General features: G+C 69.6%; 52 protein-coding genes, 1 tRNA gene and 1 riboswitch (1 of these 54 only partly in view). Of the genes, 24 read left to right on the forward strand and 29 right to left on the reverse strand.

The window, feature by feature from the left end; genetic code table 11:
* Nucleotides 1-71 precede the first annotated feature (71 nt).
* Both RHCRD62_RS09795 and gdhA read right to left on the reverse strand, forming a co-directional pair.
* Nucleotides 72-485, reverse strand: a complete 414-nt coding sequence (locus RHCRD62_RS09795) for a hypothetical protein (protein ID WP_050064451.1) — start codon at nt 483-485, stop codon at nt 72-74.
* 367 nt (nt 486-852) lie between these two features.
* The gene (gene gdhA, locus RHCRD62_RS09800; RefSeq protein ID WP_050064452.1) at nt 853-2,202 is read right to left on the reverse strand and encodes an NADP-specific glutamate dehydrogenase; all 1,350 of its coding nucleotides are present in this window, start codon (nt 2,200-2,202) and stop codon (nt 853-855) included.
* Between the two features lie 312 nt (nt 2,203-2,514).
* Here gdhA and RHCRD62_RS09805 point away from each other — a divergent pair, with 312 nt between their 5' ends.
* On the forward strand, nt 2,515-3,921 hold the full coding sequence (locus tag RHCRD62_RS09805; RefSeq protein ID WP_050064591.1) for an NAD(P)/FAD-dependent oxidoreductase: 1,407 nt from the start codon (nt 2,515-2,517) through the stop codon (nt 3,919-3,921).
* A gap of 48 nt (nt 3,922-3,969) precedes the next feature.
* On the opposite strand, the gene RHCRD62_RS09810 is transcribed toward RHCRD62_RS09805, so the two are convergent.
* Both RHCRD62_RS09810 and RHCRD62_RS09815 read right to left on the reverse strand, forming a co-directional pair.
* Nucleotides 3,970-4,398: a PaaI family thioesterase gene (locus tag RHCRD62_RS09810; protein WP_157050875.1), complete on the reverse strand. Its 429-nt coding sequence runs from the start codon at nt 4,396-4,398 to the stop codon at nt 3,970-3,972.
* Nucleotides 4,399-4,670: 272 nt separating this feature from the next.
* A complete protein-coding gene (locus RHCRD62_RS09815) occupies nt 4,671-5,480 on the reverse strand; it encodes a hypothetical protein (RefSeq protein ID WP_157050859.1) in 810 nt (269 codons plus the stop codon).
* Nucleotides 5,481-5,624: 144 nt separating this feature from the next.
* On the opposite strand from RHCRD62_RS09815, the gene RHCRD62_RS09820 reads away from it, so the two are divergent.
* The 3 genes from RHCRD62_RS09820 to RHCRD62_RS09830 are packed head-to-tail and all read left to right on the forward strand — an operon-like array spanning nt 5,625 to nt 9,105.
* Nucleotides 5,625-7,055, forward strand: a complete 1,431-nt coding sequence (locus RHCRD62_RS09820) for a FecCD family ABC transporter permease (protein WP_084734164.1) — start codon at nt 5,625-5,627, stop codon at nt 7,053-7,055.
* The gene (locus RHCRD62_RS09825) at nt 7,052-8,146 is read left to right on the forward strand and encodes a FecCD family ABC transporter permease (protein WP_050064453.1); all 1,095 of its coding nucleotides are present in this window, start codon (nt 7,052-7,054) and stop codon (nt 8,144-8,146) included. Before RHCRD62_RS09820 ends, RHCRD62_RS09825 begins: the two co-directional genes overlap by 4 nt.
* Nucleotides 8,143-9,105, forward strand: a complete 963-nt coding sequence (locus RHCRD62_RS09830; RefSeq protein ID WP_084734165.1) for an ABC transporter ATP-binding protein — start codon at nt 8,143-8,145, stop codon at nt 9,103-9,105. Before RHCRD62_RS09825 ends, RHCRD62_RS09830 begins: the two co-directional genes overlap by 4 nt.
* A 2-nt stretch (nt 9,106-9,107) precedes the next feature.
* On the opposite strand, the gene RHCRD62_RS09835 is transcribed toward RHCRD62_RS09830, so the two are convergent.
* Both RHCRD62_RS09835 and RHCRD62_RS09840 read right to left on the reverse strand, forming a co-directional pair.
* Complete coding sequence (locus RHCRD62_RS09835; protein ID WP_253277257.1) at nt 9,108-11,669, reverse strand: bifunctional lysylphosphatidylglycerol flippase/synthetase MprF; 2,562 nt, start codon at nt 11,667-11,669, stop codon at nt 9,108-9,110.
* Nucleotides 11,666-12,976, reverse strand: coding sequence for an alpha/beta hydrolase (locus RHCRD62_RS09840; protein ID WP_050064454.1), 1,311 nt, complete (start codon nt 12,974-12,976; stop codon nt 11,666-11,668). The genes RHCRD62_RS09835 and RHCRD62_RS09840 overlap by 4 nt, the downstream gene beginning before the upstream one ends.
* 116 nt (nt 12,977-13,092) lie before the next feature.
* On the opposite strand from RHCRD62_RS09840, the gene RHCRD62_RS09845 reads away from it, so the two are divergent.
* The 5 genes from RHCRD62_RS09845 (at nt 13,093) to RHCRD62_RS09865 (ending at nt 20,081) form a co-directional block, all read left to right on the forward strand.
* Nucleotides 13,093-13,515 (forward strand): BlaI/MecI/CopY family transcriptional regulator, encoded by a 423-nt coding sequence (locus tag RHCRD62_RS09845; protein WP_050064455.1) that lies wholly within the window; start codon nt 13,093-13,095, stop codon nt 13,513-13,515.
* A 30-nt stretch (nt 13,516-13,545) separates the two neighbouring features.
* On the forward strand, nt 13,546-14,490 hold the full coding sequence (locus RHCRD62_RS09850) for a M56 family metallopeptidase (RefSeq protein ID WP_050064456.1): 945 nt from the start codon (nt 13,546-13,548) through the stop codon (nt 14,488-14,490).
* 232 nt (nt 14,491-14,722) lie between these two features.
* Nucleotides 14,723-16,900, forward strand: coding sequence for a DEAD/DEAH box helicase (locus RHCRD62_RS09855; protein WP_050064457.1), 2,178 nt, complete (start codon nt 14,723-14,725; stop codon nt 16,898-16,900).
* Between the two features lie 144 nt (nt 16,901-17,044).
* Nucleotides 17,045-18,496, forward strand: a complete 1,452-nt coding sequence (gene gndA / locus RHCRD62_RS09860; protein WP_050064597.1) for an NADP-dependent phosphogluconate dehydrogenase — start codon at nt 17,045-17,047, stop codon at nt 18,494-18,496.
* A 109-nt stretch (nt 18,497-18,605) separates the two neighbouring features.
* Nucleotides 18,606-20,081 carry an NAD(P)/FAD-dependent oxidoreductase gene (locus RHCRD62_RS09865; protein WP_050064458.1) on the forward strand — a complete coding sequence of 492 codons (1,476 nt, stop codon included), beginning with the start codon at nt 18,606-18,608 and terminating at the stop codon, nt 20,079-20,081.
* A gap of 23 nt (nt 20,082-20,104) precedes the next feature.
* On the opposite strand, the gene RHCRD62_RS09870 is transcribed toward RHCRD62_RS09865, so the two are convergent.
* Complete coding sequence (locus tag RHCRD62_RS09870; RefSeq protein WP_253277258.1) at nt 20,105-20,575, reverse strand: DUF4262 domain-containing protein; 471 nt, start codon at nt 20,573-20,575, stop codon at nt 20,105-20,107.
* A 146-nt stretch (nt 20,576-20,721) separates the two neighbouring features.
* On the opposite strand from RHCRD62_RS09870, the gene RHCRD62_RS09875 reads away from it, so the two are divergent.
* From RHCRD62_RS09875 to RHCRD62_RS09915, 9 genes are all read left to right on the forward strand, one after another.
* Entirely contained in the window at nt 20,722-22,020 is a 1,299-nt protein-coding gene (locus tag RHCRD62_RS09875; RefSeq protein WP_050064460.1) for a DEAD/DEAH box helicase, read from the forward strand.
* Nucleotides 22,021-22,025: 5 nt separating this feature from the next.
* Nucleotides 22,026-22,925, forward strand: a complete 900-nt coding sequence (locus tag RHCRD62_RS09880) for a DMT family transporter (protein ID WP_050064461.1) — start codon at nt 22,026-22,028, stop codon at nt 22,923-22,925.
* Nucleotides 22,926-22,953: 28 nt separating this feature from the next.
* Nucleotides 22,954-23,769, forward strand: a complete 816-nt coding sequence (locus RHCRD62_RS09885; protein ID WP_050064462.1) for a CPBP family intramembrane glutamic endopeptidase — start codon at nt 22,954-22,956, stop codon at nt 23,767-23,769.
* A gap of 124 nt (nt 23,770-23,893) precedes the next feature.
* Nucleotides 23,894-25,333: a GuaB1 family IMP dehydrogenase-related protein gene (locus RHCRD62_RS09890; protein WP_050064598.1), complete on the forward strand. Its 1,440-nt coding sequence runs from the start codon at nt 23,894-23,896 to the stop codon at nt 25,331-25,333.
* Between the two features lie 252 nt (nt 25,334-25,585).
* A complete protein-coding gene (locus tag RHCRD62_RS09895) occupies nt 25,586-26,980 on the forward strand; it encodes a hemolysin family protein (protein WP_050064463.1) in 1,395 nt (464 codons plus the stop codon).
* The gene (locus tag RHCRD62_RS09900) at nt 26,973-28,061 is read left to right on the forward strand and encodes a hemolysin family protein (RefSeq protein WP_050064464.1); all 1,089 of its coding nucleotides are present in this window, start codon (nt 26,973-26,975) and stop codon (nt 28,059-28,061) included. Before RHCRD62_RS09895 ends, RHCRD62_RS09900 begins: the two co-directional genes overlap by 8 nt.
* Nucleotides 28,058-28,948, forward strand: coding sequence for a hypothetical protein (locus RHCRD62_RS09905; RefSeq protein WP_050064465.1), 891 nt, complete (start codon nt 28,058-28,060; stop codon nt 28,946-28,948). Before RHCRD62_RS09900 ends, RHCRD62_RS09905 begins: the two co-directional genes overlap by 4 nt.
* Before the next feature lie 10 nt (nt 28,949-28,958).
* A complete protein-coding gene (locus RHCRD62_RS09910) occupies nt 28,959-29,585 on the forward strand; it encodes an FMN-binding negative transcriptional regulator (protein ID WP_050064466.1) in 627 nt (208 codons plus the stop codon).
* An 81-nt stretch (nt 29,586-29,666) separates the two neighbouring features.
* A complete protein-coding gene (locus tag RHCRD62_RS09915; protein WP_253277259.1) occupies nt 29,667-30,296 on the forward strand; it encodes a PaaI family thioesterase in 630 nt (209 codons plus the stop codon).
* Here the strand turns inward: RHCRD62_RS09915 and RHCRD62_RS09920 are convergent, their stop codons facing one another.
* Entirely contained in the window at nt 30,297-31,085 is a 789-nt protein-coding gene (locus RHCRD62_RS09920; protein WP_050064467.1) for a class I SAM-dependent methyltransferase, read from the reverse strand.
* A gap of 136 nt (nt 31,086-31,221) precedes the next feature.
* Here RHCRD62_RS09920 and RHCRD62_RS09925 point away from each other — a divergent pair, with 136 nt between their 5' ends.
* The 6 genes from RHCRD62_RS09925 to RHCRD62_RS09950 all read left to right on the forward strand — a co-directional run bounded on the left by RHCRD62_RS09925 (nt 31,222) and on the right by RHCRD62_RS09950 (nt 39,500).
* The gene (locus tag RHCRD62_RS09925; RefSeq protein ID WP_050064468.1) at nt 31,222-31,869 is read left to right on the forward strand and encodes a PaaI family thioesterase; all 648 of its coding nucleotides are present in this window, start codon (nt 31,222-31,224) and stop codon (nt 31,867-31,869) included.
* An 82-nt stretch (nt 31,870-31,951) separates the two neighbouring features.
* Nucleotides 31,952-33,586, forward strand: a complete 1,635-nt coding sequence (locus RHCRD62_RS09930) for a hypothetical protein (protein ID WP_050064469.1) — start codon at nt 31,952-31,954, stop codon at nt 33,584-33,586.
* Nucleotides 33,587-33,605: 19 nt separating this feature from the next.
* Nucleotides 33,606-33,968, forward strand: coding sequence for a DUF2834 domain-containing protein (locus tag RHCRD62_RS09935; RefSeq protein WP_050064470.1), 363 nt, complete (start codon nt 33,606-33,608; stop codon nt 33,966-33,968).
* A gap of 297 nt (nt 33,969-34,265) precedes the next feature.
* Nucleotides 34,266-36,449, forward strand: coding sequence for a malate synthase G (locus tag RHCRD62_RS09940; RefSeq protein ID WP_050064471.1), 2,184 nt, complete (start codon nt 34,266-34,268; stop codon nt 36,447-36,449).
* 165 nt (nt 36,450-36,614) lie between these two features.
* Nucleotides 36,615-38,318, forward strand: a complete 1,704-nt coding sequence (locus tag RHCRD62_RS09945; protein WP_050064472.1) for a substrate-binding domain-containing protein — start codon at nt 36,615-36,617, stop codon at nt 38,316-38,318.
* Nucleotides 38,319-38,333: 15 nt separating this feature from the next.
* Nucleotides 38,334-39,500, forward strand: a complete 1,167-nt coding sequence (locus RHCRD62_RS09950; protein ID WP_050064473.1) for a metallophosphoesterase — start codon at nt 38,334-38,336, stop codon at nt 39,498-39,500.
* Between the two features lie 61 nt (nt 39,501-39,561).
* Here RHCRD62_RS09950 and RHCRD62_RS25790 read toward each other — a convergent pair whose 3' ends face one another.
* From RHCRD62_RS25790 to RHCRD62_RS10050, 21 genes are all read right to left on the reverse strand, one after another.
* Nucleotides 39,562-39,732 carry a hypothetical protein gene (locus tag RHCRD62_RS25790; protein WP_157050860.1) on the reverse strand — a complete coding sequence of 57 codons (171 nt, stop codon included), beginning with the start codon at nt 39,730-39,732 and terminating at the stop codon, nt 39,562-39,564.
* A 157-nt stretch (nt 39,733-39,889) separates the two neighbouring features.
* Nucleotides 39,890-42,745 (reverse strand): aminomethyl-transferring glycine dehydrogenase, encoded by a 2,856-nt coding sequence (gcvP, locus tag RHCRD62_RS09955; protein WP_050064474.1) that lies wholly within the window; start codon nt 42,743-42,745, stop codon nt 39,890-39,892.
* Between the two features lie 160 nt (nt 42,746-42,905).
* A riboswitch (glycine riboswitch) is annotated at nt 42,906-43,000 on the reverse strand.
* Between the two features lie 90 nt (nt 43,001-43,090).
* The gene (locus tag RHCRD62_RS09960) at nt 43,091-43,711 is read right to left on the reverse strand and encodes a MerR family transcriptional regulator (protein ID WP_050064475.1); all 621 of its coding nucleotides are present in this window, start codon (nt 43,709-43,711) and stop codon (nt 43,091-43,093) included.
* 259 nt (nt 43,712-43,970) lie between these two features.
* A complete protein-coding gene (locus RHCRD62_RS09965; RefSeq protein WP_050064476.1) occupies nt 43,971-44,444 on the reverse strand; it encodes a bifunctional nuclease family protein in 474 nt (157 codons plus the stop codon).
* A 97-nt stretch (nt 44,445-44,541) separates the two neighbouring features.
* Entirely contained in the window at nt 44,542-45,285 is a 744-nt protein-coding gene (locus RHCRD62_RS09970) for a transcriptional regulator FtsR (RefSeq protein WP_050064477.1), read from the reverse strand.
* Nucleotides 45,285-45,761: a glycogen accumulation regulator GarA gene (garA, locus tag RHCRD62_RS09975; protein WP_050064478.1), complete on the reverse strand. Its 477-nt coding sequence runs from the start codon at nt 45,759-45,761 to the stop codon at nt 45,285-45,287. Before garA ends, RHCRD62_RS09970 begins: the two co-directional genes overlap by 1 nt.
* Before the next feature lie 176 nt (nt 45,762-45,937).
* Nucleotides 45,938-46,342 (reverse strand): glycine cleavage system protein GcvH, encoded by a 405-nt coding sequence (gene gcvH / locus RHCRD62_RS09980; protein WP_050064479.1) that lies wholly within the window; start codon nt 46,340-46,342, stop codon nt 45,938-45,940.
* Between the two features lie 70 nt (nt 46,343-46,412).
* On the reverse strand, nt 46,413-47,159 hold the full coding sequence (locus tag RHCRD62_RS09985; RefSeq protein WP_050064480.1) for a DUF881 domain-containing protein: 747 nt from the start codon (nt 47,157-47,159) through the stop codon (nt 46,413-46,415).
* Nucleotides 47,160-47,161: 2 nt separating this feature from the next.
* Nucleotides 47,162-47,539: a small basic family protein gene (locus RHCRD62_RS09990; protein ID WP_050064481.1), complete on the reverse strand. Its 378-nt coding sequence runs from the start codon at nt 47,537-47,539 to the stop codon at nt 47,162-47,164.
* Nucleotides 47,536-48,411 (reverse strand): DUF881 domain-containing protein, encoded by an 876-nt coding sequence (locus RHCRD62_RS09995; RefSeq protein WP_253277260.1) that lies wholly within the window; start codon nt 48,409-48,411, stop codon nt 47,536-47,538. The genes RHCRD62_RS09990 and RHCRD62_RS09995 overlap by 4 nt, the downstream gene beginning before the upstream one ends.
* The gene (locus RHCRD62_RS10000; protein WP_050064482.1) at nt 48,408-49,007 is read right to left on the reverse strand and encodes a cardiolipin synthase ClsA; all 600 of its coding nucleotides are present in this window, start codon (nt 49,005-49,007) and stop codon (nt 48,408-48,410) included. Before RHCRD62_RS10000 ends, RHCRD62_RS09995 begins: the two co-directional genes overlap by 4 nt.
* 98 nt (nt 49,008-49,105) lie before the next feature.
* Nucleotides 49,106-50,143: an SMP-30/gluconolactonase/LRE family protein gene (locus tag RHCRD62_RS10005; protein ID WP_050064483.1), complete on the reverse strand. Its 1,038-nt coding sequence runs from the start codon at nt 50,141-50,143 to the stop codon at nt 49,106-49,108.
* Between the two features lie 37 nt (nt 50,144-50,180).
* Nucleotides 50,181-50,858 carry an NUDIX hydrolase gene (locus RHCRD62_RS10010; protein WP_084734166.1) on the reverse strand — a complete coding sequence of 226 codons (678 nt, stop codon included), beginning with the start codon at nt 50,856-50,858 and terminating at the stop codon, nt 50,181-50,183.
* 17 nt (nt 50,859-50,875) lie between these two features.
* The gene (gene thiD, locus RHCRD62_RS10015; RefSeq protein ID WP_050064602.1) at nt 50,876-51,685 is read right to left on the reverse strand and encodes a bifunctional hydroxymethylpyrimidine kinase/phosphomethylpyrimidine kinase; all 810 of its coding nucleotides are present in this window, start codon (nt 51,683-51,685) and stop codon (nt 50,876-50,878) included.
* Between the two features lie 271 nt (nt 51,686-51,956).
* Nucleotides 51,957-52,030 (reverse strand) — tRNA-Pro (locus tag RHCRD62_RS10020).
* Between the two features lie 98 nt (nt 52,031-52,128).
* Complete coding sequence (gene der, locus RHCRD62_RS10025; RefSeq protein ID WP_050064484.1) at nt 52,129-53,565, reverse strand: ribosome biogenesis GTPase Der; 1,437 nt, start codon at nt 53,563-53,565, stop codon at nt 52,129-52,131.
* Entirely contained in the window at nt 53,562-54,224 is a 663-nt protein-coding gene (gene cmk, locus RHCRD62_RS10030; RefSeq protein ID WP_050064603.1) for a (d)CMP kinase, read from the reverse strand. The genes der and cmk overlap by 4 nt, the downstream gene beginning before the upstream one ends.
* 32 nt (nt 54,225-54,256) lie before the next feature.
* Nucleotides 54,257-55,354, reverse strand: coding sequence for a pseudouridine synthase (locus RHCRD62_RS10035; RefSeq protein ID WP_084734167.1), 1,098 nt, complete (start codon nt 55,352-55,354; stop codon nt 54,257-54,259).
* Between the two features lie 53 nt (nt 55,355-55,407).
* Nucleotides 55,408-56,043, reverse strand: a complete 636-nt coding sequence (gene scpB / locus RHCRD62_RS10040) for an SMC-Scp complex subunit ScpB (protein ID WP_050064605.1) — start codon at nt 56,041-56,043, stop codon at nt 55,408-55,410.
* 107 nt (nt 56,044-56,150) lie between these two features.
* Nucleotides 56,151-56,999, reverse strand: a complete 849-nt coding sequence (locus tag RHCRD62_RS10045) for a segregation and condensation protein A (protein WP_050064485.1) — start codon at nt 56,997-56,999, stop codon at nt 56,151-56,153.
* Nucleotides 56,999-57,671, reverse strand: partial view of a ParA family protein gene (locus RHCRD62_RS10050; protein ID WP_084734169.1) — the 3' portion only. It continues 335 nt past the right edge of the window; only the last 673 of its 1,008 coding nucleotides appear in the window; its start codon lies beyond the right edge, outside the window — the gene reads right to left on this strand; it ends in the stop codon at nt 56,999-57,001. Before RHCRD62_RS10050 ends, RHCRD62_RS10045 begins: the two co-directional genes overlap by 1 nt.

Genomic DNA, 57,671 nt, shown 5'->3' on the forward strand with positions numbered 1-57,671 from the left:
GGAGGGCGCGCGGGTCTCCCGCTCAACGCCTCGAGCAACTCCAGTCGCTTCGGGTGCGGCTGTTGATCCGATCAGGGGACTGTCCAGACACCGGCGCCGGGCGTGCTGGCGAGTATCCGGTAGCCGAAAGCGTCGGAAATCGTGACCACGGCAGCCACCGTCCCGGAACCAGTCTCGACCGGTGTCCCGTAACGGTTGTTGACGTAGGCGACACCCGCTGCACCGGAGGAGAGGTTTCGCCAGTGGACGTGCACACCGGTGTACGGCCCGAAACGGGTCACTCCCGGAGTGTCCGGGTCGGTGGTGGCGGTCAGGTAGGAGTAGCCCGAGCTCGGGAGTCCCGTCACGCCGACACCGATACCACCGACGGGAATGGGGAGGACAGTGTCGATCGGGGCGGCGGCGGCCGGCTGTACCGCGAGAAGCAGTGCTGCACCAGCTCCGGCGACGATGGATGCTCGGCGTAGACGGTGACGTGGTGTCATCGACGGACCTCCATGCCTGGTGGCCCGCTCCGTTCACGAACACCGGGGCCGACCGATGGATGCTGTCAGCCTACGTCCGCAACAGTCGCCACGAGCATGAATCACCTGGTCGGGGACGCCCTCAGCGTGCTCGCTCTTCCTGCCGAGGCTCCCCGTTCAGGACCTCTCTTCCGTTTGGTCCAGGTTCACCACAACGCCCGAGAGCGGTCCTTGGCCAAAACCGGTCTACGAGAACGCGGTAACGAATGGATGGATTTCTTCGCGCGGAATCTCAGTCATCGCCTGCCGACGTCCGACCGATGTGAAACGTGGGAGGCGCCGGGCACAAGTGCCCGGCGCCTCCCACGTCGTCGTTGTCGGGGACTGCTCAGATGACCCCGAGCGCGAACATGGCGTCGGCGACCTTCACGAAGCCGGCGATGTTGGCGCCGAGGACGTAGTCGCCCGGCTTGCCATACTCGTCCGCCGTCGTGACACAGCGGTGGTGGATGTCGCTCATGATCTTCGAGAGCCGCTCGTCGGTGTACTCGAAGCTCCACGAGTCGCGCGAGGCGTTCTGCTGCATCTCGAGCGCGGAGGTGGCCACGCCACCGGCATTGGCAGCCTTACCCGGCGCGAAGGCGACACCTGCGTCACGGAACACCGCGATACCCTGCGGCGTGGTGGGCATGTTCGCGCCCTCGGCGATGACCTTGACGCCGTTGTTGACGAGGGTCTTCGCCGACAGCTCGTCAAGCTCGTTCTGCGTCGCGCACGGCATCGCCACGTCGCACGGCACGTTCCAGACGTTGCCGCCCGGGAAGTACTGGGCGTCAGCGCGCTCGTCCACGTAATCGGAGATACGGCCGCGACGGACCTCCTTGATCTCCTTGAGCAGTTCGAGGTCGAGGCCCTTGTCGTCGACGATGTAGCCGGACGAGTCGGAGCAGGCAACCACGGTGCCGCCGAGCTGGTGGACCTTCTCGATGGCGTAGATCGCGACGTTGCCGGATCCGGACACGACGACGCGGCGGCCGTCGAGGCTCGTCCCGGCGGTCTTCAGCATCTCGGCGACGAAGTAGGCGGCGCCGTATCCGGTCGCCTCCTTGCGGACCATCGAGCCGCCCCAGGTGAGTCCCTTGCCGGTGAGGACACCGGACTCGTACGAGTTGGTGAGGCGCTTGTACTGCCCGAAGAGGTAGCCGATCTCGCGTCCGCCGACACCGATGTCGCCCGCGGGGACGTCGGTGTACTCGCCGATGTGGCGGTGGAGTTCCGTCATGAACGACTGACAGAAGCGCATGATCTCGGACTCGGACCTGCCCTTGGGGTCGAAGTCGGAGCCGCCCTTGCCGCCACCGATGGGCAGGCCGGTGAGCGAGTTCTTGAAGATCTGCTCGAAGCCGAGGAACTTGACGATGCCGAGGTTGACGCTGGGGTGGAACCGCAGTCCGCCCTTGTAGGGACCGAGTGCGCTGTTGTACTGGACCCGGAAACCGCGGTTGACGTGAACCTGTCCGTGGTCGTCCTGCCACGGCACGCGGAAGATGATCTGCCGCTCGGGCTCGCAGAGGCGCTCGATCAGGGCACTGTCGGCGTAGTTGGGGTGCCGCTCGAGGACGACGGTGAGGGACTCGAACACTTCGGCGACTGCCTGGTGGAACTCGGGTTCGCCTGCGTTACGCCGCGCGACGTCCTCGAAGTACCTGTCGACTCGCTCACGGACCTGCCCACTCACGTGACAGCCCTCCTCTTTCTCACGGGAACCGTCTCGACAGTTCACCCAGGTGTGGAAATCACAGCCAAGCACAACGCTCGGCGGTTTAGGCCCTTTCATGGGCGTGAGATTTCGCTCAGGTAAACAATTGTGAACTTTTCCTCACGTCTGCTAGGAGGTTGCTGGGAGTAACGGTCCGACGCGCCGCCGCCCGCGCTCATCAGGACGAGCCGTCCGCGCCGGACTACGGTGGGGCACAGTGCCAGGACGTCGCTCGAGCGGGCGGTGTCCGACGGTGTCACCCGTCCCTTTCCGTCGTGGAGGACCGTGTACATGAGCATCCAGTCGGCACATCCCCGCCGTCATCGCGTCGTCGTCATCGGATCCGGCTTCGGCGGCCTGTTCAGCACCCAGGCGCTCAAACGCGCCGACGTCGACGTCACCCTCATCGCCCGCACGACGCACCACCTGTTCCAGCCCCTGCTGTATCAGGTCGCGACCGGCATCCTGTCCGTCGGCGACATCGCGCCCGCCACCCGGCTCGTGCTGCGGAAGCAGAAGAACGCGCAGGTCCTGCTCGGTGAGGTGGAGAAGATCGACCTCACGGCGAAGACCGTCACGTCGAGGCTGCTCGACCGCGACACCGTCACCGAGTTCGACAGCCTGATCGTCGCCGCGGGAGCCGGGCAGTCGTATTTCGGCAACGACCACTTCGCGAAGTTCGCGCCCGGCATGAAGACGATCGACGATGCGCTGGAACTGCGTGGCCGCATTCTCGGTGCGTTCGAGGAAGCCGAACTGTCGAACGATCCGGAGGAGCGCGCGCGGCTCCTGACCTTCGTCGTCGTGGGCGCCGGGCCCACCGGTGTCGAGCTGGCAGGCCAGATCGCGGAACTCGCCAATCGCACCCTCGAGGGCGCCTTCCGCCACATCGATCCCCGCGATGCCCGCGTCATCCTGCTCGACGGCGCGCCCGTCGTCCTGCCCGTGTACGGCGGCAAGCTCAGCGCGAACGCGGCGAAGCGGCTCGAGAAACTCGGAGTCGAGATCCAGCCGGACGCGATGGTGACCGACGTCGACGTCGACGGGCTCACCGTCAAGGACAAGGACGGCACCGAACGCCGAGTCGACTGTCAGTGCAAGGTGTGGTCCGCGGGCGTGCAGGCGAGCGGCCTCGGCAAGCAGCTCGCCGAGCAGTCCGGCGCGGAGATCGACCGCGCCGGACGCGTCCACGTCAATCCCGACCTGTCACTGCCGGGTCACCCGAACGTGTACGTCATCGGCGACATGATGGCGCTCGACAGCCTTCCCGGCCTGGCCCAGGTCGCGATGCAGGGCGGCAAGCACGCCGCGAAGCAGGTGAAGGCCACCCTCGCGGGAACGCCGCCCGAGGAGCGCACCCCGTTCAAGTATTTCGACAAGGGCTCCATGGCGACGATCTCGCGGTTCAGCGCGGTCGCGAAGGTGGGGAAGCTGGAGATCACCGGCTTCATCGGGTGGCTGATGTGGCTGGTCATCCACCTGATGTACCTGGTCGGCTTCCGCAGCAAGTTCTCCACGGTCCTGTCGTGGACGGTGGCGTTCCTCGGCCGGAGTCGGGCACAGATGGCGTCGACGGAGCAGCAGGTCTTCGCGCGGACGGCGATCGAGGACCTGCAGGACTACGAGCGGGCGAGAGCGGCCGGATTGATCGGCGACCCGACCGCCGTCGCCACCGGCGAGGAGCGCGAAGCGGGCTGACGCCACGGGAGCATCGTTCCGGGCCGGTGGCCGCCACGGCGGCGCGGATCAGCCCTTGGCGAGCTGTTCGGTGTGTTCGATGTTGGCGAGGCGCACCTGTCCACGTGAGACGAGCCGATCCTGTTCGTCGCGGATTTCGGCCTGCCACAGCTGCTGGGTGCGACCGCGGTGCACGGGTGTCGCGGTGACGGTGAGCGTGCCGGTGCGGACGGCGCGGAGGAAGTCGGTGTTGTTGTTGACGCCGACGACGTGGCCTCGGTCGCCGATCCAGACGGTGCCGCCGGTACTGATGACGGTTTCGATGACGGTGCAGTAGACGCCGCCGTTGACGATCCCGGCCGGCTGGTAGAGGTGTGCGCCGACGTCCCAGCGAGCGACGACGCGGTCACCGGTCAGCTCGAGGTAGTCGAGTTGGATCGACTCGCAGAACCCCTGGTTGAGAATGGGGGAAACCTCGGCGAGGGACAGTTGGGTCAGCGCGCTCTCGAGGGTTGTCGCGTCCGCCACCGTGGGCTGGGGCTCGGTCACGTGTGCTCCTTCGCTAGATCGTCGTGTCCCGCAGGGGACGCGTGCTCCGTTCGAGGCAGAGCCACCCGAAAGTCAAGCACGCAACGTCAGAGGGCCCCGCACCGGTGATCGGTGCGGGGCCCTCCGTGGAAGGGACCGGGAGTCTCTGCAGCCCTCAGGACTCCGGCGCGGTCCAGTAGTTCAGTTCGTCGCCATCACGGGAAACTATAGGCAAGGCTGCCCTAACTTGCAAGCGCTTGCGGGACGGCGCGCCGAAATGCCGGACGACCCGCGCGGGCGCGCACCGGAAGCCCTGCCCTCTCGAACGCGTCGAGCAGTGCCTGCCCCCGACGATCCGCGATCGACGGTGCGAGGGTGCTCCGCAACGGCACCATCGTCGCGGCCCCGAGCACGGCCTCCCCCACCATTGCCCACAGCATCGTGCGGTCGAGCAGGACCAGACGATCCAAGGCGTCGAAGATCGCGGTCAGCGCGGTCCGGCTGCGGCACGCGGTCCACATCGCCAGCGCCCGCTCGCAGGGCAGGGTGACGACACCAGGGGATCCCTCCCACCGGTCACCCGGCAGCACCCGCAGGGCGGGATCCCACACGCCGGCCCAGTCGATACATCCGTCGCTGTCCATGTGGATCGACAGATTGTCCAGGCCGGTGTCCCAGGCCCGCCCATCGAGGACGACCAGGGCGGCGACGCGTCCGATGACGGCGTGGATCAGCGCCGACGCAACGGAGATCGCCGCTGCCTCGTGGTCCGGGATGTCCTCGAGCGCGCGTGTCAGCATCCGCTCGAGGCGGTCCCCTCGGATGCCCTGGGAGACGGCCCACCACCGACGCTTCGGCTGCTCGGACATCTGGGCCACGGCGTAGACCCGCGGATAGTCGGGATGCAGTGCGCGCAGATGGGTACAGGACTCGACGAGACCGGCCACGGTCCGGGTGGGCGCGGCAAAGGCGGTGGCGCGCAGGGGCGTCACGGTGATGTCGCGGATCGAGGCGGCCGGTGCGGCCGGGTCGAGTACCAGAGTCGTCGGCACTGCTCACTCCTTCGTCGTCGAGCAAGATCGAATGTAGGTTAGCCTAACCACAAGAAGATTGGGAGTACGGATCCGGGGTGTCAGGTTTGGATAGGGTTACGTAACCTGAATCCCCGTGCGATTCACCCCCTCAGGAGCGTGCCCGTGACCACCACACCCGGCGACGTCGACTACGCGGTCCGGGCGATTCCCCGTGGACCCGCGTCGCGCACGCGTCGCGGCGCGGCCGCGCTCGTCGACTGGGCTGCGGTCGCACTACCCCTGATTCTGGGCTGGATCGTCGTCGACTCCCTGCGCGACGCCAACGGCGGCGGACAGATGGACCGCCTCGTCTTCGGCGCAGCAGCATTCGCCGCGGCAGGTGGCGTACTCGTCTGGAATCGAGGTTTCCGGGACGGCCGAACGGGCGCGGGCATCGGCAAATCCTGGCTCGACCTGGTCTCCCGCGACGCCACAACCGGTGCGCCACTCGGCACCAGCCGGGCCCTGCTCCCCCGCACCGGCGCCGAGGTCGTCCGCCGCGCCACCGCACTCGACGAGGGGTTCACCCCGATCCCGTCCGACACGTCCGTCGCCGCGATTCGGAAGCGGCGACTGCTCGGCCTGGCCGCGCTGCTGCTGATCCTGATGGCGACCATCGTCGCGAGCATCGCGGTCGGCGCCCGGCCGATGGACTTCGGAGAGATCCTCCACGCCGTGTTCGGGGCCACCGGCACCGACACCGACCTCGTCGTCCGAACCCTCCGGATTCCGCGGACCGCGCTCGCCGTCGCCGTCGGTGTCGCACTCGGCATCGCGGGTGCTCTCATCCAGGGACACACCCGGAACCCGCTCGCCGACGCCGGACTCCTCGGCCTCAACGCGGGTGCGGCCCTATTCGTGGTGCTCTCGATCTACCTGCTGGGCTTCAGCACCCCCAGCCAGTACCTCTGGTTCGCATTCGCCGGGTCCCTCGCCGCGAGCGTCGTCGTGTTCGGCATCTCGTCGATCGGCGGGGGCGGGGCAAGCCCGCTCAGCCTCGCCCTCGGCGGCGCCGCGGTCGCGATGTTCCTGCAGGCCATGACCCAGACGGTCATCCTGCTCGACCAGACCAGCCTCGACGGCTACCGGTTCTGGGTGGTCGGATCGGTTGCCGGTCGCGGACTCGACGTGCTCTGGCAGGTGCTGCCGTTCCTCGTCGTCGGCGTGATCATCGCGCTGGCCAGCACCCCGAGCCTCAACGTCCTGAGCCTCGGCGACGACATCGCCCGTGGTCTCGGCACGAACATCGTGCGCAGCCGGGTGATCGGCATCGCCGCCATCACACTGCTCACGGGCGCCGCGACCGCCGCCTGCGGGCCGATCGCGTTCGTCGGTCTCGTCGTCCCGCATGTCGCGCGGTTCGTCACCGGCCCCGACTATCGCTGGCTGGTCCCGTACGCGGGCCTGATCGGCGCCATCATGGTTCTGCTCGCCGACGTGATCGGACGTGTCGTGGTCCGTCCGGGCGAACTCCAGGTCGGAATTGTGCTCGCGATGTTCGGCGCGCCGTTCTTCATCGCGCTCGTGCGGCGCAGGAAGCTGGTGTCCCTGTGAGCCTCGTCGACGACGACGCCCGTCCGATCCCGACCACCGTTCCGTCACGCCCGGCGTTCCGGGTCGGGTCGGTTTCCCTGGTCTGGCGCACCGCCATGGTCGCCATCACCGTCGGCCTGCTCGTGGCCGCGTTCCTGCTGCTGTGCATCAACATCGGGCGTGGCGAGTACTCGATCCCGATTCCGACCGTCGTCGAGGTCCTCGTCGGCGGCGGTGAGAAAGTCGAGCGGTTCATCGTGATGGACCTGCGACTGCCGCGAGGTCTGGCGGCGTTGCTGACCGGCATCGCGCTCGGGATCTCCGGAGCGATCACCCAGTCGATCCTGCGCAATCCACTCGCGAGCCCGGACATCCTCGGCATCACCGCAGGCGCGAGTGCCGCCGCGGTGACGCTCATCGTCGTGGGAGGCGGCGGGAGCTTCGTCGGACTCCTCGCCGTCCTCGGAATCCCCATCGCCGCCCTGATCGGCGGCATCGTGACGGCGGTGGTCATCTACCTGCTGGCGTGGCGCGGTGGCGTGCAGGGATTTCGGGTGGTGCTGATCGGCATCGGCGCCAACGCGATGCTCGTAGCGGTGATCCAGTGGCTGCTGATCTCTGCCGACATCAACGACGTCTCTCGGGCGCAGGTGTGGTTGAACGGCTCCCTCAACGGCAGCGACTGGGAGCGGGTCTGGCCCGTCGCGATCGGGGTCGCGGTGGTGGGTACCGCGGCGGTGATCTCCTCGTTCACCCTGGGAGTGCTGCGCCTCGGCGACGACAACGCCCGCGCTCTGGGTGTGCGGCTGCAAACGGGGCAGGGCGCGCTGCTCCTGGCCGCGGTGGCGTTGGCGGCCATCGCGACGGCAGCGGTCGGCCCGATCGGGTTCGTCGCCCTCGCGGCCCCCCAGGTGGCGATGCGCCTGCTGCGCACGCCCGGTCCGCCGCTGATCGCGTCCGGCCTGATGGGGGCCGTGCTGGTCCTCGGTGCCGACATCATCGGCCGCACCGTGCTGCCCGTCGAACTGCCCGTCGGCATCGTCACCTCGGCGCTCGGTGGCCCGTTCCTGATCTACCTGCTCATTCGCAACAATCGGAAGGTGACCGCATGAGCGGCCAGAGCACCGGCGCCAGGACACAGTCGGCGTCCGACCCCCGGGAAGACTCGGGAGCCGACGGCGAGAGGAAGTCCCCCGGCGCGCAGCCGGCCATCGATCACGTCGCGGCCGCCGCGCATTCGAGTCACCGGCTCTCCGCGTACAACCTGGTCGTGGGGTACGGGGACCGGATCATTCTCGACGGGCTCGACCTCGAGATCCCGACCGGGGTCGTCACGACCATCATCGGCCCCAACGGGTGCGGCAAGTCGACGCTGCTGCGGTCCATGGGGCGTCTCCTCAAGCCGCGGAGCGGCGAGGTCGTCCTCGACGGCAAGGCGATCTCGTCGATGCGGACGAAGGACGTCGCGCGCACGCTCGGGATGCTGCCGCAGGCCCCCGTCGCGCCGGAAGGTCTGACGGTCGCGGACCTGGTGTCGCGGGGCAGGCACCCGCACCAGTCGTGGCTGCGGCAGTGGTCGTCGGACGACGAGGGCGAGGTGGCGAAGGCGCTCGCGTTGACCGGGGTGTCGGATCTCGCGGATCGGCCCGTCGACCAACTGTCGGGCGGTCAGCGTCAGCGCGCATGGATCTCGATGGCACTCGCGCAGGGCACCGACATCCTGCTCCTCGACGAGCCGACCACCTACCTGGATCTGGCGCACTCGGTCGAGGTACTCGACCTGGTCGACCGCCTGCACTCGGAGTTCGGGCGCACGGTGGTGATGGTGCTGCACGACCTGAACCTCGCGATCCGCTACAGCGATCACCTGGTGGTGATGGCGCAGGGCTCGATCGTCGCGGAGGGGGCGCCGACCGAGGTGATCACACCCGAGCTGCTGCTGGAGGTGTTCGGGTTGGAGGCCCGGGTCATCGACGATCCGGTCTCGGACCGACCGCTCATCGTTCCGGTCGGTACCCGGCACGTGTACGGGACGATCGGCGGGCCCGCGGAGGCCACACCGGGGAGCTGACGTCAGCGACTGCGGATCATGGTGCGCACCAAGCGCATTCCCTGCCCCACCGACACCTCCGGCAGGTAGGCGCGGCCGACGGCGTTGCCGATGCTCGGCAGCGCCGCCGGATCGGCGAACGTCATGTACATCGGCACGTAGTCGGGCTGGAACTTCGCCTTGAACGCCAGTAGCGACCGGAACCCGTACACCGGTTCGAGGGTGCGACCGAGGACGTCGAGGAGTCGGTCGAGGACCGCCGCGAGCGTCACCTGCTCCCGGGCCTGCTCGTCGTCGGCGGGCGGCGCATCCTGCCCCGCCTGCACAGTGGCGAGGGGTGCGCCCGACAGGCTGACGAACTCCGCGCCCTCCTCCTTCAGGGACAGTGCGGCGGAGGCGATGAGGAATTCCATGGCGGGCCGGAACCCTTCCGCTCGCCTGCGCATGAAGTCGAGGGTCCAGCCGACGACCCGGCCGTCGCGGTACACGGGCATCCAGGACGTGACGCCGTGGACGGTGCGCGACTCGTCGACGGCGATCAGGCAGCGCACCTGCGGATCGTCGATCTCGTCGAGGCCGCCGAGGGTGAATCCCATCTCGGGCATCCCCTTGTCGGCGACCCACTCCTCGGAGATCGCGGTGATCTGGTCGGTCAACGACAGGGGCGCGTCGGGGAACCGTATCCACTCGGCGGTGACGCCGGACTTCGCGGCGCGGTTGAGGGCGGTGCGGACGTCCTGGAACTTCTTGCCCTTGAACTCGAGGCGGTCGAGGTGCAGAACGGTCTCCTCCGCGACCTGGATGGCCGACCAGCCGAGCGCGTCCGTGGCACGCTTCAGCGCGCCGGTGACGGAGTAGAAGCACGGTGTCCAGCCGTTGGCGGTGGCGAAGTCGGCGAAGGCGGTCGCGTTCGCACGCAACGATTCCGGTGGGCAGACCGGGTCGCCCGTGGTGAGCGCGACTCCCGAGATCACCCGGTACGCGACGTATCCACTGCCGTCGGGGGCGAACCAGTAGCGGTTGCCGCGCCACGTGGTCATCCACGACAGCGGAGCGCCCGACCCGCTGGTCAGGAGCGTCCGGGCGCGTTCGGTGTCGTCGGTGCGGCCCCCGTAGGAGGGGGCGAGGAACGTTCCCGCCACCACCGCGCACAGGACCACCCAGACCAGCACCCCCGTCCATTCGTACAGCAGGGTGGTGGGAGCGCTGTCGGGAAGGAAACGCGGGTCGAGCCACTGCAGGTAGACGGGCGGGATCAGGCGCTCGGGGTAGTCGGCCCCCAGCGACGCGACGGACGGCTCCCGATCGAAGCCGGAGCGGGCGAGCATCCCGAGCGCGACGTAGGCGACTCCGACGGCCACCCCGACCGCGGCGAGCCGGAGCCAGAGCGTGCGTTGGACGCCTCGCGGTGCCGACACGGTGAACCAGCCGCGGGTCGCGACCAGCACCAGCAGGATCGCGATCGGCACGACGAACGGGATCGCGGTCCGGTACACCGTCGGGGAGTCCAACCCGTAGTACAAGGTCTGCTCGTCCGCGAACCCGACGTAACGGATCCCGAAATCGATGACCGACAGGCCGAGGAGCACGATCTGCGCGACGACGGCGGCGATCCACGCGAATCGGCGTCCGCGGCGCAACCCGTCGGCGAGCACGAGCAGGAACACCGACGGCATCAGGCTCAGGATGGTCGGGCCTACCCCGCCGAGCCGCAGTTCGAGCAGTCCGCGCCTGCAGTCCTCGCTGGACGCGTCGGCCTCGCACAGCTCGCGAACCTCGCTGGGGGTCCACGGCACACCGCGGAACAGTTCGCGCAGCACGGCGAGGGGCCCGACCGCGTTGGGCGACAGGGCCGCGAGCACCGGTCCGAGCGCGCCTGCCGCGACGACCAGGGCGACGAGGACGCGACCCTCGCGCCGCGTCCCGGCCAGGTGGGCGCCGCGCGCGCTGCGTGCCACGATCCACGGTCCGATCACGAGTCCGACGACGGCGGCCCCGAGCCGGATCAGGTCGGAGAGGTGCCCACTGAACAGTGACATCGTGACGAGCAGGGCGAGCCCGCCGACGCGGACCCGCCGACGCCACAGCGTGGTCATGCCGGCGGCGGCCACCATCGCGGCTCCGATGATCCATGTCGTCGGACCGACCGCGGTTCCGATGTGCAGCCGGAAACCCCAGGTCTCGTCGACCGTCCGCACGAGGGCCGCGACCGCGAGGGCCAGCAGCGTTCCGAGGACCTGGGTGGAGGCCGCGGCAGCCAGAAACCGTCCGCTGCCGATGCGGTGTTCCACCGGTGCGGCGACCACGAGGACGAGCAGCGTCGCGACGAGGTAGCCGACGAGGCTCGGCGCCCAGAGTCCCGAGGTGAGCAGGGTCCACACCCGGCCGTGTTCGAGTGCGGGAACCGACGCCGCGAAGTGGCGCTGCACGTAGCCGCTCGGACCGGTCAGGCTGGACGTGGCGGCGCCGAGCACCCAGATCACCACGAGGAGGGTGATGCTCGCGGGCGCGCCGGACACTCCGAAGCGGACGAGTTCGGCGATGCGCCGCGACTGCCGGCGCACCGCGGTGATCGGTGATGTCACGAGATCAACCCCACTCTCCTCGACAACCAGTCCACCTGTCCTGCGAGGCCCGCTGACCACACCGCGAAACTGTGGCCGCCGGGCAGTTCCACGAGGTGCACGTCCATCCCCGCCTGTTGTGCCGCCGCGTACAGGGTGTGCACGCCCGGCGCGTACTCGAGGTCGTCGGCGCCGACGACGAAGACCCCCGCCGTCCCTGGGAATCGTCGTGACGCCATCAGATCCATCGGGTTGACCTCGGTGAACGCCGCGTCGTCGCCACCGAACGCCGCATCGACCGTTCGGCCGCGATCGCCGAGGGTCGGCTCGAGCTGCCCGGACAGGTCGAGGAACGTCGGGTAGACGTCGGGATGGTTGGTGGCGAGTTGGAGTGAGCACGTTCCGCCGTACGACAGGCCCCCGACTGCCCAGGCTCGCGGGTCGGTGTCGACCTGCAGGTTCGCCTTCACCCACTCGGGTACGTCGGTGGCCAGGTAGGTGTCGACGTTGCCGAGGTGGGAGTCGAGGCACAGCGGGTTGGCGAGGGTCGATCCGGTGCCGTCGGCGACGACGACCACCGGCGCGAGCCCACCGTGCTGCGCGGCGAACGCGTCCATCGTCTCGGCGAGGCGGCCACCGGCGAACCAGTCGCCGGGGCTTCCCGGTTGCCCGGCGAGCAGTACCAGGACCGGGAGCAGGGGTCGCGGGTCGGCGAAGTAGGCCGGGGGTAGGTAGATCTGGGCGTCGCGAGCGTCGAATCCGGATGCGGTGCCCGGGATGGGGACGGTCACGACGCTGCCGTGGTCGGGCAGATCGGCGGGCGGGTGCCAGTCCGCGTCGAGTGGAGTGCCGCTGACCGGGTCGGCGACCGGCCCCGGGACCTCGGCGAAGGCGAGCGCGTTCGCGGCGGGCAACCCGAGGACGTCGCGGACCGTCGGGTAGGCGTCGAACACGAGGTTGACCTGCGCGGCGGCGCCGACGACGACAGCAAGGGCGGCCACCACGGAGACGATGCCGCGCAGCAGGTGCCGATCGGTGGCGATGCGCGCGGCGGCGAGGAGGACCGCGAACAGTCCGCACCCGATCCAGGCATACACCGCGAGTGCGACGGGGTCGGGGAACGGACGCCACCACTTCTCGACGACGAGCCATCCGGCCGCGGTGAGCGCCCCCGCGGCCACGGCGCACGCAGGAACGACACGCAGGCGGTGCCGACGGGAGTCGGTGGTCGGTGCGAGCAGCAGCCACACCGCGCCCGCGACGGCGAGCACCGTCGCCGCCCACGGCACCGTCCCGGATAGCAGCGGTCGGTCGTACAACCAGTCCACTCCGTGGCCCCCTCTGCCCGTGTGGTCGCACCGACTGTGTCCATTCACTGATACACCGACTGCGTTACTACTGCGGGTAGTACGCACAACTGTCGGACAGTAAGTACCATGGGGCCATGGCAGGACTTGGCGAGCTCGAACGCGCAGTGATGGATCACCTGTGGTCCAGTTCCGAACCCCAGACCGTTCGTCAGGTGCACGAGGCCTTGGCGGAACGGCGTGAGCTTGCGTACACCACTGTCATGACCGTCTTGCAGCGGCTGGCGAAGAAGAACCTGGTGATTCAGCAGCGGGACGACCGCGCGCACCGGTACCTCCCCGTCCAGGGCCGCGACGAGCTCGTCGCGTCGCTCATGGTCGACGCGCTGGACCAGGCCCATGCCTCGGACGGCAGGGTCGCAGCGCTCGTGCACTTCGTCGGCAGGGTCGGCGCCGACGAGGCCGCCGCGCTCCGGGAGGCCCTCGCCGCACTGGAGGCGTCCGACGCGTCGTCGCGGCACCTGCGCAGCGTGGACACCGGTACCGATCGCGCGAGCTGACGCCCGCCCGTCGTGCATGATGGGTAGGCCATGAACCCCTCCACCGCGCTGGCCTTCGCTGTACTGGCCCTGCTCCTCACCGGCCCGGTCCCCGCGCTGCTCGCACGGGCCACCTGGCCTCATCGCGCACCCGGCGCAGCACTCGTGCTGTGGCAGGCCGTCGCGATCGCAGCGGTCCTGTCGGCGTTCAGCTCCGGTCTCGCGATCGCCACCGAGCTGCTCGTGCCCGGTCCCGACGGCCGGCCCACAACGGCGCCCCTCGAAGAGATCGACGCCCTCGGGTTGCCCCTGTGGATCGCCTACGTGGTGGTGTTCGCGATCACCCTCCTCATCGGGGCGAAGCTGATCTTCTCCATCGCCTCGGTCGCGGTGCGTACCCGGCGTCGGCGGGCCCGCCACCGGATGCTCGTCGACCTCCTCGACCAGGGCGAACCGCATCGCAGCCGCCAGTCGAACCTTCGCGTCCTCGACGCCGCCGAACCCATCGCGTACTGCCTGCCGGGACTCCGGCATCGGGTGGTCGTCAGCGCGGGCACCCTCGACAACCTCAACCGCGACGAGATCACCGCGATCCTCATGCACGAACGCTCACACCTGCGATCCCGGCACGACCTCGTGATCGAGGCGTTCACGGCGGTCAACGAGGCGTTCCCGAAGGTGGTGCGCAGCAATTCGGCGCTCGGGTCCGTGCAGTTGCTGGTCGAACTGCTCGCCGACGACTCCGCGGTGCGGGTCACGGGACCGACGCCGCTCGCGCGGGCGCTCGTCGCGTGCGCCGGGTCCAGTGCACCCGACGGAGCACTCGCCGCGGGCGGCCCGCACACCCTGACCCGCATCCAGCGGCTGACCCGTCCCGGCACCAGCATCCCGATCGCCCTCGGCGCGTACCTCGCGTCCGTGGCGATCCTCGTGGTGCCGACGATCGCCGTCGCGGTGCCGTGGCTCGTCGAACTCGAGCGCCTGTTCCGCGGATAGCGCGGCGCCCCCCGAGGGGTGATGCGAGGGTCACAGTCGCTCGGGATGAGAGTGCCTTCGCCGTCCCGTACACTCGACAACGGCCGTAATCGCGGCCCGACTCAATTGTTACTCACATTTTCGGCACGCCCCTGGCCAGACCAGGGTGAACGTGCCCGGCTCGTCTCTTTCTGCGCGACTGTTCACAGCCCCGCTCTCCGCGACGCGCCCGACGCCCGGAGAGGTATACCGCGTGACCAACGCTACCCAAGACAATGCTGCCCACGATCAGGCTGAAACGACCGCCGCACCGACGGATCAGTCCGCCGAGTCCGCAACCGTGACCGATCAGCCGACCTTCGCCGAGATCGGCCTCCCGGCCCCCGTGGTCGCCTCCCTGGCGCGCGACGGCATCACCGTCCCGTCTCCGATCCAGGCGATGGCGATCCCGGACGCGATCGCGGGCCGCAACGTCCTCGGGCGCGCCCAGACCGGTTCCGGCAAGACCCTCGCGTTCGGCCTGCCGATGCTGGCGCGTCTCGCCGGCCGCGACGACCGTCCCGCAGCGAAGCGCCCGCGCGCCCTGGTCCTGGTCCCGACCCGTGAGCTCGCCGTCCAGGTCGTGGACTCGCTGCACCCGTACGCGTCGACCGTCGGCCTGAAGGTGCGCTCCGCCGTCGGCGGCATGGTGTTCACCAAGCAGGTCGACCAGCTCGCGCGCGGCGTCGACATCCTCGTCGCCACCCCGGGCCGCCTCGGCGACCACCTGCGTCAGGAGACCTGCATCCTCGACGAGGTCGAGATGATCGCCCTGGACGAGGCCGACCAGATGGCCGACATGGGCTTCCTCCCCGAGGTGCGGTCCATCATCGAGCAGACCCGCCCCGACGGTCAGCGTCTGCTGTTCTCCGCGACCCTCGACCGCGAGGTGCAGTCGCTCGTCCGCCGGTTCCTACCCGACCACGTCGAGCACGCCACCGCGGACGGCCGCGCGAGCGTCACCACGATGGAGCACTACGTGCTCAACGTCGACCGCGGGCAGAAGGACGCCGTCCTCGCCGAGATCGGCGCCCGCAACGGGGGCCGCACCATCATGTTCGCCCGCACCAAGCTCGGTGCCGAGGGCATCACCGAACGGCTCCGCGAGGTCGGGGTCGTCGCGGAGGCACTGCACGGCGGCAAGGCGCAGAACCAGCGGACCCGCGTCCTCGAGCGGTTCAAGACCGGCCGGACGCCGATCCTCGTCGCGACCGACGTCGCGGCCCGCGGCATCCACGTCGACGGGATCGATCTCGTCGTGCACGTCGACCCGCCCGCCGACCACAAGGACTACCTGCACCGTGCGGGCCGCACCGCCCGCGCAGGCGAGAAGGGCACGGTCGTGTCGATCGTGCTCCCGAACCAGCGCCGGATGGTGCAGCGCCTGACCGACTCCGCCGGCGTCGACGCCGTTCAGGTGAACGTCCGCCCCGGATCCGAGGAACTGACGGCCATCACCGGCGCGCAGAAGCCGAGCGGCGAGCCGGTGCGCGAGCGTCGTGAGCGCTCCGACCGCGGCTTCGGTGATCGGCCGCGCCGCGAGGGTGGCTACCAGCGGAACGACCGCTCCTACGGTGACCGTTCCCAGCGCGGCGGAGACCGTTCCTACGGCGACCGTCCGCAGCGCAACGAGGGCGGCTACCGCGGCAACCGCGACGGCGGCAACCAGCGCAGCGGCGACCGCTCCTACGGCGATCGGCCGCAACGCAGCGAAGGTGGCTACCGCGGCAACAACGACCGCTCCTACGGCGACCGCCCGCAGCGCGACGGCGGCTACCAGCGCAGCGGCGACCGCAGCTACGGCGATCGGCCGCAGCGCAGCGAGGGCGGCTACCAGCGGAGCGATCGCTCCTACGGTGACCGGCCGCAGCGCAGCGAAGGTGGCTACCGCGGCAACAACGACCGCAGCTACGGCGACCGCCCCCAGCGCAGCGAGGGCGGCTACCGCGGCAACCGCGACGGCGGCAACCAGCGCAGCGGCGACCGCTCCTACGGCGATCGGCCGCAACGCAGCGAAGGTGGCTACCGCGGCAACAACGACCGCTCCTACGGCGACCGCCCGCAGCGCGACGGCGGCTACCAGCGCAGCGGCGACCGCAGCTACGGCGATCGGCCGCAGCGCAGCGAGGGCGGCTACCGCGGCAACCGTGACGGCGGCAACCAGCGGGGCGGGGACCGCTCCTACGGGGACCGGCCTCGCGGTGACCGTTCGTACGGTGACCGCCCGCAGCGCGACGGGTACCGCAGCGACCGCCCGCAGCGCGACGGTGGCTTCCAGCGCAGCGGCGACCGCCCGCAGCGCACCGAGCGCACGGGCACGTCCGGCGGTTTCCGCAGCCGGACGGAGCGTCGCTCGTACGACGGGTTCGACGGTCCGGTCCGCGACCGCTGATCCGCCTTCCACTGCACCGGCCGACGCCGCGACCCACTCGGGGTCGCGGCGTCGGCCGTTTCGTGCCGACCCCCTCCCCGTGTCATCCCACGGTGCGAGACCCTGGAGTGTCGCTCGTTTCGCGGGCAGGGAATGCTTGTCTGCATGACCGACAACACCTCCTCGACCGCGCGTGCCCAGATCGGCGTCACCGGACTTGCCGTGATGGGCTCGAACATTGCCCGCAACTTCGCCCGCCACGGACACACGGTCGCGCTGCACAACCGCAGTGTCGCCAAGACCGATGCCTTGATCGCCGAGCACGGCGACGAGGGTGACTTCGTTCGGACCGAGACCGTCGACGAGTTCGTCGCGGCGCTGCAGCGCCCGCGCCGTGTCCTGATCATGGTGAAGGCCGGTGAGGCCACCGACGCGGTGATCGAGGAGCTCGCGGCGGCGATGGAGCCGGGCGACATCATCATCGATGGCGGAAATGCCTTGTACACGGACACGATTCGCCGCGAAGCGTCGCTGCGTGAGCGTGGACTGCACTTCGTCGGCGCCGGCATCTCCGGTGGCGAGGAGGGCGCGTTGAACGGTCCGTCGATCATGCCGGGCGGACCGAAGGAGTCGTACGAGTCGCTCGGACCCCTGCTCGAGTCGGTTGCGGCGGTCGTCGACGGCACGCCGTGCTGCACGCACATCGGGCCGGACGGTGCCGGTCACTTCGTGAAGATGGTGCACAACGGCATCGAGTACGCCGACATGCAGTTGATCGGCGAGGCGTACCACCTGTTCCGGGACGCGCTCGGCTACGACGCCGGACAGGTCGCGAAGGTGTTCGCGGAGTGGAACACCGGCGAACTGGAGTCGTACCTGATCGAGATCACCGCGGAGGTGCTCTCACAGGTGGATGCGAAGACGGGGCAGCCCCTCGTCGACGTCATCGTGGATGCGGCGGAGCAGAAGGGCACGGGCCGCTGGACGGTGAAGTCTGCGCTCGACCTCGGTGTCCCGGTGACGGGTATCGCCGAGGCCGTGTTCGCGCGCGCACTGTCGGGATCGCGGGAACAGCGCGCCGCCGCGAAGGGTCTCGCGTCCGGTTCGCTGGGCGGCAAGCCCACGGATGCGGAGCAGTTCACCGAGGACATCCGCCGGGCGCTGTACGCGTCGAAGATCGTCGCGTACGCGCAGGGCTTCGACCAGATCCGCGCGGGCAGCGTCGAGTACAACTGGGATCTCACCCCCGGCGACATGGCGACGATCTGGCGCGGCGGCTGCATCATCCGGGCCCGGTTCCTGAACCGGATCAAGGAGGCGTACGACACGAACCCCGATCTGACGTCGCTGATCGTCGAGCCGTACTTCAAGGACGCGATCGAGAACGCGATCGATTCGTGGCGTCGCGTCGTCGTGACCGCGACGACGCTGGGTATCCCGGTCCCGGCGTTCTCCTCGTCGCTGTCGTACTACGACGGCCTGCGCGCGGAGCGTCTCCCGGCGGCACTGACGCAGGGGCAGCGCGACTTCTTCGGCGCGCACACCTACGAGCGCACGGATCGTCCGGGCAAGTTCCACACCCTCTGGAGCGGTGACCGCAGCGAGGTCGAGGCCTGAGTTCGCCGCATGCCGGTGGCGGTTCGCAGGAGCCGCCACCGGGATGCGGGGCCGCTGGTGCCGGGTCCACGGCGGTGGGAGACTGGGAGGCGTCGTCTAGCCGGGGGCTGTGGTGGATCCGAGCGAACGATCCCAGGGTGCGGTACCGGAGGTCTGCGACGTCTGCATCGTCGGGCCGGGTATCGCGGGACTGAATGCCCTTTTTGCGGCGAGCCGCCACCTGACTCGAGATCAGCGGGTCATCCTGGTCGAGCGCAGGGAGCGGGTCGGCGGCATGTGGGTGGACACCTACCCGTACGTTCGCCTGCACCAGCCCCATGGTCTGTTCACCGTCGGGAACATCCCGTGGCAGCTGGACCGGAACCGCTCCCACCTCGCCACCAAGGCGGAGGTCCTCGACCATTTCGAGCACTGTCTCGACGTGCTGCGGGGCCGGGTTCGGATCGACGAGCGGTTCGGGTGGTCGTTCGAGTCCGCCGACGAGTCCGCGGACGGGGTCGAGGTCGTCTGCTCGTCGGGTGACGGTCGGCGCCTGACGATCCGGGCGACAAATCTGATCAAGGCTTTCGGGCTCGACGTCACGCGGAACGCCCCGCTGACCGTGTCGAGTTCGCGTGTCCGGTCCGTCTCGCCCGACGGCTGCGACGTGCGGCAGGGCGACATGCGCGCGTCCACCGCCCCGGTCTGGGTGATCGGCGGCGGTAAGACGGGCATGGACACGGTGCACACCCTCGTCACCGAGTACCCCGGGCGGGAGGTGAACCTCGTGGCGGGATCGGGCACCTACTTCGTTCGTCGCGACTGGGCGTTCCCGGTCGGCGCCCGGCGGTGGTGGCGCGGGCCGCTTCCGGACGCGGTGGCGGCCGACGCCGCCCGCCGATTCGACGGGACGAACGAGGTGGAAGTGGCGGCGTGGTATCGCACCACCCACGGTATCGACGTCACCGGCGCGGCCAGCAACTTCGTGCTGGGGGTGCTGTCGGAAGCGGAGAGCGACACGATCACGTCCGGCCTGGGCGCCGTGTACATGGACCACTTCGTCGACGCGGTCGATCGGGACGGTGCCACCGACGTGGTGCTCCGAAGCGGGGCACGAAAAGCGATCGAACCGGGCAGCTGGATCGTGAACTGCACCGGCTACGTCAGGATCGACGCCCCCTACGAGCCGTACGTGTCCCCGGGTGGGCGTGTGGTGACGATCCAGCCCCGGTCCGCAATCATGCACCTGCCCGGCTTCATGGGCTACTACCTGACGCACCTGTTGATGTCGGGGAAGGCCACGACCGTTCCCCTCTACGAACTCGACTGGAAGGGACTGCTCGACGGCGGCGGCAAACCCGCGTTCAGCTACGCGGTGATGGCATTGGCGATGTACAACCTCGGGCTGCTGGCAGATGCCCTGCCCGGCCGTGTCTTCCGCGACTGCGGCCTCGACTTCGACCGTTGGTATCCGGCGCCCCGCCGACTGGCCGGGCAGGCGCGGTTCGCGGCCACCAGCCACCGCGACCGCAACCACCATCGCCGGACGCTGGATACGATCCGGGGGCGCTTCGGCATTCGGTGCGGCCCGCTCGTCGAGGCGTGAGTGCAGATCGATGATCGGGCGTGTCACGGAGCCCCGGTCCCGTTGCGCGGCGGTCCGAGTAGCGGCTGCACGATGGTCGAGTCCTCCGCCCCTTCCCACGGCAACAGCCCCCGGCAGTCGGCCCACACCGCCTGCAGTGCGCGGATGCGTCCGTACATCGCGACGGCGCCGAGCAGCCAGGACTCACATTCGCGCACCTCGACGAGGTACACGTCGAGCCCGCCCGCGGTGTGCCGGTCGCCGGGCCGCAGGTCGAGTCCGCTCGCCTGCCACGATCCGAGGTCGTTGAGCACCTGCGCGGACTGGTCGGCGACCCGTCCGGTGACCACCAGTTCGGGTAGCCCCTTCGCGGTGTGCCCCACCGAGTAGCAGTACGCGGGATACACGTCGTATTCGTCGATGCCGGACTGCACGTACTGCAGCGCCCAGCCGTGCCGGCGAATACTGCGCCGCAGGTCCCGCTCCATCTGCGCCGCCGATTTGCCGTCACACATCTCGCACATCCGTCTCCCCCTCCGCGATGACTTCGAAACAATGTTCGAACAGATGGTGCACGATCCCACCGACACGATTGGCCGTCAGTGACACGCCCCGACCCGCGGTAGCCTCTACCTGCACCGATCGCGAGGAGTCCACCCGCATGTCCACCTTCGCCGACCTCGGCCTGCCCACGACACTGGTGCAGTCCCTGCGCCGGGAGCACATCGTCGATCCGTTCCCGATCCAGTCACTGGTGATCCCCGACATCCTCGGCGGCGCCGACGTACTCGGGCGCGGTCCGACCGGCTCCGGGAAGACCCTCGCGTTCGGATTGCCGATGTTGGTGCGGCTCAAGGGTGGTTTCAGCGCGCCGAAGCGGCCGCGCGGACTCGTCCTGGCACCGACGCGTGAGCTCGCGACGCAGATCGAGCGGGCACTCGACGAGTCGGCCCTCGCGGTCGGGATGCGGATCGCGTCGGCGACGGGCGGTGTCCCGACGAAGGGGCAGGCCGAGCGCCTCGCGCGCGGGGTCGATCTGCTCGTCGCGACCCCGGGCCGGCTGATCGACCTGCTGAACCAGGGCGCCGTCGCGCTCGACGACGTGGCCGTCACCGCCGTCGACGAGGCCGACCACATGGCGGAGATCGGGTTTCTGCCGCAGGTGACGGCGATCCTCGACCGCACCCCGGATTCCGGCCAGCGCCTGCTGTTCTCGGCAACCCTCGACGAGGACGTCCGGGCGCTCGTCGACCGCTACCTCACCGACCCGGTGACGCATGCGACGGCGTCCGCGGCGGCACCGGTGGCCCCGACCGATCATCACGTCCTGCTCGTCGACCGCGCCGACAAGGACGCGGTGGTCGCGCAGATCGCGTCGCGGACCGGCCGGACCCTGCTGTTCGTGCGTACCCAGCACGGCGTCGACCGTCTGGTCGCGCGGCTCGCGCAGGTGGGGGTGCGGGCGGGGACGCTGCACGGCGGGAAGTCGCAGGCGTTCCGCCGACACGCGTTGTCGGCGTTCACGTCCGGCGCGGTTCCGGTCCTGGTCGCCACCGACGTCGCCGCCCGCGGCATCCACGTCGACGACATCTCGCTCGTCGTGCACGTCGATCCGCCCGCGGATCCCAAGGACTATCTGCACCGGGCCGGTCGCACCGCGCGCGCCGGTGCGGCGGGGACCGTGGTGACCCTCGCGACGGAGGACCAGCGCGCCGAGGTCGAGGCGATGACGGCGAAGGCGGGTGTCGGATCGAAGGGAGTACACGTCGCCCCCGGAGACCGCATCCTCGTCTCCCTCACCGGGGCCGCACGGCCGTCGGGTGTCCCGGTACCCGACGAGACCGCCCCCGCCCCCGAGTCGGCCCGGCCGACCCGTCCGACCGCAGGACGCAGCGGAGGGCCGCGCCGCGAACAGGCGGGCCGATCGCGGCGACAGCCGCCGCGGAGTAGGGGACGCTGAACTCCATGACCGACCTGCCGCTGCTGGCCGTCCTGTGTGCACTCGTGGGCGCACTGCTGTTCGCGATCGGGTCGGTCGCGCAGCAGTCCGCGGCGGCAGGTGTCGACGAGGGTGATGCTCTGATCGGCGAGCTGATCCGGTCGCCGCGCTGGTGGGTCGGGGTCGGCGGCGACGTCGGCGGCTACGCGTTCCAGGCGACCGCACTCGGTCTGGGGTCGGTGCTGGTGGTGCAGCCGCTGATCGTGAGCACACTGCTGTTCGCGTTGCCGCTGTCGGCGAGGTTCGCGGGTACCCGGATGTCCGCGAAGACCTGGCTGACGGCGATCGCGTTGGCGTCCTCGCTGGTGGTGTTCCTGACGGTCGGCAACCCGACCGAGGGCGCCGCCACGGCGACCTTGCGGCACTGGGCGTTGCCGTTGGCCCTGGTGGTCGGGGCGTGCGTGGTCGCGGTGGTCGTCGCCGGGACCCGAGTTCCGGCGGGTGCGCGGGCATTGCTGCTCGGAGCGGCGTGCGGTGGCCTGTACGGGGTCGCGGTGGCGTTGACGAAACCGGTGATCGACGATCTGGAGCACGGCCCCGTCGCGGTGGTGACCGGGTGGGAGCCGTGGGCGCTCGTCGCGGCCGGGGTGGCCGGGTTCTACCTGCAGCAGCGTGCGTTCCAGGCGGGGTCGCTGGCCGCGTCGCTGCCCGCCATCACGATCGGCGAACCGCTCGTCGCGTCCTACCTCGGGTTCACGGTGCTCGACGAGCGACTCCGGGTGCAGGGCGCAGGCCTCGTCGTCGTCGCGGCGTCGGTCGCCGTGATGATCTGGGCGACGATCGCGCTGTCGCGGTCCCAGGCGCAGTCGACGCCTGCCGCGGCCCTCGGGGACTCGGGGACATCCGGCGCGGCGGTGTCGCCGTAACGGGCAGCCAGGCGTTTAGCCTTGCGCAGTGACTACTGCGAAACACGAGGTCCCAACGCCGGCAGTGACCGGCCGCCGCCTCTCCTACCTGGCCTTCGCTCTGGTCGTGGTCGCCTACCTCGCGATCATCAAGATCAGCGGGACACTGATCGCCGGCTGGGCCGACGAGGACGACACGCTGACCACCCGAGGGGTGGTCTTCACCATGCTGATCCCCCTCGGTCTCTCCGTCGTCTTCACCTACGGCGTCATCGCCGCGCTCGGGTGGTGGCGGCCGGTGATGAAGGACGACCGCCCGGTCAACCGGTGGGTGTGGGTCGTGCCCGCCATCCTCCTCGGCGCGATCCTCCTCGGCATCAACTACAGCGCGCTGTCGGAGAAGGGCTGGCTGTTCATCGTCTGCCTCCTCATCGCCACGCAGTTCGTCGGCTGGGGCGAGGAAGGCATGTTCCGCGGCATCGGCGTCACGGTGCTTCGCCAACACGGCCTCCGCGAAGGCCAGGTCGCCCTGTGGTCCAGCCTCGTCTTCGGCGTTGTGCACCTGTCGAACGCCTTCACCGGCGGCGGCTCCGGCGCGATCGCCCAGGCTGCCATCGTCAGCATCGCGGGATACTTCTTCTATCTCACGCGCCGCGTGTCGGGCAGCAACGCGGTCAACTCCGTGATGCACGGCCTCTTCGACTTCTCGCTGCTCACCGGCACCGTCATCCTGCTGGACCAGCAGGCCTACGTGGGCACCTTCGCGCCGTTGCTGGCCTACCCGATTCTGGTGATCATCCTGCTGGTGAGGCGAAAGAGCATCGAACCAGCCGGCCGCGCCGACGCCGCTGCGACCCCGTCCTGACCGACACGCCACCCGGCGAGGGTGCGCACAAGCGGTGTCTCACTCACGGGGTGCGGTCGACCTGCCGGGAGCTCGACGCCGTCGAGCACTGACACCACCCGCGGTGACAGGTAGCGTCGATTTCGTGCGCTTCCTCGACGGACAGACCCCGCCCTACGACCTGACCTACGACGACGTGTTCCTCGTCCCGAATCGCACGGACGTCGCGTCCAGGTTCGATGTCGACCTCGCCACCCGCGACGGTTCCGGTACGACGATCCCGATCGTGGTGGCGAACATGACGGCCGTCGCGGGCAGGCGGATGGCCGAGACCGTCGCGCGGCGCGGCGGAATCGTCGTCATCCCGCAGGACGTGCCGCCTGCGGCGGTCGCGGAGACCGTCACCTTCGTCAAGAGCAGGCACCTCGTCGCCGACACCCCGGTGACGTTGGGCCCCGACGCATCGGTGTCGGATGCGTTGGCGTTGCTACCGAAGCGCGCGCACGGCGCGGTGGTGGTCGTCGACGGTGACCGGCGCCCGATCGGCGTGGTCACCGAGTCGGCCTGCGCGGACGTGGACCGGTTCACCCGCCTCGCCGCGATCGCGGCGACCGACTTCCCGGTCGCGCCGGTGAGCGCATCGGCGCGGGAGGTGTTCGACCTGCTCGCGTCCCGGCACGAGACGTTCGCGGTGATGGTCGACGATGCGGGACGTCTCGAAGGAGTCCTGACCCGGACCGGCACGATTCGCGCGGGCATCTACGCCCCCGCCCTCGACGAGAGCGGGCGCCTGCGGATCGCGGCCGCCGTCGGCATCAACGGCGACGTGTCGGCGAAGGCGAAGGCACTGGTCGATGCGGGAGCCGACGTGCTGGTGATGGACACCGCGCACGGACATCAGAAGCGGATGCTCGACGCGCTGTCCGCAGTTGCGGGACTCGATCTCGGGGTGCCACTCGTCGCGGGCAACGTGGTGTCCGCGGCCGGAACCCGCGATCTCGTCGCGGCGGGCGCGAACATCGTCAAGGTCGGTGTCGGCCCCGGCGCGATGTGCACCACCCGGATGATGACCGGCGTCGGGCGACCCCAGTTCTCCGCGGTCGCCGAATGTGCCGACGCGGCACGGGAACTCGGTGCGCACGTGTGGGCCGACGGCGGAGTCCGACACCCGCGTGACGTGGCGCTGGCGCTGGCCGCGGGAGCGTCGAACGTGATGATCGGGTCGTGGTTCGCCGGCACCTACGAGTCGCCAGGCGACCTGCGGTTCGACACGGAGGGCAACGCCTACAAGGAGAGTTTCGGGATGGCGAGCAAGCGGGCTGTCGCGGCGCGCACGGCCGCCGACAGCGGTTTCGACCGCGCCCGCAAGGCCCTGTTCGAGGAGGGGATCTCGAGTTCCCGGATGCGACTCGACCCCACGCGCCCCGGCGTCGAGGACCTGATCGACCATATCTGTTCCGGTGTCCGCAGCACCTGCACCTATGCCGGGGCCCGCAGCATCGAGGAACTGCACGACAAGGCGGTACTCGGGGTGCAGTCCGCGGCCGGGTTCGCCGAGGGACGCCCCCTGCCCGGCGGGTGGTGACCCGCCGCGACTGTGGCGCACGTCGCGGTTGCCCGTTTCCGGCGCCGCGGCCGGTAGAATGGCCGTCTCCAGTTAGGTGTGCGCCCGGCACGATCCGGGCACGACGAAAGGATCAAGGTGCCCGAGGCACCCGAATCGGCGCATGACGCCGACTCCGGCGACGACAGCAGTTCCACGACGGAGGGCTCCTCTACCGAGCCGGGTGACAAACCCGGCGGCCCCACCCCGACCCCTCCCGGGCGGCGATAGACGATGCAGATCGCAGTAACCATCGTCAGCCTGCTCGGGTTTTTCGCCCTGACCGCGGGCACCGCCGTGTTCGTGGCCGCGGAATTCTCCCTGACCGCGCTCGAACGCAGCACCGTCGACGCCCACGCCCGCGACGGCGACCGGCGCGCACGACAGGTTCAGCGGGCGCACCGCACCCTGTCCTTCCAACTGTCCGGCGCGCAGCTGGGCATCACCATCACGACACTGGCCACCGGTTACATCGCCGAGCCGGTCCTCGCGAAACTGATCACCCCGATCCTGACGGCCATCGGCGTCTCGACGTCGGTGGCGTCGGGGATCTCGTTGGTGCTGGCCCTGGTCCTGGCGACCTCGCTGTCGATGATCTTCGGTGAACTCGTCCCCAAGAACCTCGCGATCGCGCACCCCCTGGCGACGGCGCGCGCGACGGCGGGCCCGCAGGCCTGGTTCTCGACGGTGTTCCGGTGGGCGATCAACGGTCTCAACGGCGCCGCGAACTGGGTGGTTCGCCGTCTCGGGGTCGAACCCGCCGAGGAGTTGCGGTCGGCGCGGTCGCCGCAGGAACTGGGGTCGCTGGTACGCAACAGCGCCCGCAGCGGCACCCTCGACCCCGGCACCGCGCTGCTCGTGGACCGGTCGCTGCGTTTCGGTGAGCGCACGGCGGAGGAACTGATGACGCCGCGGGTCAAGATCGAGACCCTCGAACTGCACGACACCGTCGCCGACCTGCTCGACGTCGCGTCCCGGACCGGGTTCTCCCGCTTCCCCGTGGTCGACGGCGACCTCGACGACACGGTGGGCGTGGTGCACGTCAAGCAGGCGTTCACCGTGCCCGCATCCGCCCGTGCGACGACCACGCTGATGGTCCTCGCGAAGAAGGTGCCGGTGGTGCCGTCGAGCCTGGACGGCGACGCGTTGATGGAACGGGTCCGGTCGGACGGCATGCAGGTGGCGCTCGTCGTCGACGAGTACGGCGGCACGGCAGGCGTGGTGACGATGGAGGACCTCATCGAGGAGATCGTCGGTGACGTCCGAGACGAGCACGACGACACGGAGATCGACGTGCAGCGCCAGGGTGACAGCTGGATCTGCGCAGGTCTGTTGCGGATCGACGAGATCCGGCACGCCACCGGCTACGCCGCACCGGAAGGCGAGTACGACACGATCGGTGGACTCGTCCTCGAACGCCTGGGGCGGATCCCCGAGGTCGGCGACGAGGTGGAACTGCCCGCACCCGACGGGTCCGACACCCATCCCGGTGTCGGGAACGGCGGCTGGCTCGCCCGCGTCGCCGCGATGGACGGGCGCCGCATCGACCGGGTCGTGCTGACCCCGGTCCCCGCGGAGGCCCTCGCCGCGCACCGGACCCGCACCGCCGAGGAGTCCGACGATGAATGACCTCTTCGCCGTCCTGCTGACGGTGCTGCTGCTCGGTGGCAACGCGTTCTTCGTCGCGGCCGAGTTCGCGTTGATCTCGGCTCGCCGCGACCGCCTCGAAGCGCTCGTCGCCCAGGGCAAGAAGCGGGCCGCCACGGTCATCCACGCGGGCGAACACCTGTCGCTGATGCTGGCCGCGGCGCAGCTCGGCATCACGATCTGCTCGATCCTGCTCGGCCGGGTCGGTGAGCCGGCCATCGCGCACCTGATCGAGAAGCCCCTCGACTTGGTCGGCCTGCCCGACCAGCTGCTGCACCCGATCGCGTTCGCCATTGCGATGTCGCTGGTGGTGATCCTGCACATCCTGCTCGGCGAGATGGTCCCGAAGAACATCGCCATCGCAGGACCGGAGCGGGCGGCGATGCTGCTGGTCCCCGCGCACCTCGCGTTCATCAAACTGGCGAGGCCGCTCATCGCGTTCTACAACTGGGCCGCGAACTCGGTGCTGCGGATGCTGCGGGTGCAACCGAAGGACGAACTCGACAGCACCGTCTCCGAGATCGAACTCACCGAGATGATCGGCGAGTCCCGCTCGGAGGGGCTGATCGACGAGGAGGAGCACCGCAGGCTCACGCAGGCGCTGCACACGACGGGCCGCACGGTCGCGGACGTGCTCATCCCCCTCGACAAGGTGCGGACGGTGCCGCTGACGGACCGAGGCACGACGCTCGGCGCCATCGAGCGGGCCGTGGCGGAAACCGGCTACTCCCGCTACCCGGCCGCACTGCCCGACGGCTCGCTCGCCGGGTACCTGCACCTCAAGGACGTGCTCGACGAGGTGCTCGACGAGTCCGCGGGCCCGGACACCGTCGTGCCGCGCAGCGATGTGCGGCCATGGCCGCGATTGCAGATGCAGACTCCGCTCGACGAGGCACTGGCCGTGCTCCGGCGCGCGAGCAGTCACCTCGCGGAGATCGTCGACGCCGACGACAACTGCCTCGGCATCGTCGCGCTCGAGGACCTGGTGGAGGAGTTCGTGGGCACCGTGCGGGACGGCACCCACCGGATTACCGACGCCGTCCCCGGGCAGCACACGTCGTGACGGCGCCGCAGCGGACGGCGCGCCGGACCGTCCTGTCCGAGGAGGACTGGACGGTCCGGCGCGACGCGCACCACGCGCGGGTCGACGCGCTGATCGGCCCGCACCTGGGCAGGCAGGCGCGCGGCGTCTCCCATCCCGTCGTCGACTTCCTGTTCACGTACTACAGCCTCCGGCCCGCCCAGTTGCGGCGCTGGCATCCCGGCTTCGCGGTGGTGCTCGGAGGCGGGGCCGCCCGGCCGTACGCCGAGTACTCCGGGTACCGGGAGGTCGACGGCGGAGTCGGCGCGGATCCGGCGTTGCTGGAGCGTCGACGGACGATGCTGGAGTTCACCGAGGGGGTACTGGCAGGGACGGCGTCGCGGCCCGCTCAGCTCGGGTGCTTCGGCCTGCACGAGTGGGCGATGGTGTATCGCGGCGGCGCTGACGCCGTCCGGCATTCGGGGACGCCACTGCGGCTCGGCGCGGAGGGGACGGACGCGGTCGTCGAGTCGATGACACTGCGGTGCACCCACTACGATGCGTTCCGGTTCTTCACGCCGGACGCCGTGGGGCGCAACAACCTTCCGCTCTCCCGCGACGAGCAGTCGGAGCGTGAGCAGCCGGGCTGCCTGCATGCGGGCATGGACCTCTACAAGTGGTGCTACAAGTTGGTGCCGCTGGTCGACTCCGATCTGCTGCTGCGCTGCTTCGAGCACGCCATGGACGCACGGGAACTCGACATGCGGGCAAGCCCCTACGACCTGCTGGACCTCGGCTACGAGCCGGTGCCGATCGAGACCGCCGCGGGCCGAGCCGACTACGTGCGCGCGCAGCAGGCGCTCGCCGACCGGGCGGCGCCCCTGCGCGCCGAACTCCTGGCGCGCTGCCGGGAACTGCTGGGACGTTAGGGTTGGGCGCGTGTACGTGCCCACCGCCTTCGCCCTGACCGAGGACGAGACCGTCGACGCGCTGCGTCGCGGCGGGTTCGCGCATCTGGTCACCGCCACTGCCGCCGGGCTGCTGACGACCCCGCTGCCGATGCTCTACGACGAGGAGCGGCATCGTCTGGTCGGGCACGTGTCGCGGGCGAACCCGCACTGGCGTGGCGGCAACGGCGGGCAGAGCGTCGCGATCTTCTCCGGTGCCGACGGGTACGTGTCCCCGCGCTGGTATCCGGAGGACGCGTCCCGCACGCGGATGGCACCGACGTGGAACTACGAGGTGCTCACGGTGCACGGCCGGCTCGTGGTGCACGACGACGTCGAGTGGGTGCGTGCGAATGTGACGGCGTTGACGGCGGCGCACGAGCAGGACCGGGACGAACCCTGGCGGATCGACGAGGTCGCGGCACGGGACGTGGACTCGATGCTCCGCGCCATCGTCGGCGTCGAGGTCGTCATCGAGCGGGCGGTGGGCAAGGCGAAGCTCAGCCAGAACCAACCCGACCGCAATCGCCGCGCGGTGATCGACGGTCTGGAGCGATCCGCGTCCCCGGGCGATCGCACGCTCGCCGACCGGATGCGGATCCTGCCGAACGAGAACTGAACCCGCGACGGCACGGCGGGCCGCTACATTCAGCCTCGAACGGCGAATTGATCCCGGACACTCACATGGGAGGCAGTGCAGGTGAAGGTCACGCACGACCGCATCGTCGACGCGGGTATCGACCGCGACGAACTGGAACGACGCAAGACGCTGTACGGCTCGTTCACCGACGCGGTGCGGGAGCTGGTCGACGCGACGATCCGCACCGAGGTGGACGACGAGGTGATCCGTGAGGTGCAGGCGGAGATCACGGCGGCGACCGCGAAGCTGCGGGCCCGCCAGATCGACGGCGCATTCGGGATGCGCCGCACGATCTCGGGCGAGACCTTCTCGTGGGGCAATGCGGGTGTCGGGGTGCGCAATGCGGTCGCGCCGCCGCTGGTCATCGAGCGTGACGACACCGGCAGGCACTGGACGCACGTCACCCTCGGCGCCGCGTACGAGGGCCCGCCCGGTCACGTGCACGGCGGCATCGGGGCTCTGGTCCTCGACCACCTGCTCGGTGTCACGGGCAGCGCCACGGAACGCCGCCTGACGGGCACCCTCACGCTGCGCTATCGGCGCGGAACCCCCCTCGGCCCGCTGTACGCCGAGGCGCAGGTCGTCGAGGTGGACGGGCGCAAGGCCATCGTGCGGGGCACCCTGTCCGACGCGGAGGGCGTCACGATCGAGGCGGAGGGAATCTTCATCTCACCCGGACCGTCGGTGTAGTCAGCCCGTCGGCGTGGGTCGGGCCGCCACCGTCCCGCGCCCGTACCAGGCGCGGGCACTCAGGGTGAAGGGACCATCCGGGAGTTCGGTCCGGCACGCCTCGCGGACCGCGGTGCGCCGGTCGTCCGGCAGGGAGTGCAGGAACTGGCCCGCCGGTCCGACGGCGAACGTGAACGGTTCCCAGAAGTCGTCGAAGTCGCGGTAGTCGACGTGAGCGGTGAGTTCGCCGCTCGCCACGTCCACGAGGCCGGCGCGGCGCAGCCTCTCGGCGATGTCACCGTCGGCGGTGCCCACCATCGCAGCCTCTCCGACGACGGTCGGGTCGATCTCGCGTACCGCGGCCCAGAACAGGTGGAGCATCCGCATGCCCCCGGTCGCGATGTCCCACATGCAGGCGGCGACGGTGCCGCCCGGTCGGGTGACCCGCGCCATCTCACCGACGCCGCGGTCGGGGTCGCGCATGAATCCGATCACGAGCGACGCCATCGTCGCGTCGAATTCGTCACTGTCCCAGGGCAATTGCTCGGCCGCGCCGTCACGGACGTCGGCGCCGGGGGTGCGTTCACGACAGGCCGCGGCGAACTGGGGCGCTGGGTCGATCGCCGCGACGTTCGCCGCGCCGACGCGGGCGGCGAGTTCCACGGCGAGGGCACCGGGTCCGCACCCTACGTCGCAGACGCGCATTCCGGTGCGCACCCCGACCGCGTCGGCGAATACCGGCGCCAAGGACGACGCGTACCGCCCCATGAACCTGTCGTACTGCTGCGCCGGCGCTCCGAACTGCTGCATGTCATCATCATCCGCCGCTCGCCGCACCGGTCAAGCAGCCGCTCGCGGCAGCGATCGAAGACTGGACAGCGCGCGCGGCGCCACCTAGATTCACACAGCAGTCCAGACAGTTGTCCAGAAGACGTTCAGGGGGTTCGTGGTGCAGTTCACGCTCGAGGACATCGACGCCGCGGAGACCGCCCGGCGCGCTGCGCTGTTCGGCCCCCTCACCGATGCCGTCCGCGGCCTCGTCGACGCCACGATCCGCACCGAGGTCGACGAGGACACCATCCGCGACGTGCACGCGAGCATCCTGGCTGCGACCGACCGCCTGCGCGCGCGCCAGATCGACGGGGCGTTCGGCGTCCGGTACACCCACCACGGCGAGGCGATGGCCTGGGGCAACTCCGTGATCGGACTGCGGAACGCGATCGCGCCACCGCTGTCCGTCACGCACGAGCCCGGCGGCGTCGTGTGGAGCGAGTTCGTCCTCGGCGCCGCCTACGAGGGTCCACCCGGGCACGTCCACGGCGGGGTGTGCGCCCTCGTCCTCGACCAGATCCTCGGCATGTCCGCCGCATCCAACGACAAGCCGAACTTCACCGGCACCCTCACACTCCGCTACCGGCGCGGAACGCCGCTCGGCCCCCTGCGCGTCGACGCCCGGATCGACCGCGTCGAGGGCGTCAAGACGTTCGTCGTCGGCACCATCTCCGACGCCGCAGGCGTCACCGTCGAGGCGGACGGCGTGTTCATCCTGCCCACGTGGGCGCGGGAATCCGGCGGAGAACCCACCTCGAAGTGAGGTAGTGCGCTACTCGATACTCTCGCCGCGAACCGGCCGATTCTGGAGTCGACAGCAAGTCGATCCGAGTGAGGCGAGAACGATGACCGTGCAGGCCATGGACGTGCGCGTCGCAGCCCCGGCCGAGGAGGTCGCCGCCGACACGACGAGTCCACACGCGTCGGCGTCGTGGCCGTGCGGCGAGGTGCTTCCGATCGGGGTGCTCCCGGACCAACGGCGCCAATCCGACATCGCCGAGCATCTGACCGTCGTCCGTGCCGCGGCACGTCGCGACGCGCGGCACGGCCTGGTGCGGGTTCCGCGGGTACGCCCCGATCGACTTCCGCCGGTGGTCTCGCTGGCCCGGTGGCAGACGCCGTTCCGGTTCCAGAACTTCCGCGGCACCGGATCCGCGTTCGCGGTGGTCGCGGCGATAGAGGCGGAGTACCTGCGCCTGTACGGCGTGGCGCTGCATCTGTCGGAGCAGTACGCGATTCACGTGGCGCAGGCGGGCGAGCTGTACCCCGGATACACCACGTCACCGAAACGGCACGAGAACAACAGCTCCTACTGGGGTTTCCGCGGATCGTCCGATCTCGCATCGACGCTGTCGCGGGCGGCGATCCCCGACGAACAGTCGGCGCGGTACCTGTCACGGGCGGAGATGACGCTGCTGCGTCCGGCGGTCCCCGAGGCGGGCGACCTGGCCGACGCGGACGACACCCCACAGGAGAACCTCGACGCGTTCGAGTTCTCGGAGCGGCACATCCCCACCCACGCCCGCCACCGGGCGCACTACCGCATCGCAGACAACGGCGTGGTGTCCCTCGGGATGAACCCGTCCATCGCCACCCTGCAGTCGGTGATCGCGAGCGGCCACGAGGTCATCGCGGACGTGCCCGCACACTGCTTCCTCCTCGTGGGGTACGACCGGCCACGCCGCGAATGGCTGGTGAAGGACTCGCGCGGCCAGAACGCCTTCGTCCGTGTCGGATTCGACGATCCCGACTGGCCGATCCTGGCTGGGCACTACCTCACGTCGGTGGTCGCGCCGACCTGCGATCCGCAACTTGACGCCTGGTGGATCGGCAGGTGGAACATCGACGTCGACGGTCGCCGTGGCGAACTGGTCGTGCGGCGGACCACCGACTATCGCGGCGCACCGGGGACACCGACGAAGCTCGGGAACTTCTACTGCGACGGATGGCGGTACGACGTGAATGGCCTCACCGAGGACGACGGGCGGACCCTGCACTTCTGGATCGCGGACACCACCGACCGGATCCCGGCGGGAACCCCGTCCGGGCAGGAGGTCCACGCCCACCTGTTCTCCTGGGATCCGCGGAACGCCGCCGGGCACACCACCCAGCAGGGCGTGCCGTTCGGCGTCACCCTCAGCCGCAATCCGCTCGACGACCCGTCCTTCGACAGGGCGGCGCGCTCCGGTTTCGAGGGACGCGACTGGGTCGGCACGTGGGCGCTGAACCACGACGGGTTCCGGGGGCTGCTGGAGATTGACTCGGTGGATCCGCTGCGCGCCCGCTACACACCGCCGGGTGGTCGGCCACTGCCCGCCACGGGATCGGTGACGGCGCACCGGCTGACGCTGTCCGTCGACTTCGCCGACACCGAACCCCAACTGTTCCGCCTGCTCGCCCACACCGGCGAGCACGCCCGCCTGTCCGGAACCACCACCTGGCACGGCCACGAGTACGGAGTGCAGGGCACCCATGTATGACAGCGATTACATTTCCCACATGACCACTGCACGCAGGGCCCTGTGCGTCGCGTACGCCGTGATCGCGGCGGTGGCCCTGGTCGCCACGTGGTGGCACAACATCGCGTACCTCGCCGACGGCGGCACACTCGGCGGGTTCTTCACCGAGGGCTTCGCCAACCATGTCAGCAGTTCGTTCACGAACGATCTCGTCCTGCTCACCGTGGCGGTGATCGTGTTCATGGTCGTCGAGGCCCGCCGGCTCGGCATCCGGTTCGTCTGGCTGTACGTGGCGCTGGCGTTCGTCATCGCGATCAGCGTGACGTTTCCGCTGTTCCTGATCGCCCGCGAACTGCGGTTGACGCAGACGGAACGCACATCGATCACACCCGACGCCATCTGACGGCGCGGCACGGAAGCCTGTCGAGACGCCCGGGTCCCCTCCCGTATCATTGGTAACGACCGGCCACACCGCTGGTCGTCGTCGAGACCTGCCGAGTGACCCGAACCGCCCGTCCCCGGCCAGCAGGCGCGCCCACCTCACGCGCCGCGCGCTCTCGAGCTTGTTATTTCGATGTCGCCCGGCTCGCCGCCACCGGACCAACTGAACTCCGGGAAGCTACCGCCGGGTAACATTGTTGTGTCCCGTACTGCGTCCCGATTGCGGACGCTTCTGGTAGCGGAAAAGTGAGGCTGTTCAATGACTGAACGCGTGCAGGTCGGTGGACTTCAGGTCGCCAAGGTTCTCTACGACTTCGTCAATGCCGAGGCACTGCCCGGCACCGGCGTCGACGCCGACGCGTTCTGGTCCGGCGCCGTCAAGGTGATCGAGGATCTCGCCCCCAAGAACAAGGCGCTGCTGGCGAAGCGCGACGACCTGCAGGCGCAGGTCGACGGCTGGCACCGTGAGCGTGCCGGTCAGCCGCACGACGCCGCCGCGTACAAGGCGTTCCTGCAGGAGATCGGCTACCTGCTGCCCACGCCCGAGCCGTTCGAGATCACGACCGCGAACGTCGACGCCGAGATCGCCACCACCGCGGGCCCGCAGCTCGTGGTGCCGGTGCTCAACGCGCGCTTCGCGCTCAACGCGTCGAACGCCCGTTGGGGTTCGCTGTACGACGCCCTGTACGGCACCGACGCAATCTCCGAGGACGGCGGCGCCGAGAAGGGCACCGGCTACAACAAGGTGCGCGGCGACAAGGTCATCGCCTGGGCCCGCAACTTCCTGGACACCGCGGCGCCGCTCGCGAAGGGCTCCCACGCCGAGGCGACCCGCTACTTCGTCGACGGCTCCACGCTGAAGGTCGAACTCGGCGGTGAGGTCGTCACCGAGCTGGCGCAGCCGGAGAAGTTCGTCGGCTACCTCGGCGAGAAGGATGCACCGACGTCCGTGCTGTTGCGCAACAACGGCCTGCACGCCGAGATCCAGATCGACGCCACCTCCCCGATCGGCTCCACCGACGCCGCGGGCGTCAAGGACGTCGTGCTCGAGTCCGCGATCACCACGATCATGGACTTCGAGGACTCCGTCGCGGCCGTCGACGCCGACGACAAGGTCGTCGGCTACCGCAACTGGCTCGGACTGAACCGCGGCGACCTCGCCGAGGAGATCAGCAAGGGCGGCAAGTCCTTCACCCGCCGCCTCAACGCCGACCGCACCTACACGGCGCCCGACGGCTCCGACCTCACGCTGCACGGCCGCTCGCTGCTGTTCGTCCGCAACGTCGGCCACCTGATGACGAACCCGGCGATCCTCGACGCCGACGGCAACGAGATGCCCGAAGGCATCCTCGACGCGCTCGTCACCAGCCTGTGCGCCACCCACGGCCTGACCCGCAGCGATGCGAACGGTCCGCTGGACAACAGCCGCACCGGCTCGATCTACATCGTGAAGCCGAAGCAGCACGGTCCCGAGGAGGTCGCGTTCACCGGCGAGCTGTTCGGTCGTGTCGAGCAGGTCCTCGGGCTGCCCGTGAACACCCTCAAGGTCGGCATCATGGACGAGGAGCGCCGCACGACGGTCAACCTGTCCGCCTGCATCAAGGAGGCGTCCGAGCGGGTCGTGTTCATCAACACCGGCTTCCTCGACCGCACCGGCGACGAGATCCACACCTCCATGGAGGCCGGCGCGATGATCCGCAAGGCCGAGATGAAGAAGCAGCGTTGGATCGCCGCGTACGAGGACTGGAACGTCGACACCGGCCTGGCCGCGGGTCTGCAGGGCAAAGCGCAGATCGGCAAGGGCATGTGGGCGATGACGGACCTGATGGCCGACATGCTCGAGCAGAAGATCGGCCACCCGAAGGCCGGCGCCAACACCGCGTGGGTGCCGTCCCCGACGGGCGCGACCCTGCACGCGACGCACTACCACCAGGTGGACGTGTTCGCCGTGCAGGACGGCCTGAAGGGCAAGCCGCGCGCGAGCGTCGACGACATCCTCACCATCCCGCTCGCCCCGTCCACCGACTGGTCGGACGCCGAGAAGCGTGAGGAACTCGACAACAACGCCCAGTCCATCCTCGGCTACGTGGTCCGCTGGATCGACGCGGGCGTCGGCTGCTCGAAGGTGCCCGACATCCACGACGTCGCACTCATGGAAGACCGTGCGACGCTGCGCATCTCGAGCCAGCTGCTCGCGAACTGGCTGCGCCACGGCATCGTCACCGAGGCCGAGATCACCGAGGCACTGGAGCGAATGGCCCCGGTCGTGGACCGCCAGAACGCGGGCGACGCCACCTACCGGAACATGGCACCCGACTTCGACTCCAACATCGCCTTCCAGGCGGCGAAGGAGCTGATCCTCGAGGGCGCGAAGCAGCCGAGCGGCTACACCGAGCCGATCCTGCACCGCCGCCGCCGCGAGTACAAGGCCGCGAACGCCTGATTCCGGCGCACAGCACCACATCCCGGTCCGCCGGGACCACGACGCCGTCCGACCGCTCCGGTCGGGCGGCGTCGTCGTCACGTGGTGCGTCTCGATCCGTAGACTGGTCGCTCGGGTTCGGATGGAATGACGGAACGGCGGCCTCGCGGCCGGGAACGAGGAGCCGTGGGGCAGCATCGCGACGAGGAACGACTGCGTGGCGTCAGCCGGGGCCCGGTGATCGCGGCCGTGTCCGTGTTGGTGGTGATCCTCGCGATTGTCGGCTGGTTCCAGCTGCGGGACCGGATCTCCGATCAGGGTGTCGCCGCCGCGCAAACCTGCGTCGAGGGTGAAGTGGTTCTCGACATCGCCGCCGACCCCGACGTCGCGGCCACCGTCCGCGCCGTCGCGGACCGTTACAACGCGACCGCACCGGTCGTCCGGGACCACTGCGTTCGTGTCGCCGTCGCCGAGGCCCCGTCGGACGCCGTCGTGACGGGGCTGTCGCAGCCCGACCTGTCCGAGTGGACGGGGCCGGTCTCCGCTCCCGCACTGTGGGTTCCGCAGAGTTCGATGGCGATCACCCGGCTGGCGCACCCCGAGGTGGTGTCCGGGGTCCCGAAATCGGTCGCGTACTCACCTGTCGTCCTGGCCGTTCCGGATGCACTGCGGGACGGATTGACCCGCGCCCGGATCGGGTGGCAGGACCTGCCGCGCCTGCAGGGGGATCCGAAGTCGCTGCCCGAGTTGGGCCTTCCGGGTTGGGGCGGACTGAAACTCGCGCTGGCCCCCGCGTGGGAATCCTCGGCCCTGACGGGCGACTCCGTCGCCGCGGCGGTCGCCGGGGCAGGCACCGGACCCGTCACCGCCGACCAGGCACAGTCCCCGGCCGTGACGTCCGCCCTCGCCACACTCGCTCGCGGTTCCCGAGTGCTCGGGGACCTGCCGCCGACCGCGGCGGACGGCCTCACCGCGCTCGCCGCGCAGACCGACCTCGCGGGCGGCCAGTTCCACGCCGTGCCCGTCACCCAGCAGCAACTCGACGCTCTCGGCGCGACCGACATCAGTGGCTACGCACCCGCAGGCGCCGCGCCGGTCGCGGACCACCCGGCGGTCGTCGTCGCGGCGCCGTGGGTCGACGAGACGCGGTCGCGGGCGGCCGCCCAGTTCGCCGAGTACCTGCGCGCACCGGAGCAGTACGACATCGTCACCGGCGCGGGGTTCACCACCACCGCCCCGGGCGGCACCCTCGTACCGTCGGATCCCGCGACGGCGGCGGCCATGCTGGCACCGATCACCGCCACCGCCGCGACGCGATCGACGACCGTCCTGCTCGACGTCTCGGCGTCCATGACGCAGACCGACGGGGGCGCCACGAAACTCGCCAACGTCACCGGCTCCCTGGCCGAGCAGATCGATGCCGCCCCCGACGAGTCCGAGGTCGGACTCTGGCTGTACTCGCGGGGTCTCGACGGGAACCGTCCCTACCGCGTCGCGGTCGCGACGGGCCCGCTGTCCGAGAACCGCGACGATCTCGAACGCGCACTCGGCTCGGTGCGCGCGGGGACGGCCACCTCCACGTACACGTCGGTGATCACCGCCTACGACACGGCCGTGTCCGAGTATTCCGACGGCAGGACCAATTCCGTCCTCCTCGTCACCGACGGACCCAACGACGACACCAGCATCACCTCCGCGCAGTTCCTCCGCGCGGTGTCCGAAGCGTCCGACCCCGGCCGGCCCGTGCAGATCGATGTCATTGCCGTCGGCGAGAACTCGGACGCGGCAACGCTGCAGAAGCTCGCGGACCAGACCGGTGGCACGATGCGGACGGTGCCCGACTCGTCGGGTCCCGACTTCGCGCAGGCACTCCAGTCGACGCTCGGCTGAGGACCGACGGATTCGATGATCAGACTCGCCGTTTTCGGGCTCCTGCTCGCCCTTCTCACCTGGTGGCTGTTCCGTAGGCTCACCGGCCCGACCGAGCTCGGGCCCGTCGCGCGACGCGCCGTCGGCACCGCCCTCATCGTGCTGTGGGCGCTGGCACTCGTCGGCGTCGGCAGCGGTGAGGTGTTCGCGACGTCGTGGGCTCGGCCGCCCGGCGCGGTCGGCTGGGTGTGGCTCGCCGCGGTGCTGTACCTCGCCGCGGGTTTGGGCGTCATCGCGATCGGCACCGGGGTCACCGGACTGATCCAACGTCGGCGGCGCACGCCGAGCGCACCCGGATCGCGCGAACAGGCGGCGGGCCCGACCCGGCGGCGGGTGCTGCGCGGGGCAACGGCCGCGGTCGTGCTGGCGGCGATCGGCGCGGCCGGCTACGGCGTCGTGGAGGCGGCAACGCCACGCGTGGTTCGGGTGCGGATTCCGTTGCGGCGCCTGCCCGCAGACTTCGCGGGCACCCGCATCGCCCTGGTCACCGACGTCCACGTCGGGCCGGCCCGCGGGATCGGTTTCACCCGCAAGATCGTCGACATCGTGAATTCCGAACATCCCGACCTGGTGTTGATCGGCGGCGATCTCGTCGACGGCACCGTCGCGAAGGTCGGTCCCGATCTGGCGCCGCTCGCCGACCTGAGCGCGCCGCTGGGCGTGTTCGGGGTGAGCGGCAACCACGAGTTCTACGCCGGAGACGGCGGGCGGTGGCTCGACCTGTGGGACACCCTCGGAATCCACACGCTGCGCAACTCCCGCGTCGAACTGCGGCGCGGCGACGCCGTCGTGGACCTCGCGGGTATCCACGACCTCACGTCACCGGCACCGTACGAGCCGGACCTGCAGGCCGCTCTGGCGGGACGCGACGCGGACCGCGCCGTGCTGCTCCTCGCCCACCAGCCCGCGCAGGTGCTCGAGGCGGCGGAACTGGGCGTCGACCTGCAGATGTCCGGACACACTCACGGCGGGCAGATGTGGCCGCTGGGCTACCTGGTGCCGATGCAACAGCCGTCGGTGACCGGACTCGACCGGTTCGGCGACACCGTCCTCTACACCAGCCGTGGGGCAGGCGCCTGGGGTCCGCCGGTGCGCGTTGCCGCCCCGCCGGAAATCACCTTGATCGAGCTCACCACCACCTGACCGACGGTGCCGCTCAGTCGGGTGGAATGACCGGACGGCACAGGCGGTCGACGCGTGGCTGTCAGAGGCACCACTCGAGTTCGGCGGAGCCCGGGAACGGCACGACGAAGCAGAAGGCGAGCGACCCGTTTCCGAGCGGACGTTCCTTGGCCATGGCCGGTGGCGCGGCGAGGGCACCGACAGCGACGGTCATGGCGGCCACGGCGATGACGCGGCGGATGGTTGAAGGCATTTTCCCGACCTCCAGATTGCGGTTTCCCGTGTCCCGGCCGTTCGGTCGTGCGGACGGCCCGGGTTTCGGGCACCGCACCATCGTCCCCCGCCGGCGGCGCCGACCACAACGTTCATGAGCTCGCCTCACGAACGTTGTGGCTCGGCTGCCGAGCAGGTCAGCTGCTGAAGGCCTCGATCGGCGGGCAGGAGCAGACCAGGTTCCGGTCGCCGTGGGCGCCGTCGATGCGACGTACCGGAGGCCAGATCTTGTCCGCGGTGCCCGCGGGGAACACCGCGAGTTCACGCGAGTACGGGTGGTCCCACTCGCCGACGAGGCAGGCCGCGGTGTGCGGGGCGCCGCGCAGCGGGTTGTCGTCCACCGGCCACTCCCCCGCGCCGACACGGTCGATCTCGCGGCGGATCGAGACCATCGCGTCGCAGAACCGGTCGATTTCGGCCAGGTTCTCCGACTCCGTCGGTTCGATCATGAGGGTGCCCGCAACCGGGAAGCTCATGGTCGGCGCGTGGAAACCGTAGTCCGCCAAACGCTTTGCGACATCATCGACGGTGACGCCGGTGTCCTTGGTGATCTGACGCAGGTCGATGATGCACTCGTGGGCGACCATCCCGTTGTCGCCGGTGTAGAGCACCGGGAAGTGCTCGTCGAGGCGGCGGGCGATGTAGTTGGCCGACGCGATCGCCGTCAACGACGCGGACCGCAGCCCGGCGGCTCCCATCATGCGGATGTAGGCCCAGGTGATCGGGAGAATCGAGGCGCTGCCGTACGGTGCCGCGGACACCGTCGGCCCGTCGCCGAGTTCGGGCGCGAGCGGGTGCCCGGGCAGGAACGGGGCGAGGTGCTCGCGGACGGCGACCGGCCCGACACCGGGTCCACCACCGCCGTGCGGGATGCAGAACGTCTTGTGCAGGTTCAGGTGGCTGACGTCGCCGCCGAACCGGCCGGGACGAGCGAGGCCGACGAGCGCGTTGAGGTTCGCGCCGTCGACGTACACCTGACCACCCGCATCGTGCACGGCCGCGCAGATCTCGGTGACCTCGTGCTCGTACACGCCGTGCGTGGACGGGTACGTGATCATGATCGCCGCGAGACGCTCGGCGTGATCGGCGATCTTCGCCCGCAGGTCGTCGAGGTCGACGTCACCGTTCGGACGGCACGCGACGACCTCGACGCGCATTCCTGCCATCACCGCAGACGCGGCGTTGGTGCCGTGCGCACTCGACGGGATCAGGCAGGTGTCGCGGTGGTCGTCGCCGCGTGAGAGGTGATAGTTCCGGATCGCGAGCAGGCCCGCGTACTCGCCCTGGCTTCCTGCGTTCGGCTGCAGGCTCACCCGGTCGTACCCGGTGACGGACGCCAGCCAGGACTCCAGGTCGGCGACGAGGCCGCGGATACCGACGGTGTCGTCGGCGGGCGCGAACGGATGCAGCGAATTGAACTGCGGCCAGGTGATGGCCTCCATCTCGGCGGCCGCGTTGAGCTTCATCGTGCACGACCCGAGCGGAATCATGCTGCGGTCGAGGGCGATGTCCTTGTCGGACAGCTTGCGCAGGTAGCGCATCATCGCGGTCTCGGTGCGGTGGCTCCGGAACGCGGGGTGGGTGAGGAACTCCGAGGTCCGGGCGAGCGCTGGCGGCATCGACTCCGCCGCATCCCCTGCGAGATCGCCTGCCACTCCGAATGCCGCAAGCACCGACTGCAGGTGCGCGGTGGTGGTCGCCTCGTCGCACGCGATGCCGACGTGATCCGCGTCGACGAGACGCAGGTTCACGTTCCAGCCCTTGGCGGCCGAGACGACGTCGTCGGCACGACCGGGCACGCGGGCGAGCACGGTGTCGAAGAAGTCGGTGTGCACCACGTCGATACCGCCCGCGCGCAGGCCCGCGGCGAGGGTGCGGGCGTACCCGTTGACGCGCCGGGCGATCGCGGTCAGGCCCTCGGCGCCGTGGTAGCTCGCGTACATCGCGGCGACGACCGCGAGGAGCACCTGCGCGGTACAGATGTTGGAGGTCGCCTTCTCGCGGCGGATGTGCTGTTCACGGGTCTGCAGCGCGAGCCGGTACGCCTTGTCTCCGTCGGCGTCGACGGAGACACCGACGAGGCGGCCGGGCAGCTGGCGGGCGTGCTTCGAGTGGACGGCGAGGTAGCCGGCGTGCGGGCCGCCGAATCCCATGGGGACACCGAACCGCTGGGTGGTGCCGAAGCAGGCGTCCGCGCCCATCTCCCCGGGTGGGGTCAGCAGCGTCAACGCCAGCAGGTCGGCGCCGACGGCGACGAGCGCGCCGCGCTCGTGTGCGGCGGAGATCAGCGACGAATGGTCGACGACGCGGCCCGATGCGCCGGGCACCTGGGCGAGGACGCCGAAGAAGTCACCCTCGGGCAGGCCAAGGGACAGGTCGGCCTCGACGACCTCGATGCCGAGCGGGGTCGCGCGGGTCTCGATGACGGCGCGAGTCTGCGGGAACAGATCGGCGTCGACGACGAACCGCGGCGACTTCGAACGTCCGGCGCGGCGCAGGAGGGTCATTGCCTCGGCTGCGGCAGTGGCCTCGTCGAGCATCGACGAGTTCGCGACCTCCATGCCCGTCAGATCGGAGACCATCGTCTGGAAGTTGATGAGGGCCTCGAGCCTGCCCTGACTGATCTCCGGCTGGTACGGCGTGTACGCGGTGTACCAGGCCGGGTTCTCGATCAGGTTCCGCACCAGCACCGGCGGCGTGAGGGTGTCGTAGTAGCCGAGCCCGATCATCGACGTCGCGACGGTGTTCCGTGCGGCGAGTGCCGCGAGCTCCGCGAGCACCTCGTGTTCGGACACCGCCGCGGGCAGCGTGTCCAGGCCCGCGCTGACGCCGTCGGTCACGGCGTCGAGGATGCTGCCGGGGATCGCCTTCTCGGCGAGGGTGTCGAGGGTGTCGACACCGATCACGTGCAGGATGCGCTCGAGTTCGGTGTGGTCCGGGCCGATATGCCGCAGGGCGAAATCGGCGGGGTCGAAGGTGGGCTGGTCAGGCAAGGCGACTCCCGGGGATTCGAGGCCACACCGCAGCGCCTGCGGTGCGTTCCTCCCCCTCTGTCGATTGCTCGTACCGAGCGCCTGAGAGATTCGGGTCGGCGCGGTGCCGATCCCTTTCCCCGTGGGCGGGTGGGTTCTCCCACCGCTTTCCAGAGGCGCCGATGCCCGCACGGTCCGGGTGCCTGAGAGATTGACGGGGAGGTGCTGCTCCTTCGGCGTCCGAACCTCGGTCCGGAGCTCTCCCGCGCGGCGACGACGCACCGTAATTCTATGCGACCGTCACCGAATCACCCGCACCCGTCCGTGTGGCACACACCACCGTCCCCCGGCAGGGCGGAACCTCGGCTAGCCGGTGCGACGGCTGCCGCGGTTGCGGCGACGCGAGGCCAGCTCGTCCTCGGGGCTCTGCTCGGACTCGCCGCCGTCGGCGCGTTCGGCCGGGAAGTCGGCGATAGTGCCGGTCAGCTCCCGCATTGCACCGCTTACGGCGATACCGAACACACCCTGCCCACCCTGGAGCAGGTCGACGACCTCTTCCGGCGACGTGCACTCGTACACCGTGGTGCCGTCGGAGAACAGAGTGATCTTCGCCAGGTCCGCGACGCCGCGCTTACGCAGGTGATCCACCGCGACCCGAATGTTCTGCAGCGAGATGCCGGTGTCGAGGAGTCGCTTGACGATCTTGAGGACGAGGATGTCCTTGAACGAGTACAGACGCTGGCTGCCCGAGCCTGCTGCGCCCCGGATCGACGGGACGACCAGCGACGTCCGCGCCCAGTAGTCGAGCTGGCGGTAGGTGATCCCCGCGATCTGGCATGCGATGGGAACCCGGTAGCCGACGAGCTCGTCGGGGATGGAATCGTCGGGGAACAGTCCGGGCTGGGCGTCGAGTACCTCGACCGCCTCGACCGGCGCCTCGGAATCGACGCGCTGATCGACATTCGCGTCCTGCGGCTGATCTACCACTGCCTGCTCCCTCTCGCACGGAAAACCGACCCGTGGATCCCCTCGGCCTACGCCTGGAATTCTCAGCGTACGCCCCGGTGAATCACATGGTGCGTATTCATGTCGGCCCGACGGTATGGGTCGAGGTTCATGCGGTCAATGCAACACGCCCAAAACGTTCAAAGCTTAGCCCCGCTTTAGCTGCGTTTACGTAGACGAGACGCTATCGAGACCAAGTGGTTCACAATCGTGACCTGGCCGAGCGTCGTGGTACCGCGAGTCAGCCGTCGGTGGCCTTGAAGTCGTCGGGCGAAACCGACTCGAGGAACTCCTTGAACTTCTCGACCTCGTCCTCGCGTTCATCGGGCATCACCAACCCGGCCTCCGCGAGAACGGCTTCCTCGGCGTAGATGGGAACCCCCGCCCGTAGCGCGATGGCAACCGAGTCGGACGGCCGCGCCGAAACGGTGACGTTCTGGTCGAACACCAGGTCCGCGTAGAACGTCCCCTCCTGCAGGTCGACGATCCGAACCTCGATCAGACGATGTCCCAACGCCCCGATCAACGTGGTGATCAGGTCGTGCGTCAGGGGGCGTGCCGGCTCGACTCCCTGCTGTTCGAGCACGATGGCAGTTGCCTCGGTCTGACCGATCCAGATCGGCAGGTATCGGTCGCCGTCCGCTTCCCGCAGCAGGAGGACGGGCGAATTCTGCGGTTGCTCGACGCGAATCCCGATCACACGCATCTCACTCATCGCGCCCGCCTCCCGTGAAAACCGTTGCTTCGACCGATTCTATGCCGATGTGAGAACCCGTGCCCGTACGCGCACGGACACTGCGGAGCCGCCGCACTCAGCGGTCGAGCGCCCCGCGAACAGCCGCCTTCACGAGGCAGGTGTGCAGGGTGAGGGACAGTGCGGCCAATTCACGCACCATTTCCTCCGCCCGATCGCGGGCGCCCGCGTCGCGGCCCTTCGCCACCGGCCCGGCGATCTGCGCGACCAGCCCCGCTTCACGATCGGCGGCAAGTTTGAACGCACGAAGGTGCCGGGCCTCCAGACCGAAGCCGGACATCGCCCTCGCCGTGCGGGCGAGGGTGACGGCGTCCTCGTCGAAGAAGCCCGCGGACCCGGGAACGATCAGCCCCGCACGGATCAGCTCGGTGAGGAAACCCTCGTCCACACCCGAACGTGCCAGCAGATCACTCCGACTGACCCGCACCTCACGGTCCGTCCGGAACTCCTCGGGCGACACCTCACCGGGTGCCACCGCCAGGACCCGCGGGCGGCGTGGTGCCGTGTCGGGCGCTCCGACGACAGCAGCGCCGCTGTCGATCGCCTCGAGCTGCTCCTTGATCACCTTGAGCGGCAGATACTGGTCACGCTGCGCGGTGAGCACATAGCGCAGCCGCTCGCAGTCGGCGATCGAGAACCGCCGGTAGCCCGACGGCGTCCGCTCCGGACTGATGAGCCCTTCCGCCTCCAGGAAGCGGATCTTCGAGATCGTCACATCCGGGAACTCGGGGCGGAGCCGATCCAGGACGGAGCCGATGGACATCCCTCCCGAACCCTGGCTCCGCTGCCCGACCGCGGTCATCAGCTTCCCGCACCCGCAGGTGAGTCGCCGGCCGCCGCGCGCGGTCCGGTCAGGAACACCAGCCGGAACTTGCCGATCTGCACCTCGTCGCCGTTCGCGAGCGTGGCCGAATCCACCGGCTCCCGGTTGACGTACGTGCCGTTGAGGCTTCCCACGTCGACGACCTGGAATTCGCTCTGTTCGCGCCGGAACTCGGCGTGCCGACGCGAGACCGTGACGTCGTCGAGAAAGATGTCACTGTCGGGGTGGCGTCCCGCCGAGGTCGTCGGGTGGTCGAGCAGGAACCGCGAACCGGCATTGGGGCCACGCTTGACGACCAGCAGTGCGGAACCGGAGGGCAGGCCCTCGACGCCGGAGACGGGCTGTTCGGTCGGCGCGGCGGTGCCGTCCAGGTCGCTGAGGAAATCCGCTCGGAAAACAGACGTGGTCTCGGCGGGGGTCTCCCCGTAGACCGCGTCGCTGTCGTTGTCGCTCACCGTTTCTCCTCCTCAGTCCGATATCCGGGAAGCCCCGAGCGGAGACCCGAACGAATCTGTAGACACAATCACAACCGATGCGGATCTGCGCCCCGACACGGCGAATGACCTTGTACTCGACCGTACCCTGCGAGCGCCTGTCCGCGTAGGCGCTCGCAGTGCGGGGCGGGTCGGGATCACTCCCCGGTCAGCTCCCGGTACGCATCGGGGTCGAGCATCGCAGCGAGTGCGGCATCGAGGGCGGGCTCGTCGGCGACCTCGAGTTCGACCAGCCACCCGGCGCCGTACGGCGCCGAATTCACCAGCTCCGGGGCGGAATCCAGATCCCCGTTCGCGGCAACAACTTTCGCGTTCAGCGGGGAGTAGATGTCGGAAACGCTCTTGGTGGACTCCACCTCGCCGAAGGACTCACCCGCGGTGGTCTCGTCGTCGACGGCGGGCAGCTGGACGAACACCACGTCGCCGAGCTGGGACTGCGCGAAGTCGGTGATGCCGACGCGCACCGTCGTCGATCCCGTCCGCTGCACCCACTCGTGCTCCGCCGTGTAACGCAGTTCGGCCGGGATGTTGGTCTCGCTCACCGTGAGGTCCTTTCGAAGAACAGGTGGTACTCGCCACGACAACGCCTGCGCGCTGCACGAGGACGGATGTTCAGTTTCCTGGCTGAGCGTATTGGCGTGGTTTCACCTCTCGCAAGGCGGCGGTCGTGACCTGCTCCGATTGTTCGACCGTCACCCTGCCACCGCTGCGGGCGACGGTGTCGACGACACCGCCGGGGATGTTCAACGCCGCCGCGAGCGTGGGCGGGTCGCCGATCGCGGTGACGGTGTAAGGCGCGGACAGTTTCTGGCCGTCGAGCTGCAGGTTTCCGGCCGTGCCCCGCACCCAGGAGTCGACACCCACCCGGATCGGCGGCGTACCGTTCCCGGTCACCTCGATGGACTCGGCGCCCGCGGCGCGCAGTTCCTGGATCATGTCCAAGATCACCTCGGAGCCGACACCTCCCGCCGGGTCGGTGACGGTGAGCACGACCCCCGGACCCGTCGCGGGCGCGGCGCCCACCTGGATGGAGAGCGCGGACAACCGGGCGTTGGCCTCGGCGAGCGCCGCCTCGGAACCGCCGCCGCTACGTTGCAGCGTCGCCAGCGTGTCCTGCAGCGTCGCGATCTCCTGTCGCAGTACCGCCTCCCGCTGCCCGAGGTTGTCGAGGATGACGAGCAGATCGGCGGGCCGGGCCGAATCGAGTGTGTCGCCGGAACCGGTGTCACGCACCTGGGTTGCGATCGCGACACCGAGCGCCGCCATCAACAGCGCGGCGAGGAGCCCGAACACCACCTTCGACCGGCGTGCGGACGCGGGCGTCTCGGTGTGCCATTCGTGCTTGCCCTCCGTGGCCATCGTCAGGCCCCGAACAGCCTGCGACGCAAGGCCGCCGCGTTGCCGAAGATGCGGATGCCGAGCACGACGATGATCGCGGTGGACAGCTGCGTCCCGACTCCCAGCTGGTCACCGAGCCAGACGATCAGCGCTGCGACGAGGACGTTGAACACGAAGGACACGACGAAGACCTTCGCGTCGAAGATCTCGTCGAGGTACGCCCGCAGCCCACCGAACACGGCGTCGAGCGCCGCGACGACCGCGATCGGCAGGTACGGCTGGATGGCGTCCGGCACCTGCGGCCGGAACACGATGCCCGCGACGATGCCCGCAACCAATGCGAGTACCCCGTAGATCGCGTAGCCGTTCCGAGCCGCGGTGACAGGTTTGACGGGTTTCACTGACCCCCCACTTCTCGTGCGCTCCTGATCTCCCGCGCCGTTGCGGCCGGAAGCGTGATGTCGTCGCTCTCGGCGATCCCGAATCCGACGCCGTACAACTGCTGGACACCGGACATGCGTAGATAGGCGTCACTGACGACGAAACCGGTCTGCAGTCGTGACGGCTGTCCGATCGCCGACACCACGTACGGCGACGGCACCGGCTGATTGTCCACGAGCATCGCGCCGCCCGCCTGCCGGATCGTCACGCCCGGACCCACTCGCACGTTCCCGACGGCGACGGCCTCGGCGCCCGAGTTCCACAACCCGTTCACCACGGCCTGCAAGTCACGGTCGATGATGACGGGATTCGCGTCCGCGCCGGGACGGGACCGATCGGACAGGTCCGGCCGCGCGGCGGGATCGCTGAGGGTGACGGTGATCCCGGGACCGTGGACCGGGGTGAGGGCGGCGTCCTGCTCCAGGGTCTCGATCCGGCCCAGAACGGCGGCACCGTCGGCGTCGCCGGCGAGCGCCGAGGTGCGCGCGGCATCGGTTCGGGCGAGCAGGTCGTCCCGCGTCGCGGCCAGATCGGCGCCGCGCGCTTCGGCGGCGTCGACCTGCGTGAGGATGTCGCTGCGCACCTGGTCCGTTCCGGGCGCTCGGTCGGACGCCTCGGCGTAGGCGACACCGAAGATCAGCCCCAGGACCAAGGCACCGCCCGCGCACCACGCGGTCGCGTGCAGCGGCCGGTGCCGCGCGTGGTCACGTTCACGGTCCTCGGCGGCCGCCGCGTACCCGGGGTCGAGCCCCTCCGCGAGGAGCGCCGTGAGCAGCGACGGCGTCGGATTTCGCCGGACGCCGGTCGGGGCATCCACCCCGTTCTCACTCACGGCGATTCCGCTCGCAGGTCGGAACCCCCGGGGACGGGTACCTCGCGGGCGATGTTGCGGGCGGCGAGCAGGTACAGCGCACCCGTCCACACGTAGAGCGCGGTGCCCCACACCAGGAGCGCGTACCCGAGGGCGTTCGCCGTGGACGCGATCGCCCAGTCCCCCTGCGCCGCCAACACGAGTGGCAACGCGATCATCAACGCGAACGTCGCCGCCTTGCCCAGGTACATCACCGACGGCGGAGGCAGGCCGCGGCGCCGGTAGACCTGCAGGCTGATCGCGAGGGCCAGGTCGCGGCCGATCAGGAGCAACGCCACCCACCACGGGATCATGTCCCGGATCGCGAACGCGACCAGCGTGGTCACGACGTACAGCCGGTCGACCAGGGGATCCAGCAGACCACCGAGGGTCGACATCTGGTTCAGCATCCGCGCGAGCTTGCCGTCCGCCCAGTCGGTGAAGCCGCTGAGCATGAGGATCGCCAACGCCCACCCGTCGGCCTCCGGCCCCAGAAGCAGGTACGCGAACACCGGAACGCCGATCAGCCGGAGCAGGCTGAGCACGTTGGGCACCGTGAACACCCGGTCGGTGACCATCAGGGCCTCCCCCGCTACCTGCGGCCGCTCTGCGCTGTCCACGTCAACTCCCACATCTCGCTCGCCGGGCAAACCCGATCGGGGCCCGGTCAAGCCTGTCACACAGGTGGGGTGGGCGCGGGCAGGCAGGCCACGGAGTCGGCGGTGAGGCTGCCGAGGTACAACCGTCCACCCGATTCACGGACACCCGTGACCGGCGCGTAGCTGTGACGGTCGCCGCGCAGGTCGTGTACGACCCTCCCGTCGCCGTCGAACCCGAGCACCCGGCCGCGCAGGACGGGCTGCGGCGCGAGTCGATCCGGGAGGTTGGCGGCGACGATCCGCAGTGCGGGGTACGGGGCCATCCGGTCCAGCGCGGAAAGCCGGGGGCTGTACAGCGCCACCCAGAAGATGCCGCGCTCGGTCTGGGAGGCGATGTTGTCGGGAAAACCGGGCAGGTTGTCCACCCAGGTCGTTGCGGTGCCGGCGGTCGGGCCACGCAGGTCGACGCGGCGGATCGCGTAGCCGGCGGTCTCCGCCACGAGGAGGTACGACTCGTCGACGGCGAGACCGACCCCGTTCCCGAACTGCAGCCCGGCGAGCAAGACGTCGGTCTCGCCGGTCGCGGGGTCGAACCGGATCAGGCGACCCGTCCCCGAGTGTTCGATCGCGTCGAGTCGGTGCTCCGCGAGGCGGAAGCGGGCAGACGAGTCGGTGAAATAGACGACTCCGGCAGAGTCGACGGCGGCGTTGTTACAGAGGAGCAGTGGCGATCCCGCCGCGGTGTCGGTCAGAACGTCGACTCGACCGCTGTCGTCGACACGAAGCAGCCCGCGGTCGGCATCGCACACGAGGTAGCGGCCGTCGGCGAGGACCTCGATGCCGAGCGGCCGGCCTCCGGTGTCGGCGATCCGGGTGACGCTGGCCGGGCCGTCGAACCGCCAGATCGCACCGTCGTCGGTACCGGCGACAACCCGGCCCTCACTGTCGACGGCGACGTCCTCCGGTCCCGTCGATCCAGGGAGTGGCCACCGTTCGACGGTGTCGAGATCGAATGGGGGACCTGATGTCTCCCGGGGCGCGGGAGGCGGTTTCCACGCGACCGGCTCCACGCCGGTGCGGTCGAGGAGGGTGAGGGCGCGACGGAGCGGTCCCATGACGGCAACAGTAGCCCCGGGTGGACCGCGCCCGCGACTACTTGGCCGCGAAATCCGGCTGCGCGTACTCCGCGACGCGGGTGGTGCGACCGTGGATCACGACCTCGCGGAACTGGTGGATCAGCGCGGCGGTCGGCGCGAACATGGCTCCGCCGCGGAACGGCCAGCGAAGGTAGGGCGGCGCATCGTCGGGCATACCGGGGACCGGTTGGATCAGCGGATCGACGTCGACCTCGCCCATGGTCACCTCGAACACCACCGCCACTTCACCCGCGTTCGGAACGATGGGGGCGCTCGGGCGACCGATCCACACCACGACCGGGGTGATCACGTAGCCGGATCGCGTGACGTAGTCGTCGAGCAGTCCGAGCACGGCATCCGCACCCGCGACGACGCCGACTTCCTCCTCCAGCTCACGCACGGCCGCCATCTCGGGCGTCTCCCCGGGATCGATGCTGCCGCCGGGGAGCGCGAACTGGCCGGCGTGCGCCCGCATGCGGGGTTGCCGTCGAGTCAGCAACAGCCGCGATCCCGCGTCGTCGGTGATGACGGCGAGCGCCACTGCGGCACGGCGGGTTCCGGTGTCGGGGACCGCGATCCGGTCGAACGCCGAAACCCTGGCGGCGCACTCCTCACGGGTCAGGCTCGGACCGGGATCGCTCGGCGGCGCCGAGGTCGGATCCTCGTCCCGCGTGGTCGGCTGGTGGGGTTCCATTCCCCGACGGTAGCCGCTCAGGCGAGGGCGTCGACGTAGGCGCCCTGCCAGACACTGTCGAACGGGGTGCGGGCACCGATGCGTCCGGCGATTCCGGCGGTGACGAATTCCTTCGCGAACTCCACCGCGGACTCGATCTCCGCACCCTTGGCCAGTTCCGCCGTCACCGCGGCGGCGAGAGTGCAGCCCGCGCCGGAGACGCGTTCCTGCCCGACCTTGGGTGCACGCAGGATCGTCACCTCGCTGCCGTCGAACAGGACGTCGACGGCATCGTCGCCGGGGAGTTCGACACCACCCTTGGCGATCACGTGCGCGGGTCCGAGGTCGTGGATGCGGCGCGCGGCTTCGACGAGGTCGTCGACGGAGTCGATCGACTCCATTCCCGCGAGAGTGCGTGCCTCGAACAGGTTCGGGGTCACCACCGTTGCCAGCGGAAGAATCTGCTCCCGCAGGGCGGTGTCGGTGTCGAGTGCGGCTCCGGGTTCCTGCCCCTTGCAGATGAGCACCGGATCGAGCACGACCTGCCGCCACGACTGGCGACGCAGTCCGTCCGCGACGACCTCGATCGTGTCGGGGGTACCGAGCATGCCGATCTTGACGACGTCGAGGTCGTGCGCGGCGGTCGCCGCCTCGATCTGGTCGGCGATGACGCCGGGCGCGATCGGGACGAAACGATGACCCCAGCCGGCCTTCGGGTCGAAGGAGACGATGCAGGTGACGGTGCCGACACCGTAGACACCGAGCTCCTGAAAAGTCTTGAGGTCGACCTGCAGGCCGGCGCCACCGGTCGCTTCCGATCCGGCGATGACATAGGCGAGGTCGACCACGAGGAGCTCCTTCGAGAACATGTTCAGCGCGCCCCTCCACCGGGACGGCGCCCGTTGACGAGAATAGTCGTCCGACACGGTCGCCGACCGAGGACCTGCTCGCGGCCCCGATCTCTCGCGGCGCCGTCCGAGCACGACTCACGAACGCTGTGTGCAGGCAAGGACATTCGTGCGGATCGGACCGCACTACACTCCACCGAGCCGGCTCTGCGCAGTGAGCCCGTACACGAAGAAACCCCGGTGAGAATTTCTTCTCACCGGGGTTTCTGCGTCGGGCTGACAGGATTTGAACCTGCGACCACCTGACCCCCAGTCAGGTGCGCTACCAAGCTGCGCCACAGCCCGCCGCGCTCTTTCGGGCGCTCGCAAAGATTACATCAGTGGCACTCGGAAGAGCGAATCGGCAGGTCACACGCCTTGTCCGGGGTCAGCGGGTCCGGCGGTCAGCGCTTCTTGCGGTCCCGCTTCTCGCGAACTCGCACCGAGACGCGGACCGGACTGCCGTCGAAACCGAACTCCTCACGCAGTCGGCGCTCGAGGAACCGGCGGTAGCCCGCCTCGAGGAATCCCGAGGTGAACAACACGAACGTCGGCGGCCGCGTGCTCGCTTGCGTCGCGAACAGGATCCGCGGCAACCGGCCTCCACGCATCGGCGGCGGGGTCGCCGCGACGACCTCCTTGAGCCAGGTGTTGAGGCGCCCCGTCGGCACCCGCTTGTCCCACGACTCCAACGCCGTCTCCAGCGCGGGGACGAGCTTCTGCACGGCGCGACCGGTGTGGGCCGAGATGTTGACGCGCTGCGCCCACGGCACCCGAACCAGTTCCCGGTCGATCTCCTTCTCCAGCATCAACCGGCGGTCCTCGTCGACGAGATCCCACTTGTTGAACGCCAGCACCAGCGCACGACCGGTCTCGGCGACCATCGACAGCACCCGCAGGTCCTGCTCCGTGATCGGCTGCGACGCGTCGATCAGCAGGATCGCGACCTCCGCGGCCTCGATCGCCGACTTCGTGCGCAGCGACGCGTAGAACTCATGCCCGCTGGCGTGACTGACCTTGCGGCGCAGTCCCGCGGTGTCGACGAACCGCCACACCTTGCCACCGAGCTCGACGAGCGAGTCGACGGGGTCGACGGTGGTGCCCGCGACGTCGTGCACAACGGAACGCTCGTCGCCGGACAGCTTGTTGATCAGGCTGGACTTGCCGACATTCGGCTTGCCCACCAGCGCGACACGGCGCGGTCCCTGGCCACCGGTGCCCTCACGCGGCGTCTCCGGCAGCACGGCGAGCACCTCGTCGAGGAGGTCACCGGTACCGCGGCCGTGGATGGCGCTGACCGGGTACGGCTGGCCGAGCCCGAGCGACCACAGGGCCGCCGCTTCGGCCTCGGTGCGCTCGTCGTCAACCTTGTTGGCCACCAACAGGACCGGGGTCTTCGAGCGGCGCAGCACCTTGGCCACCGCCTCGTCGGTGGCGGTGGCGCCGACGACGCCGTCCACCACAAGGATGATCGCGTCCGCGGTCCGCATCGCCAGTTCGGCCTGGCGGGCCACCGACTGCTGCAGTCCCTTCGCGTCGGGCTCCCAGCCACCGGTGTCCTGCACCATGAATCGACGTCCGGCCCAGTTCGCGTCGTACGACACGCGGTCGCGGGTGACGCCCGGGATGTCCTCGACGACGGCCTCACGGCGGCCGATGATGCGGTTCACCAGCGTCGACTTGCCCACGTTGGGGCGGCCGACGATCGCGAGGGTCGGGACGGCGACGTGCTCCTCGCCCTCGACTCCGGACTCGAGATCGGCGATCTCCCAGTCGGATTCCTCGCTCCAGATGCCGTCACCGGCGTAGGCGTCGCCGCCGAATTCGAACTCGTCGCTCACTGCACCACTCCAGTTCTGTCCCGAACCACCATCAGCAGCCGGCCGATCACGTCGTCGATTCCGATCTCGCTGGTGTCCACGAGCACCGAGTCGTCGGCGGGTCGCAGCGGCGAGACCGCACGGGTCGAGTCGAGGTGGTCGCGGCGCTGCACGTCGGCGAGCACGGCCTTGTAGTCGTCGCCGCGGCCTTCCGCGACGTTCTGCGCGTTGCGGCGCAGCGCGCGGGCCTCGGCCGACGCCGTGAGGTAGATCTTCACGTCCGCGTCCGGCAGGACGACGGTCCCGATGTCGCGGCCCTCCACGACGATTCGCGGATGCTGCGCGATGAACTCACGCTGCTTGTCGACGAGGAGCTCACGTACTCGTGGAACCGCGGACACCGCGGACACGGCCGCGGTGACGGCTCCTCCGCGGATCTCGTCGGTGACGTCCTCACCGGCGAGCAGAACGCGGTCCGAGGACGGATCGGTTCCGACCGACAGGACGAGCGCCTCGGTGGCGGCCGACACCGCGTCGGCGTCGTCGACGTCGACCCCGGACCGCAGCACGTTCAGCGTCGCGATCCGGTACATGGCGCCGGTGTCGAGATAGCGAGCGGCGAGCGCGTCGGCGAGTCGGCGCGACACGCTCGACTTTCCGGTGCCGGACGGCCCGTCCATCGCCACGACGAGTGGCGTGGTCACGTCCTCGCTCACAGACCGACCGCCTGGTACAGGCTGCCGACCTCGCCGCGACCCAGCACCCGCAGGGTGCCTGGGCGCCCGTCACCGAGCGCGACGGCGCCGATGTCGGTGCGGACCAGCCGCACCACCGGGTACCCGGCAGCGTCGAGGAGGCGGCGGACGATGTGCTTGCGGCCCTCGTGCAGGACGAGCTTCACCAGCGACTGCTTGCCGTTGACGTCGAGGAGCGTGAATGCGTCGACCTTCGCCGGACCGTCCTCGAGCTCGATGCCCGCCTTGAGCTTCTTGCCCAGGCTGCGGTCGACGACGCCGTTGACAGTTGCGAGGTACGTCTTCGGCACCTCGAAGGACGGGTGCATCAGCCGGTGCGCGAGATCACCGTCGTTGGTCAGCAGGATCAGTCCCTCGGTGTCGGCGTCGAGGCGACCGACGTGGAACAGGCGCTGCCCGGCGGACACCCGCTCGGACACAATGTCGCCGATGCACGGCCGGCCGAGGTCGTCGGACATCGTCGACTGCCAACCGCGCGGCTTGTTCAGCGCGATGTGCACGAGGTCCTTCTTCACGACGACCCGAACGCCGTCCACGCGAACCACGGCGTTCTCGGGATCGACCCGCAGGCCCTGCTCGACCACGATGTGGCCGTCGACCTCGACGCGACCCTGCTCGATGAGTTCCTCGGCCGCGCGGCGCGATGCGACGCCTGCCTGCGCGAGCACCTTCTGCAGGCGCACGCCCTCACCTGCGGCGAGCTGCTTCGGGGCGGCACCGTCGGTGTACTGGTGGCGCGCCGGCTTGGCGTTGCTGATCTTCGGGTTGACCTGCACCTGCTGGCGCTGCGGCTTCGTCTGCTTCGGCTTGCCTCGCTTGTTGGTGGCGCCTGCGGCGCCTGCCGCGGCCGCCTGACCGCGGTGGGGCTTCTTCGGAGCGCCCGCGCCGGTCCGCGGTGCGCCGCCGGTGCCGCTCCGCGTTGCGCCTGTGCCACTGCTGCCGCTGCGCGACGCGCCCGTGCCGCTGCGCGGAGCGTCCTTCTTGCCTGTCGTGCTGCGGGCGGGCTTTCCCCTACCCCTGTCCGGTGTGCCATCACGGCGAGCGGATCTGTTCACTTTTCTTTCCTGTTCACTTCTCAGCGGTCGAGTGAACGGAACCGTTCACTCGATCAATTGTCCTCGTCGACACTTGTGTCGACGACGGGTTTCGTGTCCGGCTGCACGCGTCGCAGGCGTGCGAAACGCGGGTCGGACTCCACGTCCTCGCTGATGTCGTCGATCACGTCGACATCGGGCAGCAACGGCGCCACAGGCGGCAGATCCGCCAGCGAGGACAACCCGAGCCGTTCGAGGAACAGCTCGGTCGTCGCGTACGTGGTCGCGTTGGTGTCGGGATCGGTCCCGGCCTCCGCGATCAGACCCCGGGCGAAGAGGGTGCGCATGACGCCGTCGACGTTCACTCCGCGCACCGCGCTCACCCGCGCGCGGGTCAACGGTTGACGGTACGCAACTACAGCCAATGTTTCCAACGCTGCACGTGTGAGCTTCGACCGAGCCCCGTCGAGCAGAAGCCGCTCCACGTACGGTGCGTACTCGTTCCGGGTGTAGAACCGCCACCCCTCGGCAGCACGCCGGAGGTCGATTCCACTGCGCCGCGCCGACAATGCGCCCGACATGCGTCGCAGCGTCTTCTCGACTCGGGCCCGGGGTTCGCCGACCGCCGACGCGAGCGCCTCCGTCGCGGCGGGCGCATCTATGACGAGAAGCACAGCTTCGAGCGCCGACTCGAGTTCGTCGTCGTCCATGGCGTCGTCGGAAAATGCGGTGTCACCGACCGCGTCGGTCGGATCCTCACCGACCGTGTCGGTGAGGTCGTCACCGACAGTCTCCGTTTCGCCGATCTGTGCCTCGCTCATCCGTAGTCCTCCGAACTCACCAAGATCCGCCCGTCGTCTCCGCCCTCGCCCGTCCAGCTGACGAGCAGGTCGCCGAGTGGTTCGAGTTGTTCGAACGCCACGGCCCGCTGGCGGTACAGCTCCAGCAGTGCGAGGAACCGCGCGACGATCTGTACGGTCTCCTCGCATCCCGCTACGAGATCACCGAAACCCGCCCAGGCACCCTCGCCGCGCTGCCGCAGCAGGTCGAGGATGATGGCGGCCTGTTCCGGCACCGACACGGGGGATGCGTGCAGGTGGTCGAGACCCACCGTCGGCACCGGACGGGGCGCGAGCGCCGCGGCCGCGATGTCGGCGAACGCTGCGGCGTCGACACCGAGCAGCACCTCGGGCAGCAACCCGACGTACCGCTCCTCCAGCGCGACGGCCCTCGGGTAGCGGCGCAGGGCCGCGGATTCGAGTTCCGCGAACAGCTGCGCGATCTGTTTGAACGCCCGGTACTGCAACAGCCGCGCGAACAGCAGGTCCCGCGCCTCCAGCAACGCCAGGTCCTCGGCGTCCTCGACCTCGCCTGCGGGCAGCAACTTCGCAGCCTTGAGGTCGAGAAGTGTTGCGGCCACGACGAGGAATTCGGTGATCTGGTCGAGGACGTTGCCCGCGCCGGTGGTCCGGGTGTCCAGGTCGGCGCTCAGTGCCCGGGTGTAGGCGATGAAGTCGTCGGTGACCTGATGCAATGCGACCTCGGTGACGTCGAGGCGCCGCTGACTGATCAGGGTGAGCAGGAGGTCGAACGGTCCCTCGAAGTTGCGCAGTCGAACCCTGAAGCCGCCGCTCTCCTCCGTGCCGTCGGTGAGCTCGGAGTCCACTACCGGCCGGACCGCGCGATCACTTCGCGTGCGAGCGCCCGATACGCTTGCGCTCCACCGGATTTCGGCGCCCATGTGGTGATCGGCTCACCTGCGACGCTGGTCTCCGGGAATCGGACCGTCCGGCTGATCACCGTGTCGTACACGAGGTCACCGAACACCTCGACGACCCGCGTCATCACCTCACGCGCATGGAGGGTCCTGGCATCGAACATGGTGACCACGATGCCAGACATCTGCAGACGCGGGTTCAGCCGGTCGCGGACCTTCTCGACGGTGTCGTTGAGGAGGGCCAGGCCGCGCAGACTGAAGTACTCGCATTCCATCGGGATGATCACCCCCTCGGCGCAGGCCAGCGCATTGACGGTCAGCAGACCGAGCGACGGCTGACAGTCGATGAGGATGTAGTCGTAGCGGTCGAGCACCGGGTACAACGCCCGGCCGAGCGACTGTTCGCGCCCGACCTCGGTGACCAACTGGATCTCGGCAGCGGACAGGTCGATGTTGCTCGGCAGCAGGTCGAGGTTCTCGACGCGGGTACGCATCAGCACGTCGTCGATCGACACCTTGCGCTCGACGAGCAGGTTGTGGACGGTGAGGTCGAGGTCGTTGTGGGCGACTCCCAGGCCTGCGGACAGCGCACCCTGCGGGTCGAGGTCGACGAGCAGGACC

This window comes from Rhodococcus sp. RD6.2, assembly GCF_001040705.1.
GTDB lineage: Bacteria > Actinomycetota > Actinomycetes > Mycobacteriales > Mycobacteriaceae > Rhodococcus_G.

Bases quoted from the DNA above. Each gene is read 5' to 3' on its own strand.
- RHCRD62_RS09965 (WP_050064476.1), bottom strand. From the start codon at position 44,444: ATGAGTGAGATGCGTGTGATCGGGATTCGCGTCGAGCAACCGCAGAAT.
- cmk (WP_050064603.1), bottom strand. From the start codon at position 54,224: ATGGACGGGCCGTCCGGCACCGGAAAGTCGAGCGTGTCGCGCCGACTC.
- RHCRD62_RS09795 (WP_050064451.1), bottom strand. From the start codon at position 485: ATGACACCACGTCACCGTCTACGCCGAGCATCCATCGTCGCCGGAGCT.
- RHCRD62_RS09850 (WP_050064456.1), top strand. From the start codon at position 13,546: ATGAACCCCTCCACCGCGCTGGCCTTCGCTGTACTGGCCCTGCTCCTC.
- RHCRD62_RS09870 (WP_253277258.1), bottom strand. From the start codon at position 20,575: ATGTGTGACGGCAAATCGGCGGCGCAGATGGAGCGGGACCTGCGGCGC.
- RHCRD62_RS09880 (WP_050064461.1), top strand. From the start codon at position 22,026: ATGACCGACCTGCCGCTGCTGGCCGTCCTGTGTGCACTCGTGGGCGCA.
- RHCRD62_RS09900 (WP_050064464.1), top strand. From the start codon at position 26,973: ATGAATGACCTCTTCGCCGTCCTGCTGACGGTGCTGCTGCTCGGTGGC.
- RHCRD62_RS09830 (WP_084734165.1), top strand. From the start codon at position 8,143: ATGAGCGGCCAGAGCACCGGCGCCAGGACACAGTCGGCGTCCGACCCC.
- RHCRD62_RS09930 (WP_050064469.1), top strand. From the start codon at position 31,952: ATGACCGTGCAGGCCATGGACGTGCGCGTCGCAGCCCCGGCCGAGGAG.
- RHCRD62_RS09920 (WP_050064467.1), bottom strand. From the start codon at position 31,085: ATGCAGCAGTTCGGAGCGCCGGCGCAGCAGTACGACAGGTTCATGGGG.
- RHCRD62_RS09970 (WP_050064477.1), bottom strand. From the start codon at position 45,285: ATGACCGCGGTCGGGCAGCGGAGCCAGGGTTCGGGAGGGATGTCCATC.
- RHCRD62_RS10010 (WP_084734166.1), bottom strand. From the start codon at position 50,858: ATGGAACCCCACCAGCCGACCACGCGGGACGAGGATCCGACCTCGGCG.
- RHCRD62_RS10000 (WP_050064482.1), bottom strand. From the start codon at position 49,007: ATGGTCACCGACCGGGTGTTCACGGTGCCCAACGTGCTCAGCCTGCTC.
- RHCRD62_RS09895 (WP_050064463.1), top strand. From the start codon at position 25,586: ATGCAGATCGCAGTAACCATCGTCAGCCTGCTCGGGTTTTTCGCCCTG.
- RHCRD62_RS09935 (WP_050064470.1), top strand. From the start codon at position 33,606: ATGACCACTGCACGCAGGGCCCTGTGCGTCGCGTACGCCGTGATCGCG.
- RHCRD62_RS25790 (WP_157050860.1), bottom strand. From the start codon at position 39,732: ATGCCTTCAACCATCCGCCGCGTCATCGCCGTGGCCGCCATGACCGTC.
- RHCRD62_RS09875 (WP_050064460.1), top strand. From the start codon at position 20,722: ATGTCCACCTTCGCCGACCTCGGCCTGCCCACGACACTGGTGCAGTCC.
- RHCRD62_RS09940 (WP_050064471.1), top strand. From the start codon at position 34,266: ATGACTGAACGCGTGCAGGTCGGTGGACTTCAGGTCGCCAAGGTTCTC.
- RHCRD62_RS09950 (WP_050064473.1), top strand. From the start codon at position 38,334: ATGATCAGACTCGCCGTTTTCGGGCTCCTGCTCGCCCTTCTCACCTGG.
- RHCRD62_RS09985 (WP_050064480.1), bottom strand. From the start codon at position 47,159: ATGGCCACGGAGGGCAAGCACGAATGGCACACCGAGACGCCCGCGTCC.
- RHCRD62_RS09845 (WP_050064455.1), top strand. From the start codon at position 13,093: ATGGCAGGACTTGGCGAGCTCGAACGCGCAGTGATGGATCACCTGTGG.
- RHCRD62_RS10005 (WP_050064483.1), bottom strand. From the start codon at position 50,143: ATGGGACCGCTCCGTCGCGCCCTCACCCTCCTCGACCGCACCGGCGTG.
- gndA (WP_050064597.1), top strand. From the start codon at position 17,045: ATGACCGACAACACCTCCTCGACCGCGCGTGCCCAGATCGGCGTCACC.
- scpB (WP_050064605.1), bottom strand. From the start codon at position 56,043: ATGGACGACGACGAACTCGAGTCGGCGCTCGAAGCTGTGCTTCTCGTC.
- RHCRD62_RS09805 (WP_050064591.1), top strand. From the start codon at position 2,515: ATGAGCATCCAGTCGGCACATCCCCGCCGTCATCGCGTCGTCGTCATC.